This window comes from Methylobacterium sp. J-059, from assembly GCF_022829485.1.
GTDB lineage: Bacteria > Pseudomonadota > Alphaproteobacteria > Rhizobiales > Beijerinckiaceae > Methylobacterium.
The window spans coordinates 55,507-112,444 of record NZ_JAKSYA010000034.1 but is presented as its reverse complement, the minus strand read 5'-3'; the positions used below and the strand labels follow the sequence as shown (position 1 = coordinate 112,444).

The window sequence follows — 56,938 nt, the reverse complement described above, 5'->3', positions numbered from 1 at the left end:
CGGGCGCCGGCACCACCGCCGCCTCGGCCACCGCCGCATGCGCGATCAGCACGCTCTCCAGCTCGAACGGGCTGATGCGGTAGCCGGAGGACTTGAACACGTCGTCGGCGCGCCCGACGAAGGTCAGGGTTCCGTCCGGCTCGACGAAGGCGACGTCGCCGGTGCGGTAGAGCGGCCCGTCCGCGCCGGAAAGGTGGCCGGCGCCGTCGTCGTAGCCCTGCATCAGGCCGGCCGGGCGGTGCTCGCCGAGGGCGAGGCAGACCTCGCCCTCGCTCGCCGGCTGATCGTCGATGTCGAGGATGCGGACCGTGTAGCCCGGCAGCGGCCGGCCCATGGCGCCGGGCTTCACCGTCTGGCTCGGGGTGTTGGCGACCTGGGCCGTGGTCTCGGTCTGGCCGTAGCCGTCGCGGATGGTCAGGCCCCAGGCGTCGCGCACCCGCTCGATCACCTCCGGGTTCAGCGGCTCGCCGGCGGCGCAGACCTCGCGCAGCGTCAGGTCGTGCCCGGTCAGGTCCTCCTGGATCATCAGCCGCCACACCGTCGGCGGCGCGCACAGGGTGGTGACGCGGCAGCGGGCGAGCACCGCGAGCAGGGCAGGGGCCGAGAACGGCGCCTGGTTGACCACGAACACCGTGGCGCCGGCGTTCCAGGGGGCGAAGACCGAGGACCAGGCGTGCTTGGCCCAGCCGGGAGAGGAGACGTTGCAATGGACGTCGCCGGGCTGCAGCCCGAGCCAGTACATCGTCGACAGGCTGCCGACCGGATACGAGCGGTGGCTGTGCCGCACGAGCTTGGGCTTCGCCGTGGTGCCGGAGGTGAAGTACAGCAGGAACGGGTCGTCGGCGCCGGTCGCCGCGTCGGGCGCGAACGCGTCGGAGGCCGAGAATGCGGCCGCGTAGGGCTGCCAGCCGGGCTCGGCCGGCCCGGTCGTCAGGCGCACCACCGGCCCCAGGTCGAGGCCCTCGAACTTCGGCACCTGATCGGCCCCGGCCACGATCAGCCGCGGCCGCCCGCGCTCCAGCCGGTCGGCCAGCTCGCCGTCGGTCAGCAGCGTGGTCGCCGGGATCACGATCGCCCCGAGCTTCATCGCCGCCAGCATCGTCTCCCACAGGGCCGGCACGTTGCCGAGCAGCAGCAGCAGGGTGTCGCCGCGTCGCAGGCCCAGCGACCGCAGGTGGTTGGCGACCTGGTTCGAGCGCCGGCTCATCTGCGAGAACGAAACCTTCGTCTCCGCCCCCGAGGCCGCGTCGACGATCCACAGGGCAGGGCGGTCGCGGGTCTCCGGGCGGGTCGCGAGATCCGCGTCGAACCAGTCGAGCGCCCAGTTGAACGCCGCCGCGTCCGGCCATCGGAAGCCCGCATAGGCCGCCGCGTAGTCGGTGCGGCGGGCCAGAAGAAAGTCGCGGGACTCGCGAAAGCTCGGCATCGGCGTTCTCCCTGGTTTTCGGTGGCTTTTCCGTTGTCTTGTGTTCGATCAGTCTTTTGCTGAACTGAAGCTTCGGCGGAGCCTCTTTCCCCTCTGCGGGGGCTATCACGTCCGCCCGGCTCGCGCGTTTCGGTTCGAAAACCCCCACCGTCCTCCCGGGGCGCCGGAGGCGAGCCCGGGATGACGGGGCGGGGCCGGATGAGTTTCGCTCGAGGCCGGGACGATGCGTGAAGACGATCGGCCTCCGTAGCGAGAAGTGGCGCTACCCGTGCGTGAACTTGGGCGCGCGCTTCTCGACGAAGGCGGCCATGCCCTCCTTCTGGTCCTGGGTGGCGAACATCGCGTGGAACACCCGCCGCTCGAAGCGCACGCCTTCCGTGAGCGTGGTCTCGTAGGCGCGGTTGACCGCCTCCTTGGTCATCATCGCGATCGGCTTGGACATGCCGGCGATGGTCTCGGCGACCCGCATCGCCTCCGCGACGAGCCCGTCGGCGGGCACGACCCGCGAGACCAGCCCGGCCCGCTCGGCCTCGGCCGCATCCATCATCCGGCCGGTCAGGCACATCTCCATCGCCTTGGCCTTGCCGACGAACCGGGTCAGCCGCTGGCTGCCGCCGATTCCGGGCATCACCCCGAGCTTGATCTCCGGCTGGCCGAACTGCGCGGTGTCGGCGGCCAGGATCAGGTCGCACATCATCGCGAGCTCGCAGCCGCCGCCGAGCGCGAAGCCGGCCACGGCCGCGACGATCGGGGTCCGCAGGGCCGTGAAGCGCTCCCAGTCGGCGAAGCGGTCGCCGGCATACATCTCGGCATAGGTCGCCGCCTGCATCTCCTTGATGTCGGCGCCGGCGGCGAAGGCCTTGGCCGACCCGGTGATCACGATGCAGCCGATCCCCGGATCGGTATCGGCGGCGGTCGCCGCTGCGATCAGCGCGCGGGTGAGCTGCGCGTTGATCGCGTTCAAGGCCTTGGGCCGGTTCAGGGTGATGAGCCGGACGCGCCCGCGCGTCTCGATGAGGATCGTCTCGTCCCCGGTCAGATTCTCCGGCATGGTCAAACCTCCTCGCGCGGTCCGCGCAGCATCTGGACGATCGCCGAGAAATCCTGCCCGCCGTGGCCTTGCGCGTCGAACCGGGCATAGAGGCGCTCGGCCTCGGCGCCGAGGGGCGTCGCGGCGCCGGCCGTCCCGGCGGCTTCTTGCGCGAGGCGCAGGTCCTTCAGCATCAGGGCGGCAGCGAAGCCCGGCCGGTAGCCGGTGTTGGCGGGCGAGGTCGGCACCGGCCCCGGCACCGGGCAATAGGTGGTGAGCGACCAGCACTGCCCGGACGAGACCGAGGCCACGTCGAACAGGGCCTGCTGCGAGAGCCCGAGCTTCTCGCCGAGCGCGAAGGCCTCGCACACGCCGATCATCGAGATGCCGAGGATCATGTTGTTGCAGATCTTGGCGGCCTGGCCGGCGCCGGCCGCACCGCAATGGAACACGCTCCGGCCCATCCGCTTCAGGATCGGCTCGGCGGCGGCGAAGGCCTGTTCCGAGCCGCCGGCCATGAAGGTCAGCGTCCCGGCCTTGGCGCCCCCGGTGCCGCCGGAGACCGGCGCGTCGATCGCTGGGCAGGAGCGCGCCTCGGCCAGGGCGTGGGCCTCTCGGGCGCTCGCGACGTCGACCGTCGAGGAATCGATCAGCAGGGTGCCGGCGGGGACCGCTCCGGCGACCTGCGACCAGACCTCGACCACGTGCCGGCCGGCCGGCAGCATCGTCACCACCGCGGACGCGCCCTCGACCGCCTCCAGCACCGAGCCGGCGACGGCGACGCCCTCGGCCCGCGCCGCCTCCAGCGAGGCCGGGGCGAGGTCGAACCCGCGGACCGCGTGCCCGGCGCGGACGAGGTTGGCCGCCATCGGGCCGCCCATGTTGCCGAGCCCGATGAAGGCGATGGTCTGGGGCCGCGTCGTCATGGGTTCCTCCCGTATGTCTCTCACGGCGGCGCTCTGCGTGGAGCACGGCACCGATCCTTGTTCCTTGCTCCCATCCCCCCCCCTCATCCTGAGGTGCCGGAACGAAGCGGAGGCCTCGAAGGAGACATCCAGGTCCCGCTGCGATCCCTGGAGCCCTCCTTCGAGGCCCGCTGGCGCGGGCGCCTCAGGATGAGGGGGCAGGGTGGGACAAGACGTCGTCCGGCACCGAAAAGACCGGGGCCGCCCGCGGCGCGAGCCAGCCGGCGATCCGTTCGGGGTCGACCGCGTCGAGGATCGGCGGCGACCAGCGCGGCGCCTTGTCCTTGTCGATCACCGCCGCGCGGATGCCCTCGCGAAAATCCCCCTCCGCCAGCAGGGCGAGGGACGCGTGGAACTCGCGCTCCAGGCAGGCCTCCAGCGTCGTCGCCGCGCGGCCGAGACGCAGCAGGCGCAGCGTCAGCACGAGGCTCGATGGCGACTTCTCCAGCAGCGTCGCGTGGGTCCGCCCGGCGAATTCGGAGCCTTCGGCGGCGAGCGCGTCCAGGATGTCCTCGACGCGATCGTGCGCGAAGCAGCGGTCGATGACGGCTTGCGCCGCGGCGAGCGGGGCCGGCCCCGGCGTGACGGCGCGCGCGTCGATCGCCGCCCGGACGGTGGCGTGGCCGGCCTCCGGGGCGAGGGCGGCGAGCGCATCGATCAGGGCGGGCAGCGTCGCTGCGGGCACGCAGGCGTCGGCGAACCCCGCGAAGATCGCGTCGGCCGCGCCCATGGGCTCGCCGGTCAGCCCGAGATAGGTCCCGGTCTCGCCGGGCGCGCGCGGCAGCAGCCAGGTGCCGCCGACGTCGGGCAGGTAGCCGATGCCGGTCTCCGGCATGGCGATGCGGGAGCGCCCGGTGACGACGCGGTGGCCGGCATGGCCCGACAGCCCGACGCCGCCGCCCATGGTGATCCCATCCAGGATCGCCACGAACGGTTTTTCGTAATGCGCGATCCGAGCATCGAGGCGATACTCGTCGCGCCAGAAGTTCTCGGCGGAGCTTGAACCCGCGCTCTCGTAGAGCGAGCGCAGGTCGCCGCCGGCGCACAGGCCGCGCTCGCCCTCGCCGGTGAGCAGGATCGCGGCGACGCCTTCGTCGGCGGCGAAAAGATCGAGGGCGGCATCGATCGCGCCGACCATGCCGTGGGTCAGCGCGTTCAAGGCCTTCGGCCGGTTCAGGCGGATGCGCCCGAGCGTGCCGACGCGCTCGACGAGGATGTCGGGCATCAGCGCCCCCCGAGCAGCGCGCGGGCGATGATCACCCGCATGATCTCGTTGGTGCCCTCCAGGATCTGGTGGACGCGCAGATCCCGGACGATCTTCTCGATGCCGTACTCGGCGAGATACCCGTAGCCGCCGTGGAGCTGCAGCGCCTCGTTGGCGACGTGGAACGCGGCGTCCGTCACGTGGCGCTTGGCCATGGCGCAGAGCTTGGTCGCCTCCGGCGCCCTGGCGTCGAGGGCGGCGGCCGCGTGGCGCAGGAACGCGCGGGCGACCTCGAGCTCGGTCGCCATGTCGGCCAGCCGGAACTGCAGCGCCTGGAAGTCCGAGAGCTTCTGGCCGAAGGCGCGGCGGTCGCCCATGTAGGCGAGCGTCCGGTCGAGGGCCGATTGCGCGCCGCCCAGCGCGCAGGCGGCGATGTTGAGGCGGCCGCCGTCGAGCCCGGCCATGGCGTAGCGGAAGCCGTCGCCCTCGGCGCCCAGCCGGTTCTCGACGGGCACCCGGCACTGGTCGAAGCGCACCGCGCGGGTCGGCTGGGCGTTCCAGCCCATCTTGCGCTCGTCGGCGCCGAAGGAGAGGCCGGGCGTGCCCTTCTCGACGACGATCGCCGAGACGCCCTTCGCGCCCTCGCCTCCGGTCCGGGCCATGACGAGGTAGAGGTCGCTGGCGCCGGCGCCCGAGATGAACTGCTTCTCGCCGGTCAGCACGTAGGCGTCGCCGTCGCGGACCGCGCGGGTTCGGAGCGCAGCGGCATCCGAGCCCGAGCCGGCCTCGGTCAGGCAATAGCTGGCGATCCTGTCCATCCGCGTCAGCGACGGAAGCCAGCGCCGGCGCTGCGCCTCGCTGCCGAAGGCGTCGATGATCCAAGAGGACAGGTTGTGGATCGAGAGGAAGGCCGCCACCGTCGGGCAGCCTTCGCCCAGAGCCTCGAAGATCAGGCTGGCGTCGACGCGGCTCAGGGCCGATCCGCCGACATCCTCGCGGATGGTGATCGCGGCCATGCCGAGAGCTGCCGCCGCGCGAAGGGTCTCGACGGGGAAGTGCTTGCGCGCGTCCCAGTCGAGGGCGTGCGGCGCGATGTGCTCGCGCGCGAAGTTCTGGGCCATCTCCCGGATGGCCACCTGATCCTCGTCGAGCCCGAAGCGCATGGCATCAAGTCCTTGGCTGGACGGTTCTCCCCCCCCGCAGAGGGGGGAGGGTCGGTTCACCGCATCGTCGGGATCGAGAACTCCGCGCCGCTCTTGATGCCCGAGGGCCAGCGCTGCGTCACGGTCTTGGTCTTGGTGTAGAAGCGGATCGCGTCGGGCCCGTGCTGGTTCAGGTCGCCGAAGCCCGAGCGCTTCCAGCCGCCGAAGGTGTGGTAGGCGATCGGCACCGGGATCGGCACGTTGACGCCGACCATGCCGACGTTGACCCGGGCGGTGAAGTCGCGCGCCGCGTCGCCGTCCTGGGTGAAGATCGCGACGCCGTTGCCGTATTGGTGGGTGGAGGGCAGCGCCAGCGCCTCCTCGTAGTCCTTGGCCCGCACGACCGAGAGGACCGGGCCGAAGATCTCCTCCTTGTAGATCGTCATGTCGGCGGTGACGCGGTCGAACAGGCAGCCGCCCATGTAGAAGCCGTTCTCGTAGCCCTGCAGGGTGAAGCCGCGGCCGTCGACGGCGAGCTCGGCGCCCTCCTGGAGGCCGGTCTCGATGTAGCCCTTCACCCGCGCCACCGCCTCGGCGGTGACCATCGGGCCGTAATCGGCCGAGCCGTCGTGCGAGGGGCCGATCTTGAGGCTCTCCACCCGCGGCACCAGGCGCTCCATCAGCCGGTCGGCGGTGCCCTCGCCGACGGGGACGGCGACCGAGATCGCCATGCAGCGCTCGCCGGCCGAGCCGTAGCCGGCGCCGATCAGCGCGTCGACGGCCTGGCCCATGTCGGCGTCGGGCATGATGATCATGTGGTTCTTGGCGCCGCCGAAGCACTGGGCGCGCTTCCCCGTCTGCGCGGAGCGGACGTAGATGTACTCGGCGATCTGCGAGGAGCCGACGAAGCCGACCGCCTTGATGTCCGCGTCGTCGAGGATCGCGTCGACCGCCTCCTTGTCGCCGTTGACGACGTTGAGGATCCCCGGCGGCAGGCCGGCCTCCAGGAAGATCTCGGCGATGCGCATCGGAACGCCGGGGTCGCGCTCGGACGGCTTGAGGATGAAGGCGTTGCCGCAGGCGATGGCCGGGGCGCATTTCCAGAGCGGGATCATCGCGGGGAAGTTGAACGGCGTGATGCCGGCGACCACGCCCAGCGGCTGGCGCAGGGAGTAGACGTCGATGCCGGGGCCGGCGCCTTCCGTGAACTCGCCCTTCAGCAGGTGCGGGATGCCGCAGGCGAACTCCACCACCTCGACGCCGCGCTGGATGTCGCCCTTGGCGTCGGGCACGGTCTTGCCGTGCTCGGAGGCCAGCAGCTCGGCGAGCGAATCCGTCTCGCCGCGGATCAGCTCGAGGAAGCGCATCATCACGCGGGCGCGCTTCTGCGGGTTGGTCGCGGCCCAGGCGGCTTGCGCGTCGCGGGCGTTCTCGACCGCCGCGCGAAGCTCGGCGCGGCTCGCCAGGGCGACGCGGGCCTGGACCTCGCCGGTCGAGGGATGGAACACGTCGGCGAAGCGGCCGCTGGTGCCCGCGACGGTCTTGCCGCCGATGAAATGCCCGATCGTGCGCATGTGCGCCTCTCCTGTGCTCGTTTCCTCAGGTCCGGCCGGCGCGACGGCCGGCCGATTTTGAGCGGACCATAGCAGCGCCGATCGGGCGATAAAGCTGGACCTGCTCGCAGCCGTTGTGCATCGATGCACAGCGCCATCCCCGTCGGACCCAGCCCGTGAGCCTCAAGAAGACCCGCAACTGGGACGACCTGCGCTTCTTTCTCGCCGTCGCCCGCACCGGCACGCTGACGGCCGCGGCGGCGCAGACCGGCACCGAGCACACCACCGTGGCCCGGCGCATCCTGGCCCTGGAGGAGGGGCTCGACCGCCGGCTCTTCCACAAGAGCAACCTCGGCTACGCGCTGACCGAGGCCGGCGAGGCGCTGCTCGGGACGGCAGAGGCGATGGAGAGCGCCTTCGTCTCGGGCTCGGCGGCCGGCGGCACCGGGCGGAGCGTCGCGGGCACGGTGCGGATCGGCGCGCCGGACGGGTTCGGCAGCGTGTTCCTCGCGCCGCGGATGCACCGCCTGACCGAGGCCCATCCCGGGCTCGAGATCGAGATCATGGCGACCGCGCGGATCTTCAGCCTGTCGAAGCGCGAGGCGGACATCGTCGTCAGCCTGTCGGCACCGCAGCAGGCGCGGGTGGTGACGCGGCGGCTCACCGACTACCGGCTCTTCGTCTACGGGTCGAAGGCCTACCTCGACGCGGCCGAGCCGATCCGGACGGCGGCCGACCTCGGGCGGCACCCGTTCGTCAGCTACATCGAGGACATGCTGTTTGCGCGGGAGCTCAACTACCTCAACGTGATCGGGCCGGGCGCCAGCGCGCGGCTGCGCTCGACGAACCTGCTCGCCCAGGTGCACGCCACGCTCGCCGGTGCCGGCCTGTGCATCGTGCCGGCCTTCATCGCGGCCGCCCATCCCGGCCTCGTGCCGGTGCTGCCGGACGCGCTGTCGCTGACGCGGGCCTTCCACATGCACATCCACGAGGACCACCGGAAGGCCGCCCACATCCGCGAGGTGGCGGCCTTCATCGTCGGCGCGGTCGAGGCGGCGCAGGCGCTGTTTTCGCGGGCGGGATAGTGCGTCGCACCGGCAAGCTCAGGCAGGATACTGCGCGCCGGATGTCGCGCGACGGGCGCCGATCGGGCTTGTCCTCGCGCCCGCGCAGCCGCTAGCCTGCCTTTCGTATTCTGCGTTCATTCGCGCGCGTCCCCTCGGCGCGTCCCTTTGGAAAGACGGATCCAACGCCATGATCAGCGCCATCGCCCTGCCGCGGCTGATGCGGATCGGAGCCGGTGCGTGCGGGCTGCTGCCGGAGGTGCTGGGGCAGCTCGGGCTGTCCCGGCCGTTCGTCGTCACCGATCCCTACCTCGCCGACAGCGGCCGGGCGGGGCGGCTCGTCGAGCGCCTGGCGGCGGCCGGCATCCAGGCCGGGCTGTTCTCGCGGACCGTGCCGGACCCGACCGTGGCCTCGGTGGAGGCGGCTTTGGCCGCGCTCAAGGCCGGCGACCACGATTGCGTCGTCGGCTTCGGCGGCGGCAGCCCGATGGACACGGCCAAGGCCGTCGCGGTGCTCGCCCGCCACGGCGGCCACATGCGCGACTACAAGGCGCCCCACAGCCAGGACGCGCCCGGCCTGCCGATCCTGGCGATCCCCACCACCGCCGGCACCGGCTCGGAGGCGACGCGCTTCACCATCGTCACCGACGAGGCCACCGACGAGAAGATGCTGTGCGCCGGCCTCGCCTACCTGCCGGTGGCGGCGCTGGTCGATTACGAGCTGACCCTGAGCAAGCCCGCGCGCCTCACCGCCGATACCGGGATCGACGCGCTGACCCACGCGATCGAGGCCTACGTCTCGCGGAAATCCAACCCGTTCTCGGACGGGTTCGCGCTCGCCGCGATGCGGGCGATCGCGCCGAACCTGCGCCGGGTCTGGACCGATCCGGGCGACCGGGCTGCGCGGGAGGCGATGATGTTCGGCGCGACGCAAGCAGGCATCGCCTTCTCTAACAGCTCGGTGGCCCTCGTCCACGGGATGAGCCGGCCGATCGGCGCGCATTTCCACGTGCCGCACGGGCTCTCGAACGCGATGCTGCTGCCGGCCGTCACCGCCTTCTCGGCGCCGGGCGCGCCCGGGCGCTACGCCGCCTGCGCCCGGGCGATGGGCGTGGCGCGGGAGGGCGACGACGAGCGCAACGCGGTCTCCCGCCTGATCGCCGAGCTGCAGAACCTCAACGACGACCTGCAGGTGCCGACGCCCGGCGACTACGGCATCGACGAGGCCCGGTGGAACGGCCTGATCCCGACCATGGCGGCGCAGGCCCTGGCCTCGGGCTCGCCCGGCAACAACCCGGTGGTGCCGGACGCGGAGGCGATCGCGACGCTGTACCGCCAGGTCTGGGCCGCCTGAGCGGGACGGGCGGGGCAGCGGGATGCGGGCGGCTGCCGGCTCAGGCGGCCTGGCCGCCGTAGGTCGCGAACGAGGACTCGACCTTGTCCGCGAGCGCCGGCTCGACCTCGGCCGAGACCTTGAGGCGCCCGGCGAGCTTCGGCTCGCCGTCGGTGTGGGTCTTCTCGACGCGGCCGTCCTCGATGTCGGCGCCCGCGGTCTCCGTGCCGGCGCTGTTCTCGTCCGAGACCGGCGCGATGGTCACGGCCTTGCGGTCGATCTTGTGCTCCTGGACGAGGTGCTCGACCGCCATCTCGGCGTCGCGGCGGGTCTCGAACGTGGCGGCGATGATCTTCGACATGGATCTGGCTCCGATGGCGGGGCGGTCCGGCCCCGCGGGGGTTCCGCCGTCAATCGCAGGCGCGGCGCTCCGTTCCGGATCGCCGCGCCTCGTGCGTCAGTACATCGGCGTGCCGCCGGTGACGGGCACCAGGGCGCCGGACATGTAGCTGCCCTCGCGGGACGCCAGCAGCACGTAGGCCGGGGCGAGCTCGGCCGGCTGCCCGGCGCGGCCGAGGGGCGTGTCGGCCCCGAGCTGCTCGATCTGCTCGGGGCTCTTCACGATCGGCTGGATCGGGGTCCACACGGGGCCGGGCGCGACGCAGTTCACCCGGATGCCCTTCGGCGCCAGCAGGTTCGACAGCCCGATCGTCAGGCTCGCGATCGCGCCCTTGGTGGCGGCGTAGATCAGCATCGTCTTGTCGGCGACCTTGGCCTGCTGGCTCGTCGAGTTCACGATCGCCGAGCCCGGCTTCATGTGCGGCACCGCCGCCTGGGCGAGGTAGTACATCGCGAAGACGTTGGCGCGGAACGAGCCCTCGAGGTCCTCCGCCGTCACGTCGTCGAGCCCTTCGTTGATCGTCTGCGCGGCCGCGTTGTTGACCAGGACGTCGAGGCGCCCGAACGCGGCCACCGTGCGGGCGACGAGGTCGCGGCAATGGGCCTCCTCGCGCAGGTCTCCCGGCAGCAGCAGGACGCGGCGCCCGGCCTGCTCGACCCAGCGCGCCGTCTCCTCGGCATCGGACTGCTCGACCGGCAGGTAGGAGATCGCCACGTCGGCGCCCTCGCGGGCGTAGGCGATCGCCACCGCGCGGCCGATCCCGGAATCGCCGCCGGTGATCAGCGCGACCTGATCCGTCAGCAGCCCCTTGCCGACGTAGCTGTGCTCGCCGTGATCGGGGGCGGGGGTCATCCGCGACGACAATCCCGGCCGCTCCTGCTGCTGGTCGCCGGGGAAGGGGGGCCGGGCTCCGGCCTCGCGGGGATCGTCGGTCATGGTTGGCTGCTCCCGGTGTCGCTTCCCATCGAGATAGGGCGCGGCGCCGCGGACGCAGGCGCGACCCGATGACCGCGGCGCCGGCGATCCCGATCGAACGATCGCAGCGACGCCTCAGATCGCCAGGCCGAGCTGCAGCGGTTCCGCGGCGTCGCCGTGGTCGAGGGCCGAGAGCGAGACGCCGAGCAGCCGCACGCTGCGCCGGAGCGGGCGGAGGTCGCGCAGCAGGCCCAGGCTGATCGCCTCCAGGCTGGCGCGGTCGCCGACGGGGGCCGCCAGGGAGCGCGCCCGCGTGACCTGCGCGAAGTCGGAGAACTTCACCTTCAGCGTCACGGTCCGGCCGCGCAGACCCTTGGCGGCGCAGGCCGCCGCGACCTTGTCGAGGATTGGCGCGAGGCGCTCGGCGAGGATTTCGAGGTCGGCGCTGTCGTCGGAGAAGGTGTTCTCGGCACCGATCGACTTGCGGATGCGGTGCGCCCGCACCGGGCGCTCGTCGATGCCGCGGGCCACCCCGTGATAGTAGGGGGCGGCGCTGCCGAGGATGGCGGCCAGATCCTCCAGCGAGCGGGCCTTGAGGTCGCGGCCGGTGTGGATGCCGAGGCGGCGCATTTTCGCCTCCGTCACCGGGCCGATGCCGTGGAAGCGGCCGATGGCGAGGTCCTCGACGAAGGCCGGGCCCATCTCGGGGGTGATCACGAACAGCGCGTCGGGCTTGCGGTAGTCCGAGGCGACCTTAGCGAGGAACTTGTTGTACGAGACGCCGGCCGAGGCGACGAGTCCGGTGCGCGCGCGGATCGTGGTGCGGATCGCCCGGGCGACGGCGGTGGCGGTCGGCAGGCCCTGCAGGTTCTCGGTGACGTCGAGGTAGGCCTCGTCGAGGGAGAGCGGCTCGATCACCGGCGTGTGCTCGGAGAACACCGTCCGGATCTCCTCCGAGATGCCGCGGTAGACCTCGAAGCGCGGGCGCACGAACACCAGGTCCGGGCAGAGCCGGCGCGCCGTCACCGAGGGCATCGCCGAGCGCACCCCGAAGGCCCGCGCCTCGTAGCTCGCGGCGGCCACCACGCCGCGCTCGCGCGAGCCGCCGACCGCGACCGGCCGGCCGCGCAGGGCCGGGTCGTCGCGCTGCTCGACGGAGGCGTAGAACGCGTCCATGTCGATGTGGATGACTTTCCGCACCGGGGCGGTCACTGCGCTGTCCCGTTCCGCGAGACCGCCGCACCGCAGGGCGGCCGCCTCGATGTTCGATCTTTGTTCCGACTGTCCATCACCGCGGGGCGCGGTTCAACCCATCCGGGCGCCGCCGTCCACCGCCGAGCGCACGATCGGCGGTCGCGGCAAAGGCTTTGTTAACCGACCCGGACGATGGTCGCGCCATGGTCGTCCGTCGCCGCGTCAGAATGGTCGTTTTGCCTCTCAGCCTCTGGACCCTGTCCGGGCTGGTGGTCGGCTACTTCGTGTACCAGGCCGAGAACGGCAACCGGGGCCTGGAGGCCAAGCGCGCCCTCAAGATCCAGGCCTTCGGGCTCACCCGGGAGCTCGCGGCGGCCAAGGCCGAGCGGGCGACCTGGGAGCACCGCGTCGCGCTGCTGCGCAGCGAGCAGATCGACCGCGACCTGCTGGAGGAGCGCGCCCGGGTCGTCCTCGGCCGGGTGCACGCCAACGACGTGGTCGTCATCGACCCGTGAGCGGGCACCGCCTCCAGTCCCGCGCGCGTCCCGGCTTGAACGCGGCCCGCATCCGCCGTCCCGAGGGGATCATGCCGATCGGGCGTGCGGATCGGGCATGCGGATCGGGTATGACAACCACAAACACCTGTCAGAGCGTCGGCCCTCGCATTCCCGGAGCGCGTGTCCTAAACCGGGCGGGAACAGACGCCAGCACGGGAGCACGCCGATGGATGCCGCGAAAGATGCGGGGCAGCCCAACCCTGCCGCGGAGACGCCGGAGGCCGTGGCGGCCGAGCACCAGCCCGCACCAAACGCGCCGCAATTCACCCGCGAGGAAGACCTCCACGCCTACCATCAGATGCTGCTGATCCGCCGCTTCGAGGAGAAGGCGGGGCAACTCTACGGAATGGGCCTGATCGGCGGGTTCTGCCACCTCTACATCGGCCAGGAGGCGGTCGTCATCGGCATGCAGATGGCCTCGGTCGACGGCGACCAGATCATCACCGGCTACCGCGACCACGGCCACATGCTCGCCTGCGGCATGGACCCGAAGGGGGTGATGGCCGAGCTCACCGGCCGCCGCGGCGGCTACAGCCGCGGCAAGGGCGGCTCGATGCACATGTTCAGCCGCGAGAAGCAGTTCTTCGGCGGGCACGGCATCGTCGGCGCGCAGGTCTCGCTCGGCACCGGCCTCGGCTTCGCCGACGCCTACCGCAAGAACGGCAAGGTCAGCCTGACCTACATGGGCGACGGCGCGGCCAACCAGGGCCAGGTCTACGAGAGCTTCAACATGGCGCAGCTGTGGAAGCTGCCCGTGGTCTACGTGATCGAGAACAACCGCTACGCCATGGGCACCTCGGTCGCCCGCGCCTCGGCGCAGACGGACTTCTCCCGGCGTGGCATCTCGTTCGGCATCCCCGGCGAGCAGGTCGACGGCATGGACGTGCGCACGGTCCGCGAGGCGGCGGGCCGGGCGATCGCGCATGCCCGCACCGGGGAGGGGCCCTACATCCTCGAGATGCAGACCTACCGCTATCGCGGCCACTCGATGTCCGACCCGGCGAAGTACCGCACGAAGGACGAAGTCTCGAAGATGCGCGACGAGCACGACCCGATCGAGATGGTGCGCAAGCGCCTGATCGAGCTGCACGGCGTCGCCGAGGCCGAGCTCAAGGCCACCGACGCCAAGGTCCGCGAGACCGTCAACGACGCCGCCGAGTTCGCGACGCACGATCCCGAGCCGGATCCGTCCGAGCTGTGGACCGACATCCTCCTGGAAGCGCGCGCCTGAGGGCGCGCCGCCGCCCCGCGACGATCCCCTGCCAGGCCGCCCCGCCCGCCTCACCGATCAGAGACCCTCCATGGCGACCGACATCCTGATGCCCGCCCTGTCTCCGACCATGGAGGAGGGCAAGCTCTCCAAATGGCTCAAGAAGGAGGGCGACGCGATCAAGTCCGGCGACGTGCTCGCCGAGATCGAGACCGACAAGGCGACCATGGAGGTCGAGGCGATCGACGAGGGCACGCTCGCCAAGATCCTGGTCGCCGAGGGCACCGAGGGCGTCGCCGTCAACACCCCGATCGCGATCATCGCGGGCGAGGGCGAGGACGTCGCGGCGGCCGCCGCCGGAGGGGCCTCGTCGAAGCCGAACGGTGCGGACACGGGCGGGCAGCCCGCCCCGACGCCGACGATGCAGGCCGAGGGCATGGCCTCCGCCCCGTCGGCCACCGCCAAGACCGGCGACGACAAGCCCGCGGCGCCGGCCGCGCCCGCCACCATCACCAACAAGGCCGCGGAGCCGGTGATGGAGGAGTTCCCGGCCGGCACCGAGATGGTGACGATGACCGTCCGCGAGGCGCTGCGCGACGCCATGGCCGAGGAGATGCGCCGGGACGAGGACGTCTTCGTGATGGGCGAGGAGGTCGCCGAGTACCAGGGCGCCTACAAGGTCACGCAGAACCTGCTGCAGGAATTCGGCGCCCGCCGCGTGGTCGACACCCCGATCACCGAGCACGGCTTCGCCGGCATCGGCGTCGGCGCGGCCCTGTCGGGCCTGAAGCCGATCGTCGAGTTCATGACCTTCAACTTCGCCATGCAGGCGATCGACCACATCATCAACTCGGCGGCCAAGACCCTGTACATGTCCGGCGGCCAGCTCGGCTGCCCGATCGTGTTCCGCGGCCCCAACGGCGCCGCCGCCCGCGTCGGCGCCCAGCACAGCCACGACTACGCCGCCTGGTACTCCAACGTGCCGGGCCTGAAGGTGATCGCCCCCTACACGGCGTCGGACGCCAAGGGCCTGCTCAAGGCCGCGATCCGCGACCCGAACCCGGTGATCTTCCTCGAGAACGAGATCCTGTACGGCCAGACCTTCCCGGTGCCGAAGCTCGACGACTTCGTGCTGCCGATCGGCAAGGCGCGGATCCACCGCACCGGCAAGGACGTGACCATCGTCTCCTTCGCCATCGGCATGACCTACGCCCTGAAGGCGGCGCAGATCCTGGCCGACCAGGGCATCGAGGCCGAGGTGATCGACCTGCGCACGATCCGGCCGATGGACACCGAGACCGTGCTCGCGTCGGTCAAGAAGACCGGCCGCTGCGTCACGGTGGAGGAGGGCTTCCCGCAATCGGGCATCGGCGCCGAGATCTCGGCCCGCCTGATGGTCGACGCGTTCGACTACCTCGACGCGCCGGTGCTGCGCGTCACCGGCAAGGACGTGCCGATGCCCTACGCCGCCAACCTCGAGAAGCTCGCCCTGCCCAACGTCGCCGAGGTCGTCGAGGCGGCCAAGGCCGTCTGCTACCGGTGAATGCGATCCGCCTTCGTGCCTGACCGGCGGGAACGGGGCCATCGATGGGTCATGACGTCGTATGAGTGAATCCTTCCAAGCCCTCGAGGTCCCCCCCGACGCCCTGGAGCAGGGCGGCATCGAGGTGCTGCGCGCGGCCGTGGTCGACGGGGCGGTGAGCGTGGCGTTGCGCCGGTCCTTCGACGACCCCGCCACGTGGGGCCGCCTGATGGTCGACCTCGCCCGGCAGGCCGCCCGCGCCTACGCCCTGGAGACCGACCTGTCGGAGGAGGAGGCGTTCGAGCGCATTCGCGCGGGGTGGGAGGCCGAGGGCCTCGATCCCGGCGGCCTGAACTGACGGGATTCTGGCCATGGCCGAACCCGCGCTCCGGCACGCCACCTACGCCGACCTCGAAGCGGTCCCCGATCACCTCGTCGCCGAGATCATCGACGGGGCGCTGGAGACGCATCCGCGACCGCGGCCGCGGCATGCGATGGCGGCGTTGGATCTCGGCTCCGTTCTGGGCCCCCCTTTCCGGCACGGACGCGGCGGACCGGGCGGCTGGATCTTCATGATCGAACCCGAGCTCCATCTCGGAGCGCAGGTCGTGGTGCCCGATCTCGCCGGCTGGCGCCGCGAGCGGCTGCCGGCCGAGCCGGAGACCGCCTTCGTCGAGACGCCGCCGGACTGGGTCTGCGAGATCCTGTCGCCGTCCACGGTGCGTCTCGACCGCGGCCCGAAGCGGCGCATCTACGCGGAGGCCGACGTCGGGCACCTCTGGCTGCTCGATCCCGCCGACGGCGTGCTGGAGGCCTTCGCGCTGACCGCGTCCCGATGGCTGCTGCTCGGGACGGTGACGCGCCGCGAGACCGTGGCCCTGCCGCCCTTCGACGCCGTCCCGTTTCCGCTGGACGACCTGTTTCCCTTCGCCGATCCCCGCGCCGAACCCGACGCCCCCTTCCTGCCCTCGGACGAGACCTGAACCATGCCCGTCAACGTCCTGATGCCCGCCCTCTCGCCGACCATGGAGAAGGGCAACCTTGCCAAGTGGCTCAAGAAGGAGGGCGACGCGATCAAGTCCGGCGACGTGCTCGCCGAGATCGAGACCGACAAGGCGACCATGGAGGTCGAGGCGATCGACGAGGGCGTGCTCGCCCGGATCGTCGTGCCCGAGGGCACCGCCGACGTGCCGGTCAACGACCTGATCGCGGTGATCGCCGTGGACGGCGAGGATCCGGCCGGGGTCCAGGCGGGCGGCGCGGCGCCGGCGCCGGCCCAGGCGCCGAAGGCCGACGCGTCGTCGGCGAACGAGAACACCACGCCCGGCGGCGGCCACATGTCCTACGAGCGGGTCAACGAGGCCCCCGACGGGGCGCGGCCCACTTCCGAGCCCGTTAGCGCCAAGTCCGAGGGCGCCGCCCATCCGCCGAGCGGGGCGGGCGAGCGCGTCTTCGCCTCGCCGCTGGCCCGCCGCATCGCGAAGCAGGAGGGCATCGACCTCTCGGCCGTGCAGGGGTCGGGCCCGCGCGGCCGGGTGATCGAGCGCGACGTCCGCGCCGCCAAGGAGGCCGGCACCGGCAAGGCCGCGCCCGCCCCCAAGGCGGCCCCGAAGGCGCCCGAGGCGGCACCGCCGGCGCAAGCCGCCGCGCCCGCCCCCGCGGCCAGGGCCGCCGGCCTCACCACCGATCAGGTCCGCGGCTTCTACGCCAAGGACAGCTACGAGGAGGTGCCGCTCGACGGCATGCGCAAGACCATCGCCAAGCGCCTCACCGAGGCGATGCAGGTGGCGCCGCACTTCTACCTGACCGTCGATTGCGAGATCGACGCGCTGATGGCGCTTCGCGAGCAGCTCAACCGGAGCGCCGGCAAGGACAAGGACGGCAAGCCGCTGTTCAAGCTCTCGGTCAACGACTTCGTCATCAAGGCGATGGGCCTCGCCCTGACCCGGGTGCCGATGGCCAACGCCGTCTGGGCCGAGGACCGGGTGCTGCGCTTCAGGAACGCCGAGGTCGGCGTCGCCGTGGCGATCGACGGCGGCCTGTTCACCCCGGTCATCCGCCGGGCCGACGAGAAGACGCTGTCCACCATCTCCAACGAGATGAAGGACTTCGCGGCCCGTGCGCGCGCCAAGAAGCTGAAGCCGGAGGAGTACCAGGGCGGCGTCACCTCGGTGTCGAACCTCGGCATGTTCGGGATCAAGCACTTCACCGCGGTGATCAACCCGCCGCAATCCTCGATCCTGGCGGTCGGCGCCGGCGAGAAGCGGGTCGTGGTCAAGGACGGCGCGCCCGCCGTCGCCCAGGTGATGACCGCGACCCTCTCCTGCGACCACCGCGTGCTCGACGGCGCGCTCGGCGCCGAGCTGATCGCGGCCTTCAAGGGCCTGATCGAGAGCCCGATGGGGATGCTGGTCTGACGACGGGCCGGTCGCGCGGCGCGGCGAGACCGCGTCGTGCCGAGCCGAGCCGCCGGCCGCTTTCGCGATAAGTGCCGGAGCGGTCGGCGCGCAACACCTTCTGAATACATTATCTCTCGGCGTTGAGCCGGATTCGCCGCTCTGCTAGCACCGCCTCCAACGGCCCGCGGATCAACCCGGGCCATCGGAGGAATGCGCCCGTGGAACCCGTCCAAACCTGGAACCAGGTCTACGATCCGTTCGGCAACCCGTGGCTGTCGACGCTGGCCGCCTCCGTGCCGGTGATCGCGCTGCTCGCCATGATCGCCAGCGGCCGGGTCAAGGCCCACATCGCGGCCGTGCTCGCCCTGGTGCTGGCCTTCGCCCTCGCCGTCGGCGCCTTCGGCATGCCGCTCGGCCTCGCGACCCGCGCCTCGCTGCTCGGGATGGTGACCGGGTTCTTCCCGATCGGCTGGATCATCCTCAACGTCATCTTCCTCTACCGGCTGACGGTGGAGAAGGGGTGGTTCGCCATCCTCCAGCAATCGGTGGCCGGCATCACCACCGACCGGCGGCTGCAGCTGCTGCTCGTCGCCTTCGCCTTCGGCGCGTTCTTCGAGGGCGCGGGCGGGTTCGGCACGCCGGTGGCGGTCACCGGCGCGATCCTGATCGGGCTCGGCTTCTCGCCGCTGGCGGCCTCCGGCCTGTCGCTCATCGCCAACACCGCGCCGGTGGCCTTCGGCGCGCTCGGCGCGCCGATCCAGGGCCTCGCCTCGGTGACGGGCTACGACCCCTACGTGCTCGGCGCGATGATCGGCCGGCAGCTGCCGGTGTTCTCGCTGATCGTGCCGTTCTGGCTGATCTGGGTGTTCGCGGGCTTCCGCGGCATGGTCCAGGTCTGGCCGGCGATCCTGATCTGCGGCGGCGCCTTCGCCGCGGCCCAGTTCGGCATCTCGAACTACGTCAACCCGTGGATCGTCGACATCGGCGCCTCGATCGCGGCGATGGGCGCCCTGGTGCTGTTCCTGAAGGTCTGGAAGCCGGCCGCGATCTGGACCTCGCCGGCGCTGCGCGGCAACGACCCGTCGATCGGCTACGGCGCGCCGCGGCCGGTGGCGCTCGGCGCCGGGGTTCCCTCCGATCTGCCCCGCGCCCCGGCCGCCACCGGCCGCACCGCCACCTCCGCCGAGATCGCGCTGGCCTGGCTGCCGTGGATCATCCTGTCGGTGATCGTGGCGATCTGGGGCACCGGCTGGTTCAAGGCCATCGTCAACCCGATCTTCACCTGGAAATACGAGGTGCCGGGCCTGCACAACGTGATCATGAAGGTGCCGCCGGTGGTGGCCAAGGCCCATCCCGAGGGCGCCGTCTTCCTGTTCACCTACATGTCCTACACCGGCACCGGCGTGCTGATCGCGGCGCTGATCTCGGGCCTGATCATGCGGTTCTCGCCCGTCCGCCTCGTCACCGCCTACGTCGAGACGATCTGGGTGCTGCGCTACTCGCTGATCACCATCGCGGCGATGCTCGCGCTCGGCGTGCTCACCCGCTACGCCGGCGTCGACGCGACGCTGGGCCTGGCGTTCGCCGGAACCGGCATCCTCTACCCGTTCTTCGGCACGCTGCTCGGCTGGCTCGGCGTCGCGCTGACCGGCTCCGACACCGCCTCCAACGTGCTCTTCGGCGGCCTGCAGAAGATCACCTCGGAGCAGCTCGGCCTGTCGGGCGTGCTGATGGCCTCGGCCAACTCGTCGGGCGGCGTGATGGGCAAGATGATCGACGCCCAGTCGATCGTCGTCGCCTCCACCGCCACCGGCTATTTCGGCCAGGAGGGCAAGATCCTGCGCTTCGTGTTCTGGCACTCGATCGCGCTCGCCTGCCTGGTGGGCGGGCTGGTGATGCTCCAGGCCTACGTGCATCCCTTCACCGCGATGGTGATCCACGTTCCGTAGCCTCGCGCCCGAGATCGCCGGCGACACCAAAAAAGCCCGCCCCCTGCGGAGGGGGCGGGCTTTTCCTTTGGCGCAGTCTGGCGACGGGAGGGCGGCCTCAGGCCGCCCGCACGCCGGCCAGGAAGTGGTCGACCGCACCGCGCAGGTCGCCGGCCTGACTCGACAGCGCGCTCGCCGCGGCGAGCACCTGGGCCGAGCCGGAACTCGCCGTCCCGGCCGCCTCGCTGACGCCCCCGATATGCTCCGACACCGCGCGGGTGCCCTGCGAGGTCTGGGCGGTGGTGCGGGCGATCTCGCCGGTCGCGGCCCCCTGCTCCTCGACCGCGGCGGCGATGTCGCCACCGATCTGGGCCAAGCGCCGGATCACGTCGGTGATCCCGCTGATCGCCTGGACCGAGGCGTCGGTGGAGGTGCTGATCTCGACGACCTTGGCCGTGATCTCCTCGGTCGCCCGGGCGGTCTGGCCGGCCAGCGACTTCACCTCCTGCGCCACCACCGCGAAGCCGCGTCCCGCCTCGCCCGCGCGGGCCGCCTCGATGGTGGCGTTGAGGGCGAGCAGGTTGGTCTGGTCGGCGATCTGCGAGATCAGCCCGACGATCTGGGCGATGCTGCCGGCCGCCGTGGCGAGCCGCCGGACCTCGCCGGCCATGCCTTCGGCGTCGCGCTCGGCCGCCGCCGCGAGGTCGGCCGAGGCCGTGACCTGGGTGCCGATCTCGGCGACCGAGGCCGAAAGCTGCTCGGTCGCCGCCGCCACCGTGTCGGCCGAGAGCGCCGCCTCGTGCGACGCGCGGGCGACCTGAAGGCTCAGCGACGAGGCATCCCCGGCCGCCCGCGTCATGCCGTGGGCCGCGGCCTCGAGCTGGATCGCCGCCGCCGAGACCGCCTCGACGATGCCGCCGACCCGATCCTCGAACCCGTCGGCGAGCTCGAGCGCCGCCGCGCGCCGGGCCAGCTCGGCGTCGGCCGACATCCGCTCCTGCGCCGCGCGGCTGCGGCGGCGCTCGGCGACGTTATCGCGGAACTCGATCGCCGCGGCGGCGATGGCGCGGACCTCGATCGGGCCGCCCTGGGGAATCGCCACGTCGTCGTCGCCGCGGCCGATGGCGGTGAGCGCCCGCGACATCCGGATCAGCGGCCGGGCCACCGCGGTGCCGAGGCCGAAGGCGAGGGCGCCCGTCAGCAGGAAGATCGCGAGCGCCGCCCCCGACCAGATCGCGAGCGCCCGTTCGGCCGTCGCGCGAACGCCGCCGGCCTCCGCGGCGAGGTCGGCGGTGAGGTGGTCCTCGACCGCCTTGAGGCCGTCGATGCGCTGGGTCGCGAGTCGGAACCAGAGCGGGGCGTCGCGGAAGGCCAGGGCCTCGCCGGGCATGGTCTCGAGGGCGACCTTGCGCAGGCGCGCCACCTCCCGCGCCGGGGCGGCGGCCTCCGCGGCATCGAGCAGGGCTCCTTGCGCCGGCTCCGCCCGGGTCCGGAACAGGCCTTCGTAGGTGGCCTGGTCGGCCTGGAGGGTGGCGAGGCGGCGGATCCCGGCGAGGTCGAGGCTGCCGGCGGCGAAGGCGGCGGAGGCGGCGGCACGCTCCTGGCCGGCATATTCCTTCATCGTCAGGAAGGCGGCGTAGGAGGCGGCGTGGTTGGCGATCCCGACGGGGCCGATCACGCCCGACAGGGCGCGGACCAGCCCGAGGCCTTCGCCGATCAGACCGGTATAGACGGCGGCCGCCTGGGGCGCCGTCGGCTTCAGCGCGTCGACGGCGTTGCGCTGCGCGTCCAGGCCGTCGAGCGCCTGCGCGAAGGCGTCGGCCTTGCGGGCGAAGGCGGGGCCGTAGGCCGCCGCGCCGGCCGTGACGGCGGCGGCGAGGCCCTGGCGCACGGCGTCGGTGCGGGCGCGCTGCGCGACCAGCTCCGCCTTGAACTGCGACCCCTTCGAGGCGAGGAACAGGCTGGAGGCGCCGCGCTCGCGCTGGCCCTCGTGCGCGAAGGCGCTGATCCGCGAGGCGAGGCCGACAAGGTCCTCGACCTGGACCATCTCGGCGCGCTGCGCCATCCGGTCGGAGATCGCGACACCGGCCACCGCAGCGAAGGCGAGGCAGGGCGCCAGCGCCACCGCCACGATGCGTCCCCGCAAGGACATCGGAACACCGGTTTTCATTCGCCCACGCATCCCAAGTCTTCGCACCGCGTCGATACGGACGACTGCGCTACAACCGGTAAAGACGCCGTTGCCATCACAGGTCGATGCGCTGTTCGATCGTCGCGGGCGCGATCTTCAACGGCGGGAGCCCGTCGGCAGCGTATTCGCGGACCCGGACACCAGGACATCGGCGGGCGATGCGGACGCGTCGTCCGGGCGAGCCCCGGGCACGACTTCCGGACCTGCGCGAAAATCCGCGATCCCGCCGACGGATCGGGACGCGGCGGCATGCATTCCGGACGCCCGATCAAGACGCCGCGCCCGGCGCCGCCCTATCACGAGGCGCCGAGAGCGCGCGCGGCGGGTCGGCCGCGACGACGCCGGGCGTACCCTTGGGAGGCCATCATGATCCGTACCATCCTCGCCGCGAGCCTGCTGATCGCCGGCCTCGCCGCCGCCCGGGCCCAGACCGGCGACATGTCCTGCGCCGACTATCTCAGGGCCGACGCGCAGGCGCAGGCCTCGATGAGCGCCGCCGACAAGGCGATGATCGCCGCCGACCCGCAGGCGGCCGCGATGGACGCGAAGATGCGCGCCTACTGCAAGGCCAACCCGAAGGCCTCCTCGTCCGAGGCGGCGATGAAGGCGATGCAGTAATCCCGCCGGAGCCGCGCGCCCGGCACGGGCGCGCGGTGATACTGGTCGTCGGCCGCCCCCCGAACGGGGCCGGCGCAGCGAAAAGATGCGGGCGGCCGCAGGGCCGGACGCGTCGCGGAACAAGGGCCGAGTTGCCCACGTACGCGTTTCGTTCTAGCAGACACGCGAGCATGCCGGGCCTGCGTCCCGCCCGCCGCACCTTGCCGAAGGCTTCGGACGGACGACATGACCCGGCGCGGCGTTCGCTTTCGCGATCGCCGGATCCCGCCCGTGTCGACGCCTCGAAAGACCGCCCCCGCCATGGCCAAAGCCGTCGCCGCCAAGACGCCTGCTGGCAACAAGACGCCTGCTGCCGATAAGACGCCTGCTGCCAAGACGCCCGCCGCGAAAGCGCCGCCCGCCAGGAAGCCCGCGAAGGCGAGCCCGGCCGCGCGGGCGGTCGAGGCCGAGGCCGGTGTCGACGCGAAGCTCGAGCGCCTGTTCGACCGGGAGACGCCGGCGGAGCGCGACCGGCGGGTGATCTCGGTGCGCGGCGCCCGCGAGCACAACCTGAAGAACGTCGACCTGACGATCCCGCGCGACAAGCTCGTGGTGTTCACCGGGCTCTCGGGCTCCGGCAAGTCGTCGCTCGCCTTCGACACGATCTACGCCGAGGGCCAGCGCCGCTACGTCGAGTCGCTCTCGGCCTATGCGCGCCAGTTCCTGGAGATGATGTCCAAGCCCGACGTCGACCAGATCGACGGGCTCTCGCCGGCGATCTCGATCGAGCAGAAGACCACCTCGAAGAACCCGCGCTCCACGGTGGGGACCGTCACCGAGATCTACGACTACATGCGCCTGCTCTGGGCCCGCGTCGGCATCCCGTACTCGCCGGCCACCGGCCTGCCGATCGAGAGCCAGACCGTGCAGCAGATGGTCGACCGCGTCCTGGCGCTGCCCGAGAAGAGCCGGCTCTACCTGCTCGCGCCCGTGGTCCGCGGCCGCAAGGGCGAGTACCGCAAGGAGATCGCCGAGTTCCAGAAGAAGGGCTTCCAGCGCCTGCGGATTGACGGCGAGTACTACCCGATCGACGACGTGCCGAAGCTCGACAAGAAGCTCAAGCACGACATCGACGTGGTGGTGGACCGGATCGTGGTGCGGGCCGACATCGCGAGCCGGCTCGCCGATTCCTTCGAGACGGCGCTCGAGCTCGCCGACGGCATCGCCGACATCGAGTTCGCCGACGTGCCGGAGGGCGAGACCCGGGAGAAGATTACCCTCTCGTCGCGCTTCGCCTGCCCGGTCTCGGGGTTCACCATCGCGGAGATCGAGCCCAGGCTGTTCTCGTTCAACAACCCGTTCGGCGCCTGCCCGACCTGCGGCGGCATCGGCCACGAGATGCGGATCGACGCCGAGCTGGTGATCTCCGACGAGGCCCTGAGCCTCAAGCGCGGCGCCATCGGCCCGTGGGCGAAGTCGACCTCGCCCTATTACGGGCAGACGCTCGACGCGCTCGCCCGGCATTACGGCTTCAAGACCGACTTGGCCTGGTCGCGGCTTCCCGAGGCGGCGCGCGCGATCATCCTCTACGGCTCCGGCAAGCAGTCGATCCGCTTCGACTACGACGACGGCATGCGCAAGTACGCCGTCAACAAGCCGTTCGAGGGCGTGATCCCCAACCTCGAGCGCCGCTACAAGGAGACCGAGAGCGACGCCGCGCGCGACGAGATCTCGCGCTTCATGAGCGAGACCCCGTGCGCCGCCTGCGGCGGCAAGCGGCTGAAGATCGAGGCGCTCGCCGTCAAGGTCGCGATGGAGGATATCGGCGCGGTCACCGCGCTCTCGGTCAGCGAGGCGCACCGCTGGTTCTCGGCGCTGCCGAAGAAGCTGACGCAGAAGCAGAACGAGATCGCGATGCGGATCCTGAAGGAGATCCGCGACCGGCTGTCGTTCCTGGTCGACGTCGGCCTCGAATACCTGACGCTGGCCCGCGGCTCGGGGACCTTGTCCGGCGGCGAGAGCCAGCGCATCCGCCTCGCCTCGCAGATCGGCTCGGGGCTCACCGGCGTGCTCTACGTCCTCGACGAGCCGTCGATCGGCCTGCACCAGCGCGACAACGAGCGCCTGCTCGGCACGCTGAAGCGCCTGCGCGACCTCGGAAACTCGGTGATCGTGGTCGAGCACGACGAGGACGCGATCCTCCAGGCCGACTACGTGGTCGACGTCGGGCCGGGCGCCGGCATCCACGGCGGCCGGATCATCGCGCAGGGCACGCCCGAGGAGGTGCTGGCCCATCCCGACTCGCTGACCGCCAAGTACCTGACCGGCGAGAAGTCGGTGCGGACCCCGGCCGCGCGGCGGAAGGGGCGCAAGGGCAAGCTCGGGGTGTTCGGCGCCCGCGGCAACAACCTCAAGAACGTCGACATCGAGATCCCGCTCGGCACCTTCACCTGCGTCACCGGCGTCTCGGGCGGCGGCAAGTCCACGCTGATCATCGACACGCTCTACAAGGCGGTGGCCAAGCGCCTGAACGGCGCGCTGGAGCATCCGGCGCCCTTCGACCGGCTCGAAGGGCTGGAGCACCTCGACAAGGTCATCGACATCGACCAGTCGCCGATCGGGCGGACCCCGCGCTCGAACCCGGCGACCTATACCGGCGCCTTCACCCCGATCCGCGACTGGTTCGCCGGCCTGCCCGAGGCCAAGGCCCGCGGCTACCAGCCGGGCCGGTTCTCGTTCAACGTCCGGGGCGGCCGCTGCGAGGCGTGCTCGGGCGACGGCGTCATCAAGATCGAGATGCACTTCCTGCCCGACGTCTACGTCACCTGCGACGTGTGCAAGGGCAAGCGCTACGACCGCGAGACGCTGGAGGTGAAGTACCGCGCCAAGTCCATCGCCGACGTGCTCGACATGACCGTCGAGGAGGCCGCCGACCTGTTCAAGGCGGTGCCGACGATCCGCGAGAAGATGGAGACGCTCAAGCGCGTCGGGCTCGACTACGTCAGCGTCGGGCAGCAGGCGACGACACTGTCGGGCGGCGAGGCGCAGCGGGTCAAGCTCTCGAAGGAGCTGTCGAAGCGCTCGACCGGCCGCACCCTCTACATCCTCGACGAGCCGACCACCGGCCTGCACTTCCACGACGTCGCCAAGCTGATGGAGGTGCTCCACGAGCTCGTCGACCAGGGCAACACGGTGGTGGTGATCGAGCACAACCTCGAGGTCATCAAGACCGCCGACTGGGTGATCGACATGGGCCCGGAGGGCGGCGACGGCGGCGGCGTGGTCGTCGCCCAGGGGACGCCCGAGCAGATCGCCGCGTCGACGGCGAGCCATACCGGGCGCTTCCTGCGCGACGTGCTCGCCCGCCGCCCCGCGGCGAAGCCGGCCGCTTCGCGGGCGGCGGTGGCGCGGCCGGCCGCGGAGTAGGCGCGCCGCGCCCTTCCGCCTCCCGGCGATGGGGACATCCGCTCGGCAAGATCTGCCGAGCGGTCGCGCCGCGTCGGCGTCCGATTCGGCCTGTCTCGCGGCCGATCCGCCCGTCCGGGCACGGCCCGACCGTCCGATCGGGACTTTCGGAGCCCGCCGGCGCGGGCCGGGACGTCCCCCCGGGATGGCGATCGGTCCCGCCGGGCTTGCCGAATCCTCCCGCTACGCTTCCCCCGACAAGACCCTGAAACGGATGCGCTATTCTGCCGAATCCGGCTTCTCCGAATGCAATTTCTGCGACCGTCGCTCGGCCGCCGCACCGCAGCAAGGTTGAGGCATTTGGGCAACGGTTCGGCTCTCGCTGTCCAGATACGAGGCATTCCACTGTCTTTCCCAAGCGCTCTGTAGAATAGTTATCAGCGTTGAGACACGGGCCGGCTTCGTAGGGGGCGCTTGGCACATCTCGCACGGGAGCCGCGCAGACGGCAGACCGGCAAGGTAGTGCAGAGGCGGCGGGACGAAGTTCGGAAATCCTTGGGAAGGAACGAGAAAATGATGAAGACCTGGCTTGCCGCAGGTGCGGTCGCCCTCACCGTCGGCATGAACACCAGCGTTCAGGCGACGCCGTCCACGCAGCCCGGCGAGCAGGTCGGCCTCGCCTACGGCCCGCTGCCGGAAGGCGTCTACGCGATCAACACGTTCAGCACCGGCCGCGGCGACGCGCGCAACAGCCCGGACGTCGGCGTCAACGTGCCGATCCTGGTCTGGTCGACCGGCTTCAAGGTCCTCGGCGCGAGCATCATGCCGGTGATCGCGGTCCCGTCGGTGTTCGTGGGCACGAACAACGCGGCCGGCGTCCCGAACCAGGACCAGAGCTACTTCTACAACCCCTTCATCGGCAACATCTTCGCCTGGGATCTCGGCAACAAGATCAGCACCGCCTACCTCGTCGGCGCCTACATCGGCGTCGGCGACCGCGGCTCGCTCTGCAACGGCACGCTGACCGCCGGCTGCACCCCGGTGCTGCCGCAGAACGCCTCCACCTCGATCCGCAACACCGGCGCGATCTCGTACACCGGCGACGGCTACAACCTGACCGCGGCCCTGACGCACATCTTCTACGTCGACGACGCGGCCCGCTTCGGCGGTCAGTTTGCGGCACTGGGCCCGATCGTGAACGCCGACGGCCTCTACCTCGACCTGACGGCGACCAAGACCTTCGGCAAGTTCGAGATCGGCGCCGTGGCCTACGGCTTCACCGACCTTCCGATCAACCGGAACCGCGGCGCAGCCTTTGCGGCCTATCAGCGTCAGGGCACGTTCGCGGCCGGTGGCCTCGTCGGTTACGACTTCGGCGCGTTCAAGGCTCAGGTGTTCGTGACGCGTACGGTCGCCGATCGCGGCGTCGGCGCCTTCGCCGACGAGACCCGCGGCTGGTTCCGCATCATCGCGCCGCTCTACACGGCGCAGGCCGCCGCCGCCGCGCCGGTGCCCCTGATGCGCAAGTACTGAGGCCGGGAGACGCGGCGGGTCCGGCAGGATCCGCCGCCGACCGAGGTCGAAGCAGAAACCGCCCGGTCCGCGAGGACCGGGCGGTTTTTCTACGTTTCGGACGACGCCGCGCCCGGTGCGCTACCGGAATCGATCCCGCCCGAAACCTTTCCGTGCGAGGCTCCGTAAGGCCGCCCGTAGCCCCGCGCACCGGGGCCCTACGAACGATCAGGATACCCCATGACGCAGCATCACGCCTCCCGCTTCGCCACCTTCGCCCTCGCGCTCGCCCTCGGCGCCGCGCCGGTCGCGGCCTTCGCCAAGAACCCGATGGTCGGCGGCGCGCCGATGTATGCCAACAAGACGATCGTCGAGAACGCGGTCAACTCCAAGGATCACACCACGCTCGTGGCCGCGGTGAAGGCCGCCGGCCTCGTCGACACCCTGTCGGGCCCGGGCCCGTTCACCGTGTTCGCCCCGACCAACGCCGCCTTCGCCCGCCTCCCGGCCGGCACGGTGGAGACGCTGGTGAAGCCCGAGAACAAGGCCACGCTCACCAAGATCCTGACCTACCACGTCGTCCCGGGCGTCTACACCGCCAAGGAGCTGATGGCCGAGGTCAAGAAGGGCGGCGGCGAGGCCCAGCTCAAGACCGTCGAGGGCGATCCCCTGGTGGTCACGTCCAAGGGCAAGAAGGTCTACGTGACCGATGCCAAGGGCAACACCGCCACCGTCACCATCGCCAACGTGATGCAGTCGAACGGCGTCATCCACGTCATCAACGGCGTGCTGCAGCCCTGATCGCGACCGCCGCGCTCCGGCCGAGGCGCCGGAGCGCTGCACGACGAGGAACACCCCGGGCCGCGCGGTCCGGGGTGTTCCTCGTTCCGGCCTCGGTCATCGGGGCCGGGTCACGCGGATGCCAGCCTCACTCGCGGATCAGCGTGCCGGAATAGACCACCGGCCCGGTCGGGGCGCCGTTCGGCGATCCGCCCGGCGGCTCCACCGTCACGGCGATGAGCCCGCTCGCCGCGGTCTCCGCCGGCAGGGCGATCCGGGTCGCCGAGGCGCCGACGAGGCCGATCGCCTTGGGGGACGCCCCGGAGCCGATGTACCAGAGCTCGAGGCTCTTGCCGGACGGGGTCTCGGCGCCCACCGGGCGCACCTCGGCGGTGCCCGTCGCCGTGTCGATCCGCAGCACGAGGGCGGGCAGCGCGCCGCCGCTCTGCACCACGGCGAGGTAGCGCGTGCCCGGCGCCGGCTCGTCCCGCCGGCCGCCGACCGCGACGAACAGCGCGAGCCCCGCCGCGAGCAGACCCGTCCCCGCCGCCACGAGGCGCCAGCGCCGCACCTGCCTGACGAGGCGGATCGCGCGGTCGTCGTTGGCGGCCGTCGGCGCGGGGGCAGGGGGCGCGGAAGCCAGGGGCGCGGGGGCCGGGATCGCGTCCGCCCCCGTCAGCGCGCCGGCGATCCTGGGCCAGACATGGTCGGGCGGCATCTCGGCCGGAACGGCGAGGGCCAGCGGCCCGAGCCGCCGCTCCCACGCCGCCACCGCGGGCGCGGTGGCGGGATCGACGACGCGCTCCAGCTCGAACGCCGCGCGCTCGTCGGGCGAGAGCGAGCCGAGGACGTACTCGGCGGCGCGCAGGTCGCGCTCGGTCTCGGGCCCGGCGCTCACGCCTGCTCCTCCAGGCAGCCCTTGAGGGCGCCGAGCGAGCGGTGCAGCCAGGTCTTGATGGTGTTGACGGGCCGGTCGTAGTGCTGGGCCAGCTCCTCGCGCGACCAGCCCTCGCAATAGGCGAGCACGACGCAGGCGCGCTGCGCCTCGTCGAGGCGCGCGAGGCAGGCCGCAAGCGCGCCGCGTCCGACGATCGCCGCCTCGGTGTCGTACGGGTCGATGAGACGTTCCACCCAGTCCTCGCCGTCCTCGCGCACCGGTCCCTGGACCTCGCCCTTGCGGCGGATCCCGTCGATGGCCCGGTTGCGCGCGATGGCGCAGAGCCAGGTCATCGGCCGCCCGGATTCCGGAGCGTAGGAGCCTGCCGCCTGCCAGACGCGGAGATAGACGTCCTGAAGCACATCCTCGGCCACGCTCCGATCCCGCTGGATACGCAGGATCACCCCGTAAAGTTTCGGTGATGTCAGGTCGTAGAGCGAGCGCAGGGCGCCCTTGTCGCCACCGGCGATCGCGCGCAGGATCCGCTGCAGGGTCGCGTCGTCGCCCAAGGATCGGTCGCCCAAGGATCGTCCCCCGTCCCATCGGCAGGTCCTCGCGCCGGACAGGCGAACGATCGGGACCGTTGCGGCAAGGGTTAGCGCATTCTGCGGTGATGAGAAGACGCGGCGCCCCGATTGCCACGGTTCTCCCTAGGGATGCATCGCGGGGGCGATGCGGGGCGACGATGGCTCGGGCCGACCTTTCCCGCGGACGTTGCGGCTCGCCGGCACGGCCTCGCGCCGCGCCGCCCTCTCGGGCCGCGCCGCCGCGTCGCCCTGCCGGGGTGTCGCGACCGGTCGGCGCGTCCTATCTCCCGGATGGGGGCACGCGGCTCGCGCCCCTCGGACCACCGACCCTCCGGCACCTTACCGGAGCGCAGACATCTCGAAGGACCGACGCGGCATGGCCTCGCAGGGTGATTGGAAGATCCCGGCTTCGACGCAGCCGAAGCCCGGCGATTACGGCTACGACCTCGACCGCGCCCTCACGGCGATGGTCCAGCTCTCCGCCCGCGTGCCGGCCGAGGCCTTCACCGCCGAGACGCTCGGCACCGAGCGGGCGGGCAACGGCGTGGTCATCGGCGAGGACGGCCTCGTGCTCACCATCGGATACCTCGTCACCGAGGCGGAGAGCGTGTGGCTCACTACCAACGACGGCCGCTCCGTGCCCGGCCACGTCATGGGGTTCGATGCCGCCACCGGCTTCGGCCTCGTCCAGGCGCTCGGGCCGCTGGGCGTGCCGGCGCTCAAGCTCGGCACCTCCGGCAGCCTGAAGATCGGCGACCGGGCGGTGGTGGCCGGCGCCGGCGGGCGCCAGCGCTGCGTCGCCGCGCAGATCGTCGCCCGGCAGGAATTCGCCGGCTACTGGGAATACGTCCTGGACGAGGCGCTGTTCACCGCGCCCTCGCATCCGAACTGGGGCGGGACCGCGCTGATCGGCCCGGAGGGCGACCTCCTCGGGATCGGCTCGCTCCAGCTCCAGCAGGGCGGCACGTCGGGCCCGCGGGCGATCAACATGGTGGTGCCGATCGACCTGCTGCCGCCGATCCTGGACGACCTGACCTCGCGCGGGCGCGCCAACCGTCCGGCCCGCCCCTGGCTCGGCCTCTACGCCACCGAGAGCGAGGACGGCGTCGTGGTGATGGGGCTCGCCGACAACGGCCCGGCCGAGGCGGCGGACCTGCGCGCGGGCGACGTGATCGAGGCGGTGGCGGGCGAGCCGGTGGCGGATCTTGCCGACTTCTTCCGCAGCGTCTGGGCGCTGGGCGAAGCGGGCGTGCGGGTGCCGCTGACGATCCGCCGCGACGGCCGCGCCCTGAAGCCGACCCTGGTCTCGGGCGACCGCGAGCGCTTCCTCATGAGCCCGCCCCTGCACTGACCGTCCCTGTACCGCCCCTCTGCACTGACCGCCCCGCCCGGGCCGAAGCCTGGCTGTACGCAGCACAACACGGCCGTCAGTGGAAATTCATCCGGTACGCCGTAGTTTTCTCGCTGCCCGGCCATTCCCTCCCTGGCCGGACATCGAAGGAGATCGTGTCATGACGCACGTGAAGACTTTTGGTGGGGCCGGCCTGGCGACGGCAGCCGGCCTGGCGGGAGCCCTGCTCCTCGCACCCGCCGCCCAGGCCATGCCGCTGGCGCCGCTGCCCGGCGGCGCCCTGATCGAGACCGTCGCCGGCGGCTGCGGCCCCGGCTTCCATCCCAATCCGTGGGGCGTGTGCCGGCCGAACTGGGGCCCGCGCCCGTACTGGCGGCGGCCGGTCTACGGCCCCTACGCCTACGGCCCGCCGCGCCCGTTCTACGGCCGCCCGGCCTATTACGGGCCGCGCCCGTTCTACTGAGACCGGGCCCGGCCGTCGGGCCGGGCCCCGCGCATGGACAGCGCCGCATCGCGCCTTTCGGCCGATGCGGCGTTGTCGTATTCACGATGCCGCACGCGGATCCACAGTGTTCGGCGATCGGATCGATGCGCGACCGTGCCGGCGCGCAGACGACGCAAGGTCATCGCTTGCACGTTGCCCAAGCCGATCGGACGCCGTTGGCCTCCTGAACTGCGAACGCGATCCGGCGCGCGCAAAGGCCTCGAAAACAGGCTTTCCAAAACCTTGCCAAATCGTTGTGCGCCGCATGCCGGGCTCGCATGGCTGGCTAACGAATGTCGGCCTGCCGCTGCGGCGCAGCAAGCTTATATGTGCATTGCACCAACAAGAGGCAGGCGGTGCCCAAGCGGTCGTCACCGCCTGCCTGAACAAAGGTCAATGTCATGTCCGCCGCCCGTAGCGTCCTCAACCGTTTCCGCGCCTATCTCCGTTACCGTGAGACCATCACCGAGCTGTCGCGCCTGTCCGACCGCGACCTCGCCGACCTCGGCATCAACCGCTTCGAGATCCAGGACATCGCCCGCGGCTGAACCGCCATCGCCCGCGGCCGAACCGCCATCGCCCGCGGCTGAAGCTCCCGGACGTGCGCCGGCCCGTTGCCTCGGGCCGGCTCGTTCCGGTATCTGCAGGGGCATGTCCCAAGCAAGCGCGCCCATCCACATCGTCGGCGGCGGCCTCGCAGGCTCGGAAGCCGCCTGGCAGATCGCCGAAGCCGGCCACCACGCGGTGCTGCACGAGATGCGGCCGGTGCGCGGCACCGAGGCCCATCACGGCGAGGGCCTCGCCGAGCTCGTCTGCTCCAACTCCTTCCGCTCCGACGACCCGAACGGCAACGCCGTCGGCCTCCTGCACCAGGAGATGCGGACGCTCGGATCGCTGATCCTGCGGGCGGCCGACCGGCATCAGGTCCCGGCCGGCGGCGCGCTCGCGGTCGACCGCGAGGGGTTCTCCGCCGCCGTCACCGCCGCGCTCGAAGCGCATCCCAACGTCACCATCGTGCGGGAAGAGGTCGCCGGGCTGCCGCCGGAGAGCTGGGGGCCGTGCATCGTCGCCACCGGGCCGCTCACCGCCCCCGCCCTCGCCGAGGCGATCCGCACCATCACCGGTGCCGACGCGCTCGCCTTCTTCGACGCCATCGCCCCGATCGTCCACCGCGACTCGATCGACATGAGCAAGGCTTGGTTCCAGTCGCGCTACGACAAGGTCGGGCCCGGCGGCACGGGGGCCGACTACATCAACTGCCCGATGGACCGAACGCAGTACGACGCCTTCATCGCGGCGCTGGTCGGCGGCGAGAAGATCGGCTTCAAGGAGTGGGAGGCCTCGACGCCGTACTTCGACGGCTGCCTGCCGATCGAGGTAATGGCCGAGCGCGGCCCCGAGACCCTGCGCCACGGCCCGATGAAGCCCGTCGGCCTCACCAACCCGCACGATCCCCAGGTGAAGGCCTGCGCGATCGTGCAGCTGCGCCAGGACAACGCGCTCGGCACGCTCTACAACATGGTCGGCTTCCAGACGAAGCTGACCTATTCCGAGCAGGTCCGCGTCTTCCGCACCATCCCCGGCCTCGAGAACGCGGAGTTCGCCCGCCTCGGCGGCCTCCACCGCAACACCTACCTCGACAGCCCGCGCCTGCTCGACGCGACCCTGCGCCTGAAGGTGCGCCCGTCGCTGCGCTTCGCCGGCCAGATCACCGGCTGCGAAGGCTATGTCGAGAGCGCGGCGATCGGCCTGATGGCCGGGCGCTTCGCGGTGGCGGAGAGCCGGGGCGGGGCGCTCGAGCCCCTGCCGCAGACGACCGCGCTCGGCGCGCTGATCGCCCACATCACCGGCGGCCACATCCTCGACGACGTGCCCGAGGAGACGGCCAAGGAGCCGGGCAAGCCGCGCTCGTTCCAGCCGATGAACGTCAATTTCGGCCTGTTCCCGCCGCTCGCCGCGATGCCGCGCAACGAGACCGGCAAGCGCCTGCGCGGGCCGGAGAAGGCGATGCTCAAGCGCCAGGCCCTGACCGACCGGGCGCGCGCCGACCTGTCGGCCTGGATCGCCGGCACGACGCCCCAGGCCGCGGCGGCCGAGTAGCGCCCCCACGTTCAAGCGCGCGAAAAAGTCCCCCGATCGGCGACATCGCGACTTGAGCCCGCGCCCGTCCCGGCGAACAGTGGCGCGGACGGCGCAGGCCGGATCGCGGGACGAGGCGCAGCCGTGGCGGGACCTTACGAAAAATCCTCCGGGTCGACGGTCGGGGCGGTGCTCCGCGTCACCAGCGGCAACTTCCTGGAGATGTTCGACTTCTTCCTGTTCGGCTTCTACGCGACCCACATCGCGAAGGCGTTCTTCCCGGCCGGCGACGAGTTCGCCTCCCTGATGCTGACCTTCATGACGTTCGGTGCCGGCTTCCTGATGCGGCCGCTCGGCGCCGTGCTGCTCGGCGCCTACGTCGACCGGGTCGGGCGCCGCAAGGGGCTGATCACCACGCTGGCGATCATGGCCGCCGGCACGGTGCTGATCGCCTTCGTGCCGGCCTACGCCACCATCGGCCTGCTCGCCCCGGCCCTCGTCCTGATCGGCCGGCTGCTCCAAGGCTTCTCGGCGGGCGTCGAGCTCGGCGGCGTCTCGGTCTACCTGTCGGAGATGGCGACGCCCGGCCGCAAGGGCTTCTACGTGTCCTGGCAATCGGGGAGCCAGCAGGTGGCGATCATGGCCGCCGCCGCGATCGGCTACGGGCTGAGCCACGCGCTGGTGCCGGAGCAGATGTCGGAATGGGGCTGGCGGGTGCCGTTCCTCATCGGCTGCGCGCTGGTGCCGTTCCTGTTCTACATCCGCAACTCGCTGGAGGAGACCAAGGCCTTCGCCGAGCGCAAGCACCGGCCGGAGGCGGCCGAGATCTTCCGGACGCTCGCGACGAACTGGCGGATCGTGCTGCTCGGCATGCTGATGGTCGCGATGACCACGATCGCGTTCTACACGATCACTGTCTACACGCCGACCTTCGGCAAGAGCGTCCTCAAGCTCACCGACACCGACAGCCTGCTCGTGACCTTCTGCGTCGCGGTCTCGAACCTGTTCTGGCTCCCGGTGATGGGGGCGCTGTCCGACCGGATCGGCCGCAAGCCGCTCCTGATCGCGTTCTCGGCGCTGACCCTGCTCACCGCCTACCCGGCGCTGACCTGGCTCGTGGGTCACATCAGCTTCGGGGCGATGCTCGCCGTGCTGCTGTGGTTCTCGTTCCTCTACGGCAGCTACAACGGCGCGATGGTGGTGGCGCTGACCGAGGTCGTTCCGGTCGAGGTCCGGACCGCCGGCTTCTCGCTCGCCTACTCGCTGGCGACCGCCCTGTTCGGCGGCATGACGCCGCTCGTCGCCACGTGGCTGATCGCGGCGACCGGCGACAAGGCCGCGCCCGGCCTGTGGATGTCGCTCGGCGGCGCCCTGGGACTGGTCGCGACGCTGGTGATCTATCGCGGGCGCGGGGCGATGCCGGCCGGGATGCCCGCCGCGGCCCGGTGAGCCGCGCGGCGATCCGCCGGTCGGAAGCTATTGCGGGGATGCCGTCCGGTACAGGACGGGCGTGGCCGGATGGCGCGGCGCGAGCCGGATCCAGGGAACCCGGTCCGGCTCGAAGCGGACGCGGGCCGCCCGGCGTCAGAGCGGCGGGGCATGATCGCCGACCAGGAGGATCTCCGTACCCGGATTGCGGATCGCGAGACGCGAGACCGCCGCGAACAGGTCCTCCCAGATCTCGGCCATCGCGCAGACCTCCGGATCGCCGAAGGGCCCACCGGTCTTGCAGTCGTGGCGCGGCGTCGCCTCCCCGGGCCTGACCGGGACATGGGAATTGAGCGTGACCCAGTACACGAACAGCGGCTGCGTCGCCTTCGACAGCCGGTCGTCGATGGTTTCGGCGATGTCGACGTCGCAGGGGCCGACGAACGCGCCGCCGCAGTGCCGCGTGTAGGCCGTGGTCGCGGTGTCCTGGAACACGCTTCGGACGAAGCCCGCCTTCGGGTACCAGGACGACCGATCGTAGAAGGCGCTCGTGAACCCGTGGACCGAGACGGTGCGGTAGCCTCGCGCGGCGAGCTGGGCCGGAAGGCAGGTCGGTCCGTGCCCGTCGAGGAGAACGGTGTAGGCCGAGCGCGAATGGCAGAGCTCGCGCATCTCCCCGTACGAGGTCGCCCCGAAGAAGCTCGTCGTGCCGGTCGTGATGCTGAAGGCCTCCCTCAAGGCCGCGTCGTCGAAGGCGGAGAACAGCACCTCCCTCTGGCGCGGGTCGCGCAGGACGCCCAGGCTCTCGACGAGCACGAGAAGGACGTTCGGCTTCCGCGGCGACGGCTCCGTCAGGGCGGCGAAGCCCGACGCCTGGACCGCGGATTGGAAGGGCTGACCGATGGCGGCGGCCGGGCCGAGAGAAAGGCTGGCCGAGCTGTTGATCGCGATGTCGGCGAACAGGAATCCCGACACCGCCAGGGCGAGGACGATCCTGTTGCCTCGGACCATGGGTGCCCTGTAGCGCACGAGGAACCACAGGCCGGCCGCGACGAATGCCGTCAGGGCCGCCGTGAGCCCCGCATAGAGCGGCGAGCTCAGCAACCGGACATGCGTCAGGGCATCGAGGTTGTGATGGATGGATCCGATGTCGAGGAAAAAGATCTCGGTGACGATCATCAGCAGGTCGAAGGCCACGACCGTGAGGTAGAGCGGCACCACGGCAAGGGGCGGCAGCCGGATGCCGACCAGGATCACGACGACGTAGGCCGCGATCGGAGCGGATCGTGCCGGAATGCCGATCCAGAGGCTTGCCAGGATGGCCAGCGCGTTCGGCAGGAGCAGGGCGCCGACGACGAGAAGCAGGGTCGGCCCGGCCTGCGCGATGCGGCGGCGGACCGCCCAGCCGCCGACGCGTTCGCGCACGGTTTCGCGCGCGTCGACGAAGCCGTTTTCCGCGCTGTCCATGCCCGCGCCCCACCTCAAGTCCGTGGAGCATGTTCCTATGAATCGGTTATCACGGTCCTAATTGGCACGTGAGACCGGTAAATTTGCCCAAATGATCGAAATCGTTCCCGCCTTGCCGAGGTCTGGCGGGCGTCGGGACGCGCGAGCCCTCCTCAGATCGCCCGCCGCGCCATCAGCCGCCGGCCCGGGCGGTGCCCCTCCTCGCCGGTGTCGCGGAACCCGAGCTTGGTCAGGAGCCCCCAGGAGGCGACGTTGCCGGGACGGCACTCGGCAACGATCGTGCGGGCCGGAAAGCGCAGCGACAGCGATCCCAGGATGCCCGACACCGCTTCCGTGGCGAGGCCGCGCCCCCGGGCGGCGCCGCCGACCCAGTAGCCGATCTCGACCGCCTCGGTTCCGCGCAGGTGCGTCCCGACCACCCCGACCAGGGTTCGGCCCTCGCGCGTCCGGGCGCCGAAGAACCGATCCTCGCGGCGGCGTCCCGAGGCGATGAGCCTGCGGGCATCCTCGAGCGTGAAGGGCGCGGGCAGGAAATCGACGGCGCCGGTGATCGCCGGGTCGTCGGTGAGGCTCCGCAGCGCCTCCGCATCGCCCGGAATCAGCACGTCGATCGACAGTCGCGCGGTCTCCAGACCGGGCAGGTCGCACAAGCTGTCGCTTCGGGCGCGGCGGAAGAACATCTCGGAGGATGTGGGATCGGACGACGGATACCGTAAGAGACGCTTTGGCGGGGCGGTCTCATCCCGCGCCGACCCGGGCGCGGCCTACTCCACGGCCTGGAAGCCCGACAGCGGTGCCTCGACGCGGCAGACGACCCCGTTGGGCTCGTAGGCGAGGCCGACCGCGCCCCCGACCGCGCCCGCGAGCCCGCGCTCGATCAGCCGCGACCCGAAGCCCTTCCGCGTCGGCGGCGCGACCTTGGGACCGCCGCGCTCGGTCCACAGCATCCGCACCATGGCGTCGGCATCGAGCGACCACGTCACGGCCACGCGGCCGCCGGGCACCGAGAGCGCGCCGTACTTGGCCGCGTTGGTGGCGAGCTCGTGCATCATCAGCGCCAGCGACAGCGCCGCCTTCGGGCCGACCTCGATCTCCGGCCCGTCGAGGGCGAGGCGCCCGGCCTGGCCGTCGTCGTGGATCGCCAGCGCCCCGGCGATCACCGCGGCGATGCCGGCGCTCTCGCGCGCGCCCGTCAGGAGGATGTCGTGCGCCTTGCCCAGGGCGATCAGCCGGGCGGCGAGCGCCTCCTTGGCGCTCTCGAAATCGGGGGCGTTGCGCAGGGTCTGCGACGCGATGGCCTGGACCATCGCGAGGGTGTTCTTGAGGCGGTGGCTGAGCTCGCGGTTACGGAGCGCCTGCTGGTCCTCGGCCTGGATGCGCCCGAGCGTGCCCCAGAGCCGCTCGGCGACCTCGCGCACGAAGGCGATCTCGCCGGCGGCCCAGGCGCGCGGCGCGCGGTCGTGGACGAACAGTACCCCGGCGAGCCGGCCGAGCCGCGTCAGCGGGACATTGATCGCGGCCCGTGCGCCCATGCCGGCATAGGCCGCGGCATCGCCGGCCAGCGCCGGATCGGCGATATCGGGGATCGCCTGCGGCAGGCCCGAGGCCAGGCGCGCCAGGGTCTCGGGGAAGGCGGTGAGCGGGCAGGGCGGCGGCGGGCCGGCCGGGTCGGCGTCCGCCGCGGTCCAGGCGGCCTCGACCTGGAACACGCCGCCCGCGACATCGACGGCGCCGTAGCCCGCCCGCGTCGCCGGAAGCGTCGCGCCGAGGATCGCGGCGGCGGCACCGATCGCCTCGGTCCGGCCCGAGGCGTCGCGCAGCGCGTCGCCCAGCGCGATGAGCGCACGGTGGCGCGCCTCGGTGGTGCGCTCCAGCGTGATGTCCTCGATCATCGCGGTGGTCTGGAGCCGGTCGCCCAGCGCCTGCGACACGAGGTTGACCCGGGCCCAGATGATGCGGCCGTCGGCACGGCGGTAGCGCTTCTCCAGGGTCTCGCGCAGGACCTCGCCGGCGGCGAGGCGCCGGTGCAGGGTGTCGCGCTCGGCCGCATCCTCCTGCGGGGTCCACAGCGTCACCGACCGGCCGACGATGGCGGCGGCCGGCGCGCCCCAGATGGCGCAGAGCTTGGCGTTGACGCTCAGCACCTCCAGGCTGTGCGGATCGAGCTGGACGATGCCGACGTTGGCGCCCTCGAAGATCGCGCGGACATCGGCCTCGGCGCGGTTGCGCTCGCTCAGGTCGAGCATCGCGCCGACCATGCGCACCGGCGTGCCGTCCGCGTCGCGGATCACGTAGCCGCGGTCGAGCACGTCGGCGTGGCGTCCGTCGGCGCGCAGGAAGCGGTATTCGAGGCTCCAGGCGTCGCTCCCGCCCCGGATCGCGGTGCCGAGCGCCGCCTCGACCCGGTCGCGGTCGGCCGGGTGGACCTGCGCCAGCCACCATGCCCCGGTGGCGGCCTCGCCGTCCGGGGCCCAGCCGTAGGCGGTCTGGAGCGCCTCGTTCCACGTGACCGTGTCGGCGACGAGGTCCCAGTCGCGGATCGCGTCGCTGGTCGCCCGCGCGATCAGGCGGTAGCGCTCGCGGACGGCCTCCGAGGCGAGGTCTGCGACCTTGCGCGCGGTGACGTCCCGGACGCTCCCGACGATCCGGTTGGCCCGGCCGCCGGCGAGCACCGGACGGCCGCAGATCGCGACCCAGCAGGGCGCATCGTCGGGCCGCGCCAGCCGGTAGTCGCCGCCGAACCGCCCGTCGCCCTCCGGGTCGAGGGCGGTGCGCAGGTCGGCGGCGGCGCGCATCCGGTCGTCCGGGTGGATCGCCCGCAGGAAGGTCCGCGCCAGGTTCGCCGGCTGCGCCGCGTCGAGCCCGAGCAGCCGGCGGGCGTGGGCATCGCAATCGAGGCGGTCGGCGAGCGGGTCGTAGTCCCAGATCCCGATCTCGGTCGCCTCGATCGCCAGCCGCATCAGCAGCGCGCTCTCGCCGAGGCGGACGGTGGTGGCGGCGCGCGCCGCGAGGGCTTGGCGCTGCCGGGCGAGGCGCGCCTCCCGACGGTCGAGGGCGGCGCGGCTCTCTAGCAGGCCGACCGTGCGGCGCCCGAGCGCCCGGAAGGCCGCCTCCTGGCCGGGCGCGAGGCCGGCGCGCGGCAGGGTGTCGAGGACGCAGAGCGTCCCGAGCGGGACGCCGTCGCGCGAGACGAGGCGGAGCGCCGCGAGGAAGCCGAACGGGAGCGCGCCTCCACCGGGCCCCGCGCCCCGGTCGGCGAGGACGCGGAGGTCGGGCAGGACGCAGAGGTCGTCTCGGAAGATGTCGCCGTGGGGGAGGACTTGTCCCTGGCGGACGCCTCCGCCCCGATCGAGCCCCCCTCGCGAGAGCAGCCGTGCCAGCGCCCGCCCGTCGGGCGCGGCGATCCCGAGGCGTGCCGCCACCGCCAAGCCGTCGCCGTCAACGAGGCCGAGGAAGGAGGCCGGCGCACCGAGGAGCGCACGCGCGAGCAGCACGGTGTCGTCGAAGCCGGTCTTGGCCGGATGCGCTCCGGAATCTACGCGGGGCGCGGCCCGCACCGGTCGGTCGGGAAGGGTGGACGGGGCGCTCACCGCGGCGTCCGCGGCGATCCGCACGCCGCGGCGGCCTCGGGCCGTGGGATGGGGAAGCGGGGTTCAGCGCGCCGCATCCCGCCTCCTTCCGCCCTCGTCGCGGTCGGTCGCCGCCGCGCGCTCCGACGCGCCGCCGACGGCGTGGATGCTGCCGAGCACGGTATCGTAGTGGCGGCGGACGACGCCGTGGCACTCGCAGGCGGCGTCCACCATCGCGGTGCGGTCGAGGATCGTGATGCGGCCGCGCCCGACGCGCAGCAGGCCCTGCGCCTGCAGCGTGCTGAGGATGCGGGTGAGATAGGTGCGCTGGACCCCGAGCATCGCGGCGAGCTGCTCGTGGGTCACGGGCAGCACGTCGCCGTCGATCCGGTCCTGGAGGGTCAGCAGCCAGCGCAGGCAGCGCGCCTCGATCGGGTGCAGGGCGTTGCAGGCCACCGATTGCAGCACCTGCGCCAGCAGGCAGTCGGCGTAGCGGGTGAACAGGGCGCGCAGGCTCGCCGAGCGGCGCTTGGCCTCCTGCAGGCGCGCCGCATCCAGGCGCAGGGCCGGTCCGCCGACCTGCACGACCGCGCTGGTGGAGGCGGGAACCCGGCCGTCGCTGACCGCGCCGCCGACGGCGCCCTCGCAGCCGATCGTGGCGGTCTCGGCGCTGCGGCCGTCCTGCATCGCGATCAGCAGGGTCACGACCGTCTGCCGGCAGGGAAACGTGATCGCGCCGACCTCGGCGCCGGCGGCGAAGAGCACGTCGCCCTTCTCGTAGGCGGCCGGCTCGAGATGCGGCGCCAGCAGGGCGCGGTCGGCGCCGCGCAGGCTCTCGAGCAGGCGATTGCCGTCGAACGGGGAGGAAGACGCGACCGACATGCGATTCGACGGTGGAGGGCGGATCGTCACAACCTACAGGAGCGACCCGGCCGCAGTCCGTCCATTAGTGGACAGAAGACGCGCAAATTCGATGATTTTTCGACATTTGCGCGCGGCTGCGCCGGCGCGATCGCGCGTCGGCGGGAAGCGCTTTCAGAGGGATGCCGGCCGGCTTTCTACTTGCCGGTGCAGAGGCCCTGCTCGGAGAGGCGGCGGTGCTCGCGTGGGTCGCAATCGGTCGAGAGGAACGAGGCCCACTCGGCCGGCGTACCGTAGAAGGCGTTGCGGTCGACGTCGCCGCGCACCCCCGGCACACGGCCGGTCGAGGTGAACTGCCACAGCATCCACTTGCGGTTGGCGAAGCGCTGCTCGGGCTCGGCTGCGGTCGAGCGCAGCCAATGCGGGTAATCCGGCAGCTCGCCCTCGAGCACGTCCTTGTGGAAGGTGATGTCGGTGTAGATGATCGGCCGCTTGCCGGTGTACCGCTCCATCTCCTCGAGCATGTAGGTCGTCATCGCCAGGGCCTGCGCCTTCGGCAGCTTCTTCGGGCAGGTCTGCGAATGGCCGTTCCACTCCACGTCCAGCACCGGGGGCAGGGCGGTCGGGTCGTTGGGGACGTTCTTCTTGAACCAGTCCATCTGCTCCTTGGCCGAGCGGCACCAGAACACGAAGTGGTAGGCGCCGCGCGGCACGCCCGCCTGGCCGGCGGCGTCCCAGTTGGCGCGGAAGCGGTCGTCGACGTGGTCGCCGCCCTCCGTCGCCTTGATGAAGGCGAACTGGGTGCCGGCGGCGCGCACCGAGGCCCAGTCGACCGGCCCCTGCCACTTCGAGATGTCGATGCCCTGGATCGGATGGCTCTTGGCCCGCGCGACGCCCGGATGGGGCTTCGCGTCGCCGTTCGTCGGGTAGAAGTCGTTGTTGGAGGCGCAAGCCGCGAGGCTCGCCAGAAGCGTCGCCGCCAGGATGCGCTTGGCGACCGCGCGCAGGCCGGCCGAGGTCGAGGCGAGATCCACAGGACGAGCATTCCTCAGCGACATCGATGCCCGGCCCGCCATCTGGTGAAGCGCCACAACAGAGCTATTCGATGGCCCCGGGGCGGTTAACAGACTTTTGCCGTCAATGCGGCGGAATTCCGGAACCCGTGTCGGACGAGACACATGACCGCGTGGAGCGCGTCCGCGCCGGCCCGCGCGCCGCGGGTTAAGTCACGCTGCCGCCTCGCTTCTTCGGAGGGCTCGGGTTGGGTAAGGTTCTGTTCACCATAGGTTACGAAGGGCTCGATCCGGAGCGCCTGACCGCCGCCCTCCGCGAGGCCGGATGCGGCCTGCTCGCGGACGTGCGGGCGGTCGCCAACTCGCGCAAGCGCGGGTTCTCGAAGGGGGCGCTCAAGGCCGGGATCGAGGAGGCGGGCCTCGCCTACGCCCACCTGCGCAGCCTCGGCACGCCGAAGGCCGGGCGCGAGGCGGCCCGCGGCCACGACGCGGCGCTGATGCGCAGGATCTACTGCGAGGCCGTGCTCGACACCGCCGACGGCGGCCTCGCCCTCGATGCGCTCGCCGGGATGGCCGAGGCCGCGCCGACCTGCCTGCTCTGCTTCGAGCGCGACCCCGAGCGCTGCCACCGGCGCGTGCTCGCCGAGCGCCTGGAAGCCCGCGGCTTCACCACCGTCGACCTGTTCGGGTGAGATCCGCCTTCGGAGGCGACGAGGCTCGGCCGCAGGCGCGAACGTGGGCCGCCGCTGCGGCGGATGCCTCCGACCCGGGTCGAAGGCGCCGAGCGTCACGCGTCGGGCCGGCCTTCGCAGAAGCGCCGGAACGCCTCCAGGGTCTCGCCGCTGACATGGTGCTCGATGCCCTCGGCGTCGCGCCGCGCCGTCTCGGGGCTGACCCCGAGGGCGCACAGGAAGCGCTCGACGATGCGGTGGCGCTCGCGCGCCTGGCTCGCGAGCGCCCGTCCGGCCTCGGTGAGGAACACGCCGCGATAGGGGCGCTGCTGCACGAGGCCGTCCTCGGCCAGCCGCTTCAGCATCTTGGCGACGGTCGGCTGCGCCACGCCGAGGCGGGCGGCGATGTCGACCTGGCGCGCCTCGCCGCCGTCGCCGATCAGGTCGGCGATCAGCTCGACGTAGTCCTCGACGAGCTCGGAGCGCCGGGCCTCGCGGGCCTGCCGGAAGCTCTCGACATGGACCTCCGGGTCGATGAGCGCGGGCTCGGATCGTGGCGGATCCTGCATGGTGCCGGCTCTCTCCCCCCTTGGGCAGGTCGCGCGGAAACGCTTTGCGGTTTCGCGCCCGAAGCCTGCGATCACACCCATAGGCCGGGCGGCTGCGGCGCAGGCAGCCTGTTTAGCAAAAGCGGCGCGGAAGGGGAGCCCCGGGCGCGCGCAAGATTCGATCTTGACCTTGAGCCCGAGCACATCTTTATAGCTCATGCTATAAAGGGCGCGGCACGGGGCCGGGCAGGATCGCGGCGACGTTCATGGACCAACCCATCGCGGACACGCCGGCCGGCGGCCGGACCGCACCGCAGCGCGACAGCCTAAGCCTGCGCACGGAGCGGCGCATCCGCGACGTGCTCGACGGGCGGGCCGTCGGGCGCGGCCGCTTCCTGCTGTTCACCGGGCCGGCCGTAATGGCGTCGATCGCCTACATGGACCCCGGCAACTTCGCGACGAACATCCAGGCCGGCGCCAAGTACGGCTACGGCCTGCTCTGGGTGGTGCTCGCCGCCAACCTCGTGGCGATGCTGTTCCAGGCGCTCTCGGCCAAGCTCGGCATCGTCACCGGCCGCAACCTCGCCGAGCTCTGCCGCGACGAGTTCCCAAGGCCCGTGCGGCTCGCGATGTGGGCGGTGAGCGAGCTCGCCGCGATGGCCACCGACCTCGCGGAATTCCTCGGCGGCGCGATCGGCCTGGCCCTGCTCACCGGGATGCCGCTGTTCGCCGGCATGGTGGTCACGGCCGTCGTCACCTACGCGATCCTGCTGCTCGAGCGCGGCGGATTCCGCTGGATGGAGATCGTCATCGGCGCGATGGTGGCGACCATCGGCCTCTGCTACGCGATCGAGCTGTTCATCGCGCCGATCGCCTGGGCCGACGCGGCCAGGGGGCTGACGACGCCGCGGATCCCGGACGCCGAGGCGCTGACCATCGCGGTCGGCATCATCGGCGCGACGGTGATGCCGCACGCGCTGTTCCTGCATTCGGGGCTGACGCAGGGACGCGGCGGGGTCCGCAACGACGCCGACCGGCGCCTGCTCCTGCGCTACTCGAACCGCGAGGTGGTGGTGGCGCTGGCGCTCGCCGGCCTGGTCAACATCGCCATGGTGATCATGGCGGCGGCCGCCTTCCACCTCGGCCACAGCGAGGTCGCCGAGATCGACCAGGCCTACAGGACGCTGACGCCGCTGCTCGGCCCGGCGGCCGCGGGCGCGTTCCTGGTCTCGCTGATCGCGTCCGGCGTCTCGTCCTCGGTGGTCGGCACGATGGCCGGGCAGATGGTGATGCAGGGCTTCCTGGGCTGGCGCGTGCCGCTGATCGTGCGGCGGCTGGCGACGATGGTGCCGGCCTTCGTGGTGATCGGGATCGGCGTCGACCCGACCCGCGCGCTGGTGCTCTCGCAGGTGGTGCTGTCGCTGGCGCTGCCGGTGCCGATGATCGCGCTGGTGCTGTTCACCCGCCGCCCGGACCTGATGGGCGCCTTCGCCAACCGGCGGGCGACGCGGGTCGCGGCGGTGGCGGGCGCGGCCCTCGTGCTGTGCCTCAACGCGGTCCTGCTGGCGCAGGCGTTCGGCGTGCCGGTCCCGGGGCTGGCGGCCGGCTGAGGCCTCCGGCCCGCGCGCACCCCGGTTACACACGGCCCGATCCGGCACGACGGACGGCTGACAGGCGGCCGCCTTTCGCGCTCAATGGCGTCCGGACGCGAAGGCCGAGCGGCGATGAACGCTGCCGGCGGCGTCCCTCGGGAGAGACGCCATGATCCGCCACCTCGTCACCGCGGCCGCCTGCCTCGTCGGCGCGCACGCGGCGCTCGCACAGGAGAAGACCGCCCCGACGGACCTCGCGCCCGTCAAGATCGGCGTGCTCAACGACCGCTCGGGGGTCTATTCCGACTCCACCGGCGAGGGCGCGGTGATCGCCGCGCGCCTGGCGCTCGAGGATTTCAAGCCGGCCGAGCACGGGCTGTCCGTCGAGATCGTCTCCGCCGACCACCAGAACAAGCCCGACATCGGCGCCGCGCTGACCCGGCAATGGTACGACCGCGACGGGGTCGACGCGGTGTTCGACGTGCCGACCTCCTCGGTGGCGCTGGCCGTCAACGCGATCACCCGCGAGAAGAACAAGGTCTTCGTGAATTCCGGCGGCGGCACGCCGGACCTCACCGGCGCGCAATGCACCCCCAACACCGTGCACTGGACCTACGACACGGTGGCGCTCGCGACCAGCAACGGCAAGGCGATGCTGAAGCGCGGCGGCGACACCTGGTTCTTCCTCGCCGCCGACTACGCCTTCGGCCTCGCGCTGGAGCGCGACACCCGCGCGGTGGTGCTCAAGAACGGCGGCACGGTGCTCGGCACCGTCAAGACGCCGTTCCCGACCGCCGACTTCTCGTCGTTCCTGATCCAGGCGCAGGGATCGGGGGCCAAGGTGATCGGGCTCGCCAATGCCGGGGGCGATGCCGCCAACGCGATCAAGCAGGCGCACGAGTTCGGCATCCGCGAGAGCGGGCAGGCGCTGGCCGCGCTGCTGATCTCCTCGACCGACATCCACGCCCTCGGGACCACGATCGCCCAGGGGCTGACGCTCACCGAGGCGTTCTACTGGGACCTCAACGACCGGACCCGCGCCTTCTCCGAGCGCTTCGCGAAGCGCGACGGCGGCCGCAAGCCCACCGCCTACCAGGCCGGCGTCTACGGCGGCTTCCTGCACTACTTGAAGGCGGTGGCAGCGCTGCATTCGGCGAAGGACGGCGCGGCCGTCGTCGCCAAGATGAAGGACATGCCGACCGACGACCCGCTCTTCGGCAAGGGCACGATCCGCGCCGACGGGCGCAAGATCCACGACATGTACCTGTTCGAGGTGAAGACGCCGGCTCAATCCAAGGGCGAGTGGGACCTCTACAACGTCCTGGCGGTCAACCCCGGCAACGAGGTGTTCCGCCCGCTGGCCGAGGGCGGCTGCCCGCTGGTGAAGGGGTGATCCCGGGGCAGCGCTCCATGGCGCCTTCTCCCAGGGGGAGAAGGGTGGGATGAGGGGCGTGACCTCTCCGTAGGGGTCTCATGCCTCGACCCGCGAGCGCTCGGGGTGGGGGAGCTTACTCCTTCCGCTCATCGGTGCGGAAGGGGCGAATCCGATAGCCTGGAACCCGAGAACCGGCGTGAGAGGTGCAGCCTCTCCGGACGACGCACGCCCCTCATCCTGTCCTTCTCCCCCTGGGAGAAGGGACCCGCGGGCGATCCGGCGACGATCGCGTCCGTCACTCGATCACCCGCACCGGCGCGCCGTCGAGAAACCCTTGGATGTCGGCCACCGCCTCGGTGAAGTAGGTGCGGTAGTTGGCCTCGCTGACGTAGCCGAGATGGGGCAGGGCCAGTAGGTTCGGCAGGCTGCGCCAGGGCGAGTCCGCCGGCAGCGGCTCGGTCTCGAACACGTCGAGGCCGGCTCCGCCGATCCGCCCCTCCCGGAGCGCGGCCTGCAGCGCCGGCCCGTCGACGAGGCCCGCCCGCGCGGTGTTGATCAGCAGGGCGTGGGGTTGCATCAGCGCCAGCGCCGCGGCGTCGACGAGCCCGCGGGTGCGCTCGCCCAGCACCAGGTGGATCGAGACCACGTCGCTCCCGGCCAGCAGGTCCGCCTTGGACGGCGCAAGCGCGACGCCGGCCTCCGCCGCCCGCTCCGCCGTGAGGTTCGGGCTCCAGGCCGAGACCGCCATGCCGAAGGCCTGGCCGATGCGGGCGACGCGGGTCCCGATCTTGCCGAGCCCCAGGATGCCGAGGCGGCGGCCGGCGAGATCCGCGCCCACGCTCGTCTGCCAGCCGCCGGCCCGGAGCGCGTTCGCCTCCGGCACGACGCGGCGGGCGAGGCCCAGGATCAGCGCCCAGGTCAGCTCCACCGGCGGCTCGGAACCGCTCGCCGTGCCGCAGACGGTGATGCCGCGTGCCTTGGCCGCCGCGAGGTCGATGCTCGCGTTGCGCATGCCGGACGTGACCAGGAGCTTCAGCTTCGGCAGGCGCGCGAGCAGGGCGGCTGGGAACGGCGTGCGCTCGCGCATCATCACCACGATCTCGCACTCGGCGATGGCCTCGACCAGCGCGTCCTGCGTCGCGAAGCCCGCGCGGAAGGTCCGCAGCGCGACCCGGTCCCGGACGGGAGACCAGTCCGCCAGCGTGGTGGCGACGCCCTGGTAGTCGTCGAGGATCGCGCAGTTGAGCATGGTTGGCATCCGATCTCAGGCCCGGGCGGGCGCCGGCGGGGGTCCCGTCACGGGGTCGGCGAGCCGCGTCGGCAGGGTGTTGATGCGCAACGCCGTCCGCAGCGCCCGCGACGCGGCATCGACCGCGACCGTCATCGCGGCGGTGGCCGCGATCAGCACCACGGCGACGTCGAGGCGCAATTCCGAGATCGCGGCGTCGACGTAGTAGCCGAGCGTCGCGACGCCGAGGATGCCGAAGATCGCGCTCTCGCGCAGGATCAGTTCCCAGCGGTAGAGCAAGTAGGCGAGGAACTGCCCGTAGAGCCGCGGCACGGTCTCGTAGGCGTAGAGGTTCAGGCCGCGCGGCGCGTCCGCCCGGTAGGGCAGCGCGTCGGCGTGGCGGCCCATCAGGTAGCCGATGATGCCGGCGTTGTGGATCGACAGCGCGAGGATCGCCGGCAGCATCGAGGGGCCGAGCATCTGCAGCAGCACGTAGGCGAGCATGTATTCCGGCGTCGAGCGCAGCACCACGAGGAGCACGCGCCCCGCGGGCGACCCGAACCGGCCGGAGAACCGGCGCGACACCAGCGGGAACAGCACGAGCGCGCCGAGGGCGGTGGCGACGAGGGCGATCTGCGCCAGCACCAGCGTCTGCACCGCGCCGGGGAGGATCTGCCCGGTGAGGATCGGCACGAACCAGGCCCAGAGGCGGGGCAGGGTTTCGGGATCGAGAAGGCTGGCGCCGCGCAGGGGCGCGGGGACGACGTCGTGGGTGAGGAAGCGGAGGAGGCTGGCGCCGACGTTCGTGGTGCCGATCGTGGCCGGCAGCGCCAGCGCGCTCGCCGCGATCAGCACCGGCACGGACCCCACCCGCACCCAGAGCCGGCGCGAGCCGATCAGCGCGTAGAACACCAGGAGCAGCGCGCCGGCCTCGGCGTAGCGCCCCTGTCGGAAGGCGGATTCGAGATAGAACCCCATGGTCGGCAGGCCGATGAAGCCGAGCACCAGGGTCGAGCGCATGGCGCATTCGAAGCGGTAGAGCGTGTAGTGCCGGAAGGACCCGGCGACCTCCGGCAGGCGGGCGTAGAGGAAGGCGGAGACGCTGCCCGTGCCCTCGGGCAGCACCCGCAGGGCCGAGAGGTCGGCCTCCTCGATGATCTCCGAATAGACCTTCGCGCAGATGCCCGCGTAGGGCAGGGCAATGGCGAGGATGCCGGTGGTGGCCGAGAGCCCGAACACCTGCATCAGCAGCAGCGCCCAGAACAGCTCGTGCACGGCGCGGAGCCCGGCGCAGAGGAGGCGGATGCTGCGGAACCGCGCGAAGGGAATCGCCAGCAGGAACCCGGTGCCGGCCCCACACGTCACGCCGAGCACCGCGAAGGCGACGGTGTAGACGACGCTCCAGCCCTCCACCGAGAGCAGGTCCGGCCGGATCAGCCCGGCCAGCAGGCGCTGGAGATCGGCCCAGGGGTTCAGGCTGGTGACGTGCAGGTCGGCGAGAAACAGCGCGGCGAGCGCCGCGGCCGCGAACCAGCGGCTGACGGCGGCGTAGCCCGGGGCGGAGCGCTGCCGCCCGATCACGCCGCCGCCTGGTAGAAGGGGCTCAGCGCGGCGGCGTCGAGGGTGCGGGCCGGCGCGTCCAGGACGATGCGGCCGGCATCCAGCACCACGATCCGGTCGGTGTGGGCGAGCGCCAGCGCGACGTCGTGGAGGGCCACCACCAGGGTCTCGTGGCTGCGGGCCATCTCGGCGAGCACCGCGGCGCCCTGCATCCGGTCCAGCGCCGAGACCGGCTCGTCGCCGACCAGGATCGGCCGGCCGTTGTAGAGCGCGCGGGCGACCGAGACCCGCTGCTGCTGCCCGCCCGACAGCGCGCCGGCCTTGTCGCGGATCTTCTCCGCCAGCCCGACGCGGGCCAGCACCGCGCGGATCTCGGCGAGGTCGGCGGCGGCGGGGAAGGCCAGGGTGCGCAGGTTGTGCAGGGTCGAGCGGCGGTCGAGCCGGCCCATGTAGACGTTGTGGAACACCGACAGCGTCCGCACGAGCGCGGCCGCCTGCGGCACCAGGGCGACCCGCTCCGGGGCCTGCGCCTGGATCAGGCCGATCAGCGTCGACTTGCCGGCGCCGGAACGCCCCATCAGCGCGACCCGCTCGCCCGCGCGGACCGTCAGGTCGATGCCGGAGAGCACCGCGCGCCCGTCGTAGGCGGCGCTCGCGTTCGTCAGCCGGATCGCAGGTTCGGCCATCGTCGGGTCAGTCGAGCAGGCCGGTCGACCGGCCCACCACGATCAGCGGCGCATAGGCCGCGTTGTCGACGGGGATGAACTTCGTGCGGCCGAACGGCTCGAGGATCGCCGGATCGGTGATGCCGACGAGCGCCGCCTTCAGCCGCGCGCTGAAGCCTTCGCCGTAGATCGCGTCGACGTCGCCGCGGACCGTCCACTGGTAGTCGGGGAAGGTCGGGCTCTCCCAGATCACCGAGACCGCCTTGGGGTCGACCTTGCCGGCCTTGGTGTCGAGATCCCAGACCGAGTAGTCGACCGCGCCGACGGCGAAGGCCCCCGACTGGACGAGCTGGATCGTCCGGCTGTGATCGCCCGAGAAGCCCACCGTCGGGAAGACCTGCTCCGGGGTCTTGCCGGGAAAGGCCTGCCGGATGAAGTATTCCGGCATCAGCCGCCCCGAGGTCGAGGCGCGCGAGCCGAAGGTGAAGCTCTTGCCGGCGATGTCCGTCGGGAAGTCGGCCGCCTTCGCAAGGCCGGTCTTCGCGTTGGCGATGAGGTAGGTCTTGAAGGCGGCATCCTCGGCCCCTTGCGCGATCGCCTGCGAGCCCGGCACGGCCTTGCGGGCCTGCACGCCGGTGAAGCCGCCGAACCAGGCGAGCTGCACCTGCCCGTTGGTGAAGGCGGTGACGGCCGCCGGATAGTTCTTCACCGGGATGTAGGTCACCGGCACGCCGAGCTTGCCTTCGAGGTAGGCCGCGACCTTGCCGAAGCGCTCGACCAGGCGGCTCTCGTCCTGGTCGGGGATGCCGGTGAACACGAAGGCGGGCTTGGCGCCCTGCGCCGTGGCCGGCCCCGCGACGGCGACGCCGGCGAGCGCCGCCAGGACCAGAATCCGCACCCCGTCGATCATAGCGTCCCTCTCGCCCGTCCCGAAGACGCCTGACCTAGCAGAGCACCGCCCCCCGACGCCATGGCCGCAGGTGCATCGCCGCCGCGGGACTTCGTGGGCGAGGCGCCCGCCTCGGATCTCCCCCGGTGCCGTCGGTCACGATGCCTCGAGCGGATGGATACCCGCCTGCCCGAAGCCCGTTCGGGCACGACGATCCCATCCTCGAGAAAGCCATCCCGACATGAAGACCCTCCTCCTCGGCGCGACGCTGGCCTTCGGCCTCCTGGCAGGATCGAGCCTACCGGGCCACGCCGCCGCCGGCGACGGCCTCGACCGCAACGCGGCCGCGACCGGCAACAGCACCTTCGCCGGCCAGCATCGGACCGCGCGCATGGGCAGCATGACGGCACGCAGGCCGATGATGCGCCGTCACCGCCGGCATCGCTGAGCCGATCCCCGCGGGCCGCCGGTCAGGGGCCGGCGGCGGCCCGCGGGGGCGGTCCCGTCACGCGGCCGCGGCCGCATCGAGCAGCCAGGCGATCCGGCCCTGGCTCGTCACCCGCCCGGCCGGGAGATCCTCGCCCGCGGCGAGCCGCCGGAGCGCCGCGCGCTTGCTCTCGCCGCTCACCAGGAACAGGACCAGGGCGGAGGACGCGAGCGCCGGATAGGTCAGCGTCACGCGGGGCACGAAGGGCGCGAGCCCGGCCTCGGGCACGGGGGCGACGAGCCTGGCCGTCTCGGACAGGGCCGGCTTGCCCGGGAACAGCGAGGCGGTGTGTCCGTCCTCGCCGAGCCCGAGCAGGACGCAGTCGAACAGCGGGCGGGCCGAATCGAGCCGGTCGGCGCCGTAGAATTCCAGGAGCGTGCGCGCGTAGGTCTCGGCCGCGGCCTCGGGCCCCGCGTCGGTCGGGATGAAGTGCAGGTGCGCCGCCGGCACCGCCGTGCCGTGGCCGAAGGCCTCGCGGACCATGCGGACGTTGCTGTCGGCGTGGTCCCACGGCACCGCCCGGTCGTCGCCGAAGAACCAGTGGACCCGGTCCCACGGCACGCGGCCGACATGGTCCGGGCCGGCCAGCAGCGCATAGAGCCGCTTCGGCGTCGAGCCGCCGGACAGGGCGATCGCGATCCGCTCGGATCGGGAGGCCTCGCAGGCGGCGATCAGGCGCTCCGCCGCCTCGTGGGCCACGGCGTCGGCATCGGGCAGGACCACGGCATCGGGCGGCAGCGCGGCCGTCATGACTTCTTGGGCTCCTGGTGCCCGCCGAAGCCCTTGCGCATCGCCGACAGCATCTTGTCGGCGTAGGAGGCGTCCTCGCGCGAGCGGAAGCGGCGGTAGAGGGCGTTCGAGAGCACGGTGGCCGGGACGGATTCCTCGATCGCCGCATTGATCGTCCAGCGCCCCTCGCCGGAATCCTCGACGTAGCCGGAATAGTCGTCGAGCTTCTCGTCGGTCGCCAGCGCGTTCGCCGTCAGGTCGAGGAGCCAGGACGAGACCACGCTGCCGCGGCGCCAGACCTCGGCGATGTCGCCGAGGTTGAGGTCGAACCGGCGCTCGGGCGGCAGGTTCTCGCTGTCGGCGTGCTTGAGGATGTCGAAGCCCTCGGCATAGGCCTGCATCAGCCCGTACTCGATGCCGTTGTGGATCATCTTGACGAAGTGGCCCGCCCCGCTCGGGCCGGCATGGATGTAGCCCTGCTCGGCGCGGGGGTCGCGCCCCTCGCGGCCCGGCGTCCGCGGGATGTCGCCGATGCCGGGCGCCAGCGTCGCGAAGATCGGATCGAGCCTGCCGACGGCGGCGGTGTCGCCGCCGATCATCATGCAGTAGCCGCGCTCCAGCCCCCAGACGCCGCCCGAGGTGCCGACGTCGACGTAGTGGATGCCCTTGCCCTTGAGCTCGCCGGCGCGGCGCACGTCGTCGCCGTAGAACGAGTTGCCGCCGTCGATGATCACGTCGTCGGCCTGCATCAGGCCGGACAGGGTCTTGACGGTTCCCTCCGTGATGGCACCGGCCGGCAGCATCACCCAGGCGGCCCGCGGAACGTCGAGCTTGCCGACGAAGTCCTCCAGGCTGTCGGCGCCGACCGCGCCGGCCTCGACCAAAGCCTTCACCGCCTCCGGGTTCTGGTCGAAGACCACCGCGGTGTGCCCGTCGCGGAGGAGGCGCCGGACGATGTTGCCACCCATCCGGCCGAGGCCGATCATGCCGAGCTGCATTGGTTTGGCACTCCGTTTGAGACTCTATCGGGGTCGGGCCCCTCATGCCCGGCGGCGCCCGCGTGGCGGAGCCGGGCGCGATCGTGCGTCGGGTCGCTCAGCCCGCGGCGGCGGTCAGGGCCGCGGCGATCCGCTTGAGGCCCGCCGGGACGTCGCCGCCCTTGATGTGGATCCGCAAGGCGCGGCGCCCGCGCTCGGACAGCACCGACAGGTCGCCGCGCGCCTGCGCCGCGACCACCGTGCCGAAGCCGAGCTTGCGCCCCGGAATCGCGAGATCCTCGGTCGGATCGGCGGTGATCTGCACGAACACGCCGCTGTCGGGGCCGCCCTTGTAGGCCTGCCCCGTCGAGTGCAGGAAGCGCGGCCCGAACTCGAGGCAGGTCGCCACGTGCTTCGCGTCGCGGATCGCGAGGCGGGCCTGCTGCAGCGTGGCGTGGTTCGCTGCGTTGCGCGGCACGTAGGCGAGCAGCGCCAGGTAGTCGCCGGCCTTGAGCCGGGCGACCTGCGCCTTGAGCCCGGCCTCGAGGCCGTCCGTCGCCGCCGGCAGCGCGCCGGCATTGGCCGGGTCGGCGTAGAGGGCGATGGTCTCGTCCTCGAACACCGGCGTCTCGGGCGGCAGCGCGCCGCTCGCCTCGGCGGCCTCGAACAGCTTCTTCGTCTCGATCTTGCTCGCCTCGACGTCGGGCTGGTCGAACGGGTTGATGCCGAGCAGGGCACCGGCCACCGCGGTCGCCATCTCGAAGCGGAAGAACTCCTGCGGCAGCTGCTCCACCGTGTCGAGGGTGATGCGCACCACCGGATGACCGTCGCGCTCAAGGCCGCGCAGGGTCTCGTCCTGGCGCTCGTCGGCATGGCCGTCGAGGCGCAGGTAGACGAAGACGCGGTCGTGGCCGTAGGCGGCCGGCACGTCGACGGGCTCGCCGTCGATCGGGATCAGGCCCTTGCCCTGCTTGCCCGTCGATTCCGCGATGAGCTGCTCGGCCCAGCCGCCGAAGCTCGCGATCGCCGGCGAGGCGACGATCGTCACCTTGTCGCGGCCGGCCAGCCCCGCGGTCCCCATCGCGGCGCCGAGGAGCACCCCGGGATTCTCGGTCGGCGGCACGGCCGGGCCGCAGGAGCGCACCATGATCCGCGCCCGCTCCAGGAAATCCTTCACGTCGATGCCGATGCAGGCCGCCGGCACCAGCCCGAAGGCCGAGAGCACCGAGTAGCGCCCGCCGATCTGCGGCACGCCGTGGAAGATCTGCCGGAAGCCGTCGGCCTCGGCCGCCTTCTCCATGGCCGAGCCGGGATCGGTGACCGCGAGGAAATGCTCGCCGGCCCGGTCGCCGACGACCGCCTTCATCCGCGCCAGGAAGTAGTCGCGGAAGACGTTCGGCTCCAGCGTCGAGCCGGATTTGGAGGCGACGATGAACAGCGTGCGCGGCAGGTCGAGGGTGGCCTCGAGCGCACGGACCTCGTCGGGATGGGTCGAGTCGAGGATCGAGAGCTTGGGGAAGCCGTCGCGGTTGCCGTAGGTCAGGCCGAGCACTTCCGGGCCGAGGCTCGACCCGCCCATGCCGAGCACCACGACGTCGCTGAACGCCCGGCTCCGCACCCAGGCCGAGAGCGCGGCGTAGGCGTCGGCGCGCTCCAGCTCGTCCTCGACGATGCGGAGCCAGCCGAGCCACTTGTCCTCGTCGGCGCCCGACCAGACCGTGGTGTCGTGCGCCCAGAGCCGGCGGATCGCGCCGCTCGCGCGCCAGGCCTCGACCGCCTTGCCGGTCTCGGTCGCGAGCGCGTCGCCGAGCTTGAGGCTCTGGCCGTCGAGCCGGTGGCCGAGCAGCGCCACGCGCTTGCCGGCGACCGCGCCGAGCAGCTTGTCGGCGGCGTCGATGAACAGCTGCACGCCCTCCTCGACCAGCTGCCGGGCCACCGCGTCGATGTCGATGCCGGCCTCGGAAAGGCGCGCCATCACGGCCTCCGCCCCGGCCACGTCCTCCTCGATCGCGTTGCGGACCTCGCCGTGGTCGCGGAACGCGTCCATGGTCGCCGGCGGCATGGTGTTGACGGTGTTCGGGCCGATCAGCTCCTCGACGTAGAGCACGTCGCGGTAGGCCTTGTTCTTGGTGCCGGTCGAGGCCCAGAGCAGCCGCTGCGCCTTGGCGCCCTTCTCGGCGAGCCCCGTCCACGCGACCTCCCCGAACACCGCCTTGTAGCGCTGGTAGGCGAGCTTGGCGTTGGCGATCGCGACCTTGCCCTTGAGGTGCTCCAGGGCGGCCTTCTGGTCGGGGTCGTTGGCCGCCGCGATCTTCTCGTCCAGCAGCTTGTCGACGAGCACGTCGATGCGGCTGATGAAGAAGCTCGCGACGCTGGCGATCCGCGAGACGTCGCCGCCGTTGCGGGCACGCTCCGCGAGCCCTTCGACGAAGGCGCGGGCGACCTTCTCGTACTCGCCCTGCGAGAACAGCAGGGTGACGTTGATCGAGATGCCCTCCGCCGTGAGCTGGCGGATCGCCGGGATGCCCTCCGGCGTCGCCGGCACCTTCACCATCAGGTTGTCGCGGCCGACCGCCTTGTGGAGCCTGCGGGCCTCCTCCAGCGTCTCCTCGGTCTGCAGGGCGAGGTAGGGCGACACCTCGAGGCTGACGTAGCCGTCGGCGCCGTCGGACGCCTCGTAGACCGGGCGCAGCACGTCGGCCGCCGCCTGGATGTCGGCGATGGCCAGGCCCTCGTAGAGGTCGATGACGCGGCTGTCGCCCTGCTCCATCACGCCCTTGAGGCTGGCATCGTACTCGTCGGAATGGCCGATGGCCTTCTCGAAGATCGACGGGTTGGAGGTGACGCCGCGCAGGCCGTCGTTCTCGACCAGCGCCTTGAGCTCGCCCTTGGCGATGAAGCCGCGGGCGACGAAGTCGAGCCAGACCGCCTGATCCTGTTCGGTGTGCAGGGCCTTGAGCGCGTTCATGTCGATGCCTCGCAGATCGTCGGTCTTCACGTCGTCGATGCCGGCCGGGCCTGGTCGGCCGGCCTCGGCGGGTCTGTCTTGGTCGGTATGTCTTGGTCGATATGTTCTGGGGATCAAACACACGACCCGGGTCTTGGCTCCGGCACGGAACGCAGACCCGGGTCGCGGCCGCTAGGGCTTGCGCGCGCCCCGGTGCTTGGCGATCTGGTCGCGGGCGGCCAGCAGCACCTTCTCCGGGGTGAAGCCGAACTTGGCCTGCAGGTCCTTGATCGGCGCCGAGGAGCCGAAGGTGTGCATGCCGATGATCGTGCCGGCCGAGCCCGCGTAGCGGTCCCAGCCGATCGCCGAGCCCTGCTCCACGGCGACGCGGGCCAGCACGGCCGGCGGCAGCACGCTCTCGCGATAGGCCTCGTCCTGGCGCTCGAACAGGTCCCAGGACGGCATCGAGACGACGCGCGCCGTCACCCCCTCCGCGACCAGGCTCTCGTAGGCCTGCATGCAGAGCTGCACCTCGGAGCCCGAGCCGATCAGGATCACCTCTGGCGTGGCGTCGCCGCCCGCGAGCACGTAGCCGCCCTTGGCGACGCCCGACGCGCTGGCGAACTTGGTGCGGTCGATCGTCGGCAGCGGCTGGCGCGAGAGGGCCAGCACCGCCGGCTGATCCTTCAGCGAGAAGATCACGCGGTAGGCTTCGGCCACCTCGTTGGCGTCGGCCGGGCGCAGCGTTACGAGCCCGGGGATGCAGCGCAGGCTCAGGAGCTGCTCCACCGGCTGGTGAGTCGGCCCGTCCTCGCCCACGCCGATCGAGTCGTGGGTGAAGATGTGGAAGACCGGCAGCTCCATCAGCGAGGCGAGCCGCACCGCCGGGCGCATGTAGTCGACGAAGACCAGGAAGGTCGCGCCGTAGGCCCGGAGGCCGGAGAGCCCGAGCCCGTTCACGATCGAGCCCATGGCGTGCTCGCGCACGCCGAAGTGGATGTTGCGGCCGCCCGGCTCGAACGGGGTGAGCGAGCCCGCCCCCTCGAAGGTGAGGTTCGACTTGTTCGACGGCGCGAGGTCGGCCGAGCCGCCGAGCATGAACGGCACGTGCTGGGCGATGGCGTTCAGCACCTTGCCGGAGGATTCGCGGGTCGCGAGCCCCTTGGCATCGGGCTCGAAGACCGGGATGTCCCGGTCCCAGCCCTCGGGCAGGCGGCCCTCGAAGAA

At 71.8% G+C, this 56,938-nt stretch carries 49 protein-coding genes (2 of these 49 running past the window's edge); 23 read left to right on the top strand and 26 right to left on the bottom strand.

The features are described from left to right. The 6 genes from MKK55_RS02975 to MKK55_RS02950 all read right to left on the bottom strand — a co-directional run. Positions 1-1,426 carry the 5' portion of an AMP-binding protein gene (locus tag MKK55_RS02975; RefSeq protein WP_243933210.1) on the bottom strand. The gene continues 296 nt to the left of window position 1, outside the view, so 1,426 of the gene's 1,722 nt are visible here — the first part of the coding sequence; it begins with the start codon at positions 1,424-1,426; the stop codon falls past the left edge of the window. 262 nt (positions 1,427-1,688) lie between these two features. Next, the gene (locus MKK55_RS02970) at positions 1,689-2,477 is read right to left on the bottom strand and encodes an enoyl-CoA hydratase (protein ID WP_243933208.1); all 789 of its coding nucleotides are present in this window, start codon (positions 2,475-2,477) and stop codon (positions 1,689-1,691) included. Positions 2,478-2,479: 2 nt separating this feature from the next. Further along, positions 2,480-3,382, bottom strand: coding sequence for a 3-hydroxyisobutyrate dehydrogenase (gene mmsB, locus MKK55_RS02965; protein WP_243933206.1), 903 nt, complete (start codon positions 3,380-3,382; stop codon positions 2,480-2,482). A 184-nt stretch (positions 3,383-3,566) separates the two neighbouring features. Continuing rightward, positions 3,567-4,646 (bottom strand): enoyl-CoA hydratase/isomerase family protein, encoded by a 1,080-nt coding sequence (locus MKK55_RS02960; RefSeq protein WP_243933204.1) that lies wholly within the window; start codon positions 4,644-4,646, stop codon positions 3,567-3,569. Then, positions 4,646-5,788, bottom strand: coding sequence for an acyl-CoA dehydrogenase family protein (locus tag MKK55_RS02955; RefSeq protein ID WP_243933202.1), 1,143 nt, complete (start codon positions 5,786-5,788; stop codon positions 4,646-4,648). Before MKK55_RS02955 ends, MKK55_RS02960 begins: the two co-directional genes overlap by 1 nt. Positions 5,789-5,844: 56 nt before the next feature. Further along, positions 5,845-7,341 carry a CoA-acylating methylmalonate-semialdehyde dehydrogenase gene (locus MKK55_RS02950; protein WP_243933200.1) on the bottom strand — a complete coding sequence of 499 codons (1,497 nt, stop codon included), beginning with the start codon at positions 7,339-7,341 and terminating at the stop codon, positions 5,845-5,847. Between the two features lie 155 nt (positions 7,342-7,496). On the opposite strand from MKK55_RS02950, the gene MKK55_RS02945 reads away from it, so the two are divergent. Beyond that, positions 7,497-8,405, top strand: a complete 909-nt coding sequence (locus MKK55_RS02945; protein ID WP_243933198.1) for a LysR family transcriptional regulator — start codon at positions 7,497-7,499, stop codon at positions 8,403-8,405. Positions 8,406-8,574: 169 nt separating this feature from the next. After that, entirely contained in the window at positions 8,575-9,738 is a 1,164-nt protein-coding gene (locus MKK55_RS02940; RefSeq protein ID WP_243933196.1) for an iron-containing alcohol dehydrogenase, read from the top strand. Between the two features lie 40 nt (positions 9,739-9,778). Here the strand turns inward: MKK55_RS02940 and MKK55_RS02935 are convergent, their stop codons facing one another. The 3 genes from MKK55_RS02935 to dinB all read right to left on the bottom strand — a co-directional run bounded on the left by MKK55_RS02935 (position 9,779) and on the right by dinB (position 12,208). Then, positions 9,779-10,078 (bottom strand): hypothetical protein, encoded by a 300-nt coding sequence (locus MKK55_RS02935; RefSeq protein ID WP_147727705.1) that lies wholly within the window; start codon positions 10,076-10,078, stop codon positions 9,779-9,781. 96 nt (positions 10,079-10,174) lie between these two features. Further along, complete coding sequence (locus tag MKK55_RS02930; protein ID WP_147844249.1) at positions 10,175-11,053, bottom strand: SDR family oxidoreductase; 879 nt, start codon at positions 11,051-11,053, stop codon at positions 10,175-10,177. A gap of 114 nt (positions 11,054-11,167) precedes the next feature. Beyond that, on the bottom strand, positions 11,168-12,208 hold the full coding sequence (gene dinB, locus MKK55_RS02925) for a DNA polymerase IV (protein WP_147859264.1): 1,041 nt from the start codon (positions 12,206-12,208) through the stop codon (positions 11,168-11,170). A 221-nt stretch (positions 12,209-12,429) separates the two neighbouring features. On the opposite strand from dinB, the gene MKK55_RS02920 reads away from it, so the two are divergent. The 7 genes from MKK55_RS02920 (at position 12,430) to MKK55_RS02890 (ending at position 19,863) form a co-directional block, all read left to right on the top strand. After that, positions 12,430-12,741, top strand: coding sequence for an FtsB family cell division protein (locus MKK55_RS02920; RefSeq protein ID WP_147728758.1), 312 nt, complete (start codon positions 12,430-12,432; stop codon positions 12,739-12,741). Between the two features lie 208 nt (positions 12,742-12,949). Further along, the gene (gene pdhA, locus MKK55_RS02915) at positions 12,950-14,014 is read left to right on the top strand and encodes a pyruvate dehydrogenase (acetyl-transferring) E1 component subunit alpha (RefSeq protein WP_243933194.1); all 1,065 of its coding nucleotides are present in this window, start codon (positions 12,950-12,952) and stop codon (positions 14,012-14,014) included. A 70-nt stretch (positions 14,015-14,084) separates the two neighbouring features. Beyond that, positions 14,085-15,536 (top strand): pyruvate dehydrogenase complex E1 component subunit beta, encoded by a 1,452-nt coding sequence (locus MKK55_RS02910; protein WP_147844302.1) that lies wholly within the window; start codon positions 14,085-14,087, stop codon positions 15,534-15,536. 61 nt (positions 15,537-15,597) lie between these two features. Next, complete coding sequence (locus tag MKK55_RS02905) at positions 15,598-15,873, top strand: DUF5076 domain-containing protein (RefSeq protein ID WP_147844303.1); 276 nt, start codon at positions 15,598-15,600, stop codon at positions 15,871-15,873. A 13-nt stretch (positions 15,874-15,886) separates the two neighbouring features. Further along, on the top strand, positions 15,887-16,498 hold the full coding sequence (locus MKK55_RS02900; RefSeq protein WP_243933192.1) for a Uma2 family endonuclease: 612 nt from the start codon (positions 15,887-15,889) through the stop codon (positions 16,496-16,498). 3 nt (positions 16,499-16,501) lie between these two features. Further along, positions 16,502-17,932, top strand: coding sequence for a pyruvate dehydrogenase complex dihydrolipoamide acetyltransferase (locus tag MKK55_RS02895; RefSeq protein ID WP_243933190.1), 1,431 nt, complete (start codon positions 16,502-16,504; stop codon positions 17,930-17,932). 200 nt (positions 17,933-18,132) lie between these two features. Continuing rightward, on the top strand, positions 18,133-19,863 hold the full coding sequence (locus MKK55_RS02890; RefSeq protein ID WP_147844470.1) for an L-lactate permease: 1,731 nt from the start codon (positions 18,133-18,135) through the stop codon (positions 19,861-19,863). 97 nt (positions 19,864-19,960) lie between these two features. On the opposite strand, the gene MKK55_RS02885 is transcribed toward MKK55_RS02890, so the two are convergent. After that, entirely contained in the window at positions 19,961-21,994 is a 2,034-nt protein-coding gene (locus MKK55_RS02885) for a methyl-accepting chemotaxis protein (RefSeq protein WP_409566006.1), read from the bottom strand. A gap of 405 nt (positions 21,995-22,399) precedes the next feature. On the opposite strand from MKK55_RS02885, the gene MKK55_RS02880 reads away from it, so the two are divergent. The 5 genes from MKK55_RS02880 (at position 22,400) to MKK55_RS02860 (ending at position 28,348) form a co-directional block, all read left to right on the top strand. Beyond that, positions 22,400-22,651, top strand: coding sequence for a hypothetical protein (locus MKK55_RS02880; RefSeq protein WP_243933186.1), 252 nt, complete (start codon positions 22,400-22,402; stop codon positions 22,649-22,651). Positions 22,652-22,951: 300 nt separating this feature from the next. After that, a complete protein-coding gene (uvrA, locus tag MKK55_RS02875; protein WP_243933246.1) occupies positions 22,952-26,056 on the top strand; it encodes an excinuclease ABC subunit UvrA in 3,105 nt (1,034 codons plus the stop codon). 184 nt (positions 26,057-26,240) lie between these two features. Continuing rightward, complete coding sequence (locus tag MKK55_RS02870; protein ID WP_243933184.1) at positions 26,241-26,390, top strand: hypothetical protein; 150 nt, start codon at positions 26,241-26,243, stop codon at positions 26,388-26,390. Between the two features lie 218 nt (positions 26,391-26,608). Next, positions 26,609-27,568 (top strand): transporter, encoded by a 960-nt coding sequence (locus MKK55_RS02865; protein WP_147729404.1) that lies wholly within the window; start codon positions 26,609-26,611, stop codon positions 27,566-27,568. A gap of 219 nt (positions 27,569-27,787) precedes the next feature. Next, positions 27,788-28,348 (top strand): fasciclin domain-containing protein, encoded by a 561-nt coding sequence (locus MKK55_RS02860; protein WP_147729405.1) that lies wholly within the window; start codon positions 27,788-27,790, stop codon positions 28,346-28,348. Positions 28,349-28,475: 127 nt separating this feature from the next. Here the strand turns inward: MKK55_RS02860 and MKK55_RS02855 are convergent, their stop codons facing one another. Both MKK55_RS02855 and MKK55_RS02850 read right to left on the bottom strand, forming a co-directional pair. After that, positions 28,476-29,225, bottom strand: coding sequence for an anti-sigma factor domain-containing protein (locus tag MKK55_RS02855; protein ID WP_409566005.1), 750 nt, complete (start codon positions 29,223-29,225; stop codon positions 28,476-28,478). Then, complete coding sequence (locus tag MKK55_RS02850) at positions 29,222-29,773, bottom strand: sigma-70 family RNA polymerase sigma factor (RefSeq protein ID WP_243933242.1); 552 nt, start codon at positions 29,771-29,773, stop codon at positions 29,222-29,224. Before MKK55_RS02850 ends, MKK55_RS02855 begins: the two co-directional genes overlap by 4 nt. 394 nt (positions 29,774-30,167) lie before the next feature. Here MKK55_RS02850 and MKK55_RS02845 point away from each other — a divergent pair, with 394 nt between their 5' ends. The 5 genes from MKK55_RS02845 (at position 30,168) to MKK55_RS02825 (ending at position 35,154) form a co-directional block, all read left to right on the top strand. After that, positions 30,168-31,142, top strand: coding sequence for a S1C family serine protease (locus MKK55_RS02845; protein ID WP_147727653.1), 975 nt, complete (start codon positions 30,168-30,170; stop codon positions 31,140-31,142). A 160-nt stretch (positions 31,143-31,302) separates the two neighbouring features. Then, positions 31,303-31,605: a GCG_CRPN prefix-to-repeats domain-containing protein gene (locus tag MKK55_RS02840; RefSeq protein WP_243933182.1), complete on the top strand. Its 303-nt coding sequence runs from the start codon at positions 31,303-31,305 to the stop codon at positions 31,603-31,605. Positions 31,606-32,027: 422 nt separating this feature from the next. Beyond that, a complete protein-coding gene (locus MKK55_RS02835) occupies positions 32,028-32,174 on the top strand; it encodes a DUF1127 domain-containing protein (protein WP_243933180.1) in 147 nt (48 codons plus the stop codon). A 103-nt stretch (positions 32,175-32,277) separates the two neighbouring features. Then, positions 32,278-33,726: a methylenetetrahydrofolate--tRNA-(uracil(54)-C(5))-methyltransferase (FADH(2)-oxidizing) TrmFO gene (gene trmFO, locus MKK55_RS02830; RefSeq protein WP_243933179.1), complete on the top strand. Its 1,449-nt coding sequence runs from the start codon at positions 32,278-32,280 to the stop codon at positions 33,724-33,726. 123 nt (positions 33,727-33,849) lie between these two features. Further along, positions 33,850-35,154, top strand: coding sequence for an MFS transporter (locus MKK55_RS02825; protein ID WP_147727649.1), 1,305 nt, complete (start codon positions 33,850-33,852; stop codon positions 35,152-35,154). Between the two features lie 135 nt (positions 35,155-35,289). On the opposite strand, the gene MKK55_RS02820 is transcribed toward MKK55_RS02825, so the two are convergent. From MKK55_RS02820 to MKK55_RS02800, 5 genes are all read right to left on the bottom strand, one after another. After that, positions 35,290-36,600: a sulfatase-like hydrolase/transferase gene (locus tag MKK55_RS02820; RefSeq protein WP_243933178.1), complete on the bottom strand. Its 1,311-nt coding sequence runs from the start codon at positions 36,598-36,600 to the stop codon at positions 35,290-35,292. A gap of 152 nt (positions 36,601-36,752) precedes the next feature. Beyond that, positions 36,753-37,280, bottom strand: a complete 528-nt coding sequence (locus MKK55_RS02815) for a GNAT family N-acetyltransferase (RefSeq protein ID WP_147727647.1) — start codon at positions 37,278-37,280, stop codon at positions 36,753-36,755. A gap of 84 nt (positions 37,281-37,364) precedes the next feature. After that, the gene (locus MKK55_RS02810) at positions 37,365-40,190 is read right to left on the bottom strand and encodes a PAS domain-containing protein (RefSeq protein WP_243933177.1); all 2,826 of its coding nucleotides are present in this window, start codon (positions 40,188-40,190) and stop codon (positions 37,365-37,367) included. Between the two features lie 63 nt (positions 40,191-40,253). Beyond that, positions 40,254-41,051 (bottom strand): Crp/Fnr family transcriptional regulator, encoded by a 798-nt coding sequence (locus tag MKK55_RS02805; protein WP_243933176.1) that lies wholly within the window; start codon positions 41,049-41,051, stop codon positions 40,254-40,256. A gap of 176 nt (positions 41,052-41,227) precedes the next feature. Continuing rightward, a complete protein-coding gene (locus MKK55_RS02800; protein ID WP_243933174.1) occupies positions 41,228-42,088 on the bottom strand; it encodes a glycoside hydrolase family 25 protein in 861 nt (286 codons plus the stop codon). A 203-nt stretch (positions 42,089-42,291) separates the two neighbouring features. Between MKK55_RS02800 and MKK55_RS02795 the strand changes: the two genes are divergently transcribed. Continuing rightward, positions 42,292-42,735 (top strand): DUF488 family protein, encoded by a 444-nt coding sequence (locus tag MKK55_RS02795; RefSeq protein ID WP_147841730.1) that lies wholly within the window; start codon positions 42,292-42,294, stop codon positions 42,733-42,735. 95 nt (positions 42,736-42,830) lie between these two features. Here the strand turns inward: MKK55_RS02795 and mntR are convergent, their stop codons facing one another. Next, the gene (gene mntR / locus MKK55_RS02790; protein WP_147727183.1) at positions 42,831-43,283 is read right to left on the bottom strand and encodes a manganese-binding transcriptional regulator MntR; all 453 of its coding nucleotides are present in this window, start codon (positions 43,281-43,283) and stop codon (positions 42,831-42,833) included. Positions 43,284-43,528: 245 nt separating this feature from the next. Here mntR and MKK55_RS02785 point away from each other — a divergent pair, with 245 nt between their 5' ends. Together MKK55_RS02785 and MKK55_RS02780 are read left to right on the top strand one after the other, a co-directional pair. After that, positions 43,529-44,872 (top strand): Nramp family divalent metal transporter, encoded by a 1,344-nt coding sequence (locus tag MKK55_RS02785; protein WP_243933173.1) that lies wholly within the window; start codon positions 43,529-43,531, stop codon positions 44,870-44,872. Positions 44,873-45,023: 151 nt separating this feature from the next. Beyond that, positions 45,024-46,247, top strand: coding sequence for an ABC transporter substrate-binding protein (locus MKK55_RS02780; protein WP_147727181.1), 1,224 nt, complete (start codon positions 45,024-45,026; stop codon positions 46,245-46,247). A gap of 277 nt (positions 46,248-46,524) precedes the next feature. Here MKK55_RS02780 and MKK55_RS02775 read toward each other — a convergent pair whose 3' ends face one another. Genes MKK55_RS02775 through MKK55_RS02760 form a run of 4 tightly spaced genes read right to left on the bottom strand, consistent with a single transcriptional unit; the run spans position 46,525 to position 50,580 of the window. Beyond that, positions 46,525-47,478, bottom strand: a complete 954-nt coding sequence (locus MKK55_RS02775; protein WP_210246705.1) for a D-2-hydroxyacid dehydrogenase family protein — start codon at positions 47,476-47,478, stop codon at positions 46,525-46,527. Positions 47,479-47,493: 15 nt separating this feature from the next. After that, complete coding sequence (locus MKK55_RS02770; protein WP_147727179.1) at positions 47,494-49,038, bottom strand: PhnE/PtxC family ABC transporter permease; 1,545 nt, start codon at positions 49,036-49,038, stop codon at positions 47,494-47,496. Further along, complete coding sequence (locus MKK55_RS02765; protein ID WP_243933172.1) at positions 49,035-49,703, bottom strand: ATP-binding cassette domain-containing protein; 669 nt, start codon at positions 49,701-49,703, stop codon at positions 49,035-49,037. Before MKK55_RS02765 ends, MKK55_RS02770 begins: the two co-directional genes overlap by 4 nt. A gap of 7 nt (positions 49,704-49,710) precedes the next feature. Further along, positions 49,711-50,580, bottom strand: a complete 870-nt coding sequence (locus MKK55_RS02760; protein ID WP_243933171.1) for a putative selenate ABC transporter substrate-binding protein — start codon at positions 50,578-50,580, stop codon at positions 49,711-49,713. Positions 50,581-50,812: 232 nt separating this feature from the next. On the opposite strand from MKK55_RS02760, the gene MKK55_RS02755 reads away from it, so the two are divergent. After that, positions 50,813-51,019, top strand: coding sequence for a hypothetical protein (locus MKK55_RS02755; protein ID WP_243933170.1), 207 nt, complete (start codon positions 50,813-50,815; stop codon positions 51,017-51,019). A 57-nt stretch (positions 51,020-51,076) separates the two neighbouring features. On the opposite strand, the gene pgl is transcribed toward MKK55_RS02755, so the two are convergent. From pgl to tkt, 4 genes are all read right to left on the bottom strand, one after another. Next, complete coding sequence (pgl, locus tag MKK55_RS02750; protein WP_243933169.1) at positions 51,077-51,808, bottom strand: 6-phosphogluconolactonase; 732 nt, start codon at positions 51,806-51,808, stop codon at positions 51,077-51,079. Beyond that, positions 51,805-52,785 carry a phosphogluconate dehydrogenase (NAD(+)-dependent, decarboxylating) gene (gene gnd / locus MKK55_RS02745; RefSeq protein WP_243933167.1) on the bottom strand — a complete coding sequence of 327 codons (981 nt, stop codon included), beginning with the start codon at positions 52,783-52,785 and terminating at the stop codon, positions 51,805-51,807. The genes pgl and gnd overlap by 4 nt, the downstream gene beginning before the upstream one ends. 97 nt (positions 52,786-52,882) lie before the next feature. Continuing rightward, a complete protein-coding gene (locus MKK55_RS02740) occupies positions 52,883-55,732 on the bottom strand; it encodes a bifunctional transaldolase/phosoglucose isomerase (RefSeq protein WP_243933165.1) in 2,850 nt (949 codons plus the stop codon). A gap of 171 nt (positions 55,733-55,903) precedes the next feature. Then, positions 55,904-56,938 carry the final stretch of a transketolase gene (gene tkt / locus MKK55_RS02735; protein ID WP_147841741.1) on the bottom strand. 1,053 nt of this gene lie beyond the right edge of the window, so the window shows 1,035 of its 2,088 coding nt (coding positions 1,054-2,088); its start codon lies beyond the right edge, outside the window — the gene reads right to left on this strand; the stop codon is at positions 55,904-55,906.

Coding starts and splice junctions, on each gene's coding strand:
- MKK55_RS02910 (WP_147844302.1), top strand. CDS start 14,085: ATGGCGACCGACATCCTGATGCCCGCCCTGTCTCCGACCATGGAGGAG.
- MKK55_RS02865 (WP_147729404.1), top strand. CDS start 26,609: ATGATGAAGACCTGGCTTGCCGCAGGTGCGGTCGCCCTCACCGTCGGC.
- MKK55_RS02835 (WP_243933180.1), top strand. CDS start 32,028: ATGTCCGCCGCCCGTAGCGTCCTCAACCGTTTCCGCGCCTATCTCCGT.
- MKK55_RS02940 (WP_243933196.1), top strand. CDS start 8,575: ATGATCAGCGCCATCGCCCTGCCGCGGCTGATGCGGATCGGAGCCGGT.
- MKK55_RS02780 (WP_147727181.1), top strand. CDS start 45,024: ATGATCCGCCACCTCGTCACCGCGGCCGCCTGCCTCGTCGGCGCGCAC.
- pdhA (WP_243933194.1), top strand. CDS start 12,950: ATGGATGCCGCGAAAGATGCGGGGCAGCCCAACCCTGCCGCGGAGACG.
- MKK55_RS02740 (WP_243933165.1), bottom strand. CDS start 55,732: ATGAACGCGCTCAAGGCCCTGCACACCGAACAGGATCAGGCGGTCTGG.
- MKK55_RS02885 (WP_409566006.1), bottom strand. CDS start 21,994: ATGTCCTTGCGGGGACGCATCGTGGCGGTGGCGCTGGCGCCCTGCCTC.
- MKK55_RS02895 (WP_243933190.1), top strand. CDS start 16,502: ATGCCCGTCAACGTCCTGATGCCCGCCCTCTCGCCGACCATGGAGAAG.
- MKK55_RS02920 (WP_147728758.1), top strand. CDS start 12,430: ATGGTCGTCCGTCGCCGCGTCAGAATGGTCGTTTTGCCTCTCAGCCTC.
- MKK55_RS02905 (WP_147844303.1), top strand. CDS start 15,598: ATGAGTGAATCCTTCCAAGCCCTCGAGGTCCCCCCCGACGCCCTGGAG.
- MKK55_RS02775 (WP_210246705.1), bottom strand. CDS start 47,478: ATGCTCAACTGCGCGATCCTCGACGACTACCAGGGCGTCGCCACCACG.
- MKK55_RS02930 (WP_147844249.1), bottom strand. CDS start 11,053: ATGACCGACGATCCCCGCGAGGCCGGAGCCCGGCCCCCCTTCCCCGGC.
- MKK55_RS02765 (WP_243933172.1), bottom strand. CDS start 49,703: ATGGCCGAACCTGCGATCCGGCTGACGAACGCGAGCGCCGCCTACGAC.
- MKK55_RS02755 (WP_243933170.1), top strand. CDS start 50,813: ATGAAGACCCTCCTCCTCGGCGCGACGCTGGCCTTCGGCCTCCTGGCA.
- MKK55_RS02805 (WP_243933176.1), bottom strand. CDS start 41,051: ATGTCGGTCGCGTCTTCCTCCCCGTTCGACGGCAATCGCCTGCTCGAG.
- MKK55_RS02935 (WP_147727705.1), bottom strand. CDS start 10,078: ATGTCGAAGATCATCGCCGCCACGTTCGAGACCCGCCGCGACGCCGAG.
- MKK55_RS02800 (WP_243933174.1), bottom strand. CDS start 42,088: ATGTCGCTGAGGAATGCTCGTCCTGTGGATCTCGCCTCGACCTCGGCC.
- MKK55_RS02900 (WP_243933192.1), top strand. CDS start 15,887: ATGGCCGAACCCGCGCTCCGGCACGCCACCTACGCCGACCTCGAAGCG.
- MKK55_RS02815 (WP_147727647.1), bottom strand. CDS start 37,280: ATGTTCTTCCGCCGCGCCCGAAGCGACAGCTTGTGCGACCTGCCCGGT.
- mntR (WP_147727183.1), bottom strand. CDS start 43,283: ATGCAGGATCCGCCACGATCCGAGCCCGCGCTCATCGACCCGGAGGTC.
- MKK55_RS02955 (WP_243933202.1), bottom strand. CDS start 5,788: ATGCGCTTCGGGCTCGACGAGGATCAGGTGGCCATCCGGGAGATGGCC.
- MKK55_RS02845 (WP_147727653.1), top strand. CDS start 30,168: ATGGCCTCGCAGGGTGATTGGAAGATCCCGGCTTCGACGCAGCCGAAG.
- dinB (WP_147859264.1), bottom strand. CDS start 12,208: ATGGACGCGTTCTACGCCTCCGTCGAGCAGCGCGACGACCCGGCCCTG.
- MKK55_RS02840 (WP_243933182.1), top strand. CDS start 31,303: ATGACGCACGTGAAGACTTTTGGTGGGGCCGGCCTGGCGACGGCAGCC.
- MKK55_RS02960 (WP_243933204.1), bottom strand. CDS start 4,646: ATGCCCGACATCCTCGTCGAGCGCGTCGGCACGCTCGGGCGCATCCGC.
- MKK55_RS02870 (WP_243933184.1), top strand. CDS start 26,241: ATGGCGATCGGTCCCGCCGGGCTTGCCGAATCCTCCCGCTACGCTTCC.
- gnd (WP_243933167.1), bottom strand. CDS start 52,785: ATGCAGCTCGGCATGATCGGCCTCGGCCGGATGGGTGGCAACATCGTC.
- MKK55_RS02785 (WP_243933173.1), top strand. CDS start 43,529: ATGGACCAACCCATCGCGGACACGCCGGCCGGCGGCCGGACCGCACCG.
- MKK55_RS02860 (WP_147729405.1), top strand. CDS start 27,788: ATGACGCAGCATCACGCCTCCCGCTTCGCCACCTTCGCCCTCGCGCTC.
- uvrA (WP_243933246.1), top strand. CDS start 22,952: ATGGCCAAAGCCGTCGCCGCCAAGACGCCTGCTGGCAACAAGACGCCT.
- MKK55_RS02880 (WP_243933186.1), top strand. CDS start 22,400: ATGATCCGTACCATCCTCGCCGCGAGCCTGCTGATCGCCGGCCTCGCC.
- MKK55_RS02820 (WP_243933178.1), bottom strand. CDS start 36,600: ATGGACAGCGCGGAAAACGGCTTCGTCGACGCGCGCGAAACCGTGCGC.
- MKK55_RS02970 (WP_243933208.1), bottom strand. CDS start 2,477: ATGCCGGAGAATCTGACCGGGGACGAGACGATCCTCATCGAGACGCGC.
- mmsB (WP_243933206.1), bottom strand. CDS start 3,382: ATGACGACGCGGCCCCAGACCATCGCCTTCATCGGGCTCGGCAACATG.
- pgl (WP_243933169.1), bottom strand. CDS start 51,808: ATGACGGCCGCGCTGCCGCCCGATGCCGTGGTCCTGCCCGATGCCGAC.
- MKK55_RS02950 (WP_243933200.1), bottom strand. CDS start 7,341: ATGCGCACGATCGGGCATTTCATCGGCGGCAAGACCGTCGCGGGCACC.
- trmFO (WP_243933179.1), top strand. CDS start 32,278: ATGTCCCAAGCAAGCGCGCCCATCCACATCGTCGGCGGCGGCCTCGCA.